Annotated in this window: 45 protein-coding genes, 1 pseudogene and 2 riboswitches (1 of these 48 only partly in view); of the genes and pseudogenes, 22 read left to right on the plus strand and 24 right to left on the minus strand. The window is 61.7% G+C overall.

The window, feature by feature from the left end; all coding sequences use genetic code 11:
- Positions 1-780, minus strand: partial view of a carbon-nitrogen hydrolase family protein gene (locus HX811_RS16505; RefSeq protein WP_177046587.1) — the 5' portion only. 147 nt of this gene lie to the left of the window's left edge; 780 of the gene's 927 nt are visible here — the first part of the coding sequence; the start codon lies at positions 778-780; its stop codon lies beyond the left edge, outside the window.
- Between the two features lie 92 nt (positions 781-872).
- Here HX811_RS16505 and HX811_RS16510 point away from each other — a divergent pair, with 92 nt between their 5' ends.
- Positions 873-1,790 (plus strand): LysR substrate-binding domain-containing protein, encoded by a 918-nt coding sequence (locus HX811_RS16510; RefSeq protein ID WP_177046589.1) that lies wholly within the window; start codon positions 873-875, stop codon positions 1,788-1,790.
- Here HX811_RS16510 and HX811_RS16515 read toward each other — a convergent pair.
- Positions 1,765-2,016: a hypothetical protein gene (locus tag HX811_RS16515; protein ID WP_003217960.1), complete on the minus strand. Its 252-nt coding sequence runs from the start codon at positions 2,014-2,016 to the stop codon at positions 1,765-1,767. The two genes, HX811_RS16510 and HX811_RS16515, sit on opposite strands and share 26 nt — an antisense overlap.
- 175 nt (positions 2,017-2,191) lie before the next feature.
- On the opposite strand from HX811_RS16515, the gene HX811_RS16520 reads away from it, so the two are divergent.
- A complete protein-coding gene (locus HX811_RS16520; RefSeq protein WP_003217958.1) occupies positions 2,192-2,512 on the plus strand; it encodes a YqjD family protein in 321 nt (106 codons plus the stop codon).
- Positions 2,513-2,552: 40 nt separating this feature from the next.
- On the opposite strand, the gene HX811_RS16525 is transcribed toward HX811_RS16520, so the two are convergent.
- Positions 2,553-3,590 (minus strand): Ldh family oxidoreductase, encoded by a 1,038-nt coding sequence (locus tag HX811_RS16525; protein ID WP_032898881.1) that lies wholly within the window; start codon positions 3,588-3,590, stop codon positions 2,553-2,555.
- 170 nt (positions 3,591-3,760) lie between these two features.
- On the opposite strand from HX811_RS16525, the gene HX811_RS16530 reads away from it, so the two are divergent.
- A complete protein-coding gene (locus HX811_RS16530) occupies positions 3,761-8,875 on the plus strand; it encodes a dermonecrotic toxin domain-containing protein (protein WP_177046590.1) in 5,115 nt (1,704 codons plus the stop codon).
- A 41-nt stretch (positions 8,876-8,916) separates the two neighbouring features.
- On the opposite strand, the gene HX811_RS16535 is transcribed toward HX811_RS16530, so the two are convergent.
- A complete protein-coding gene (locus HX811_RS16535) occupies positions 8,917-9,186 on the minus strand; it encodes a PepSY domain-containing protein (protein WP_003217951.1) in 270 nt (89 codons plus the stop codon).
- Between the two features lie 152 nt (positions 9,187-9,338).
- On the opposite strand from HX811_RS16535, the gene HX811_RS16540 reads away from it, so the two are divergent.
- The 7 genes from HX811_RS16540 to HX811_RS16570 all read left to right on the plus strand — a co-directional run bounded on the left by HX811_RS16540 (position 9,339) and on the right by HX811_RS16570 (position 15,377).
- A complete protein-coding gene (locus tag HX811_RS16540) occupies positions 9,339-10,334 on the plus strand; it encodes a FecR family protein (protein ID WP_177046591.1) in 996 nt (331 codons plus the stop codon).
- A gap of 318 nt (positions 10,335-10,652) precedes the next feature.
- Positions 10,653-11,111: a hypothetical protein gene (locus HX811_RS16545; RefSeq protein ID WP_177046592.1), complete on the plus strand. Its 459-nt coding sequence runs from the start codon at positions 10,653-10,655 to the stop codon at positions 11,109-11,111.
- A complete protein-coding gene (locus HX811_RS16550; RefSeq protein ID WP_177046593.1) occupies positions 11,111-11,659 on the plus strand; it encodes an adhesin in 549 nt (182 codons plus the stop codon). The genes HX811_RS16545 and HX811_RS16550 overlap by 1 nt, the downstream gene beginning before the upstream one ends.
- 72 nt (positions 11,660-11,731) lie before the next feature.
- Complete coding sequence (locus HX811_RS16555; protein WP_177046594.1) at positions 11,732-12,487, plus strand: hypothetical protein; 756 nt, start codon at positions 11,732-11,734, stop codon at positions 12,485-12,487.
- A gap of 62 nt (positions 12,488-12,549) precedes the next feature.
- On the plus strand, positions 12,550-13,230 hold the full coding sequence (locus HX811_RS16560) for a C39 family peptidase (RefSeq protein ID WP_177046595.1): 681 nt from the start codon (positions 12,550-12,552) through the stop codon (positions 13,228-13,230).
- A 37-nt stretch (positions 13,231-13,267) separates the two neighbouring features.
- Positions 13,268-14,014, plus strand: a complete 747-nt coding sequence (locus tag HX811_RS16565) for a hypothetical protein (RefSeq protein WP_177046596.1) — start codon at positions 13,268-13,270, stop codon at positions 14,012-14,014.
- A gap of 49 nt (positions 14,015-14,063) precedes the next feature.
- Positions 14,064-15,377, plus strand: a complete 1,314-nt coding sequence (locus HX811_RS16570; RefSeq protein WP_177046597.1) for a hypothetical protein — start codon at positions 14,064-14,066, stop codon at positions 15,375-15,377.
- On the opposite strand, the pseudogene HX811_RS32250 reads toward HX811_RS16570, so the two are convergent.
- Both HX811_RS32250 and HX811_RS16575 read right to left on the minus strand, forming a co-directional pair.
- Positions 15,375-15,473 (minus strand): annotated as a pseudogene (locus HX811_RS32250) (outer membrane lipoprotein carrier protein LolA); the annotation flags it as partial. The gene HX811_RS16570 and the pseudogene HX811_RS32250 overlap by 3 nt on opposite strands.
- Positions 15,474-15,544: 71 nt before the next feature.
- Positions 15,545-16,873 (minus strand): sigma-54 dependent transcriptional regulator, encoded by a 1,329-nt coding sequence (locus HX811_RS16575; RefSeq protein WP_102369255.1) that lies wholly within the window; start codon positions 16,871-16,873, stop codon positions 15,545-15,547.
- Between the two features lie 343 nt (positions 16,874-17,216).
- Between HX811_RS16575 and HX811_RS16580 the strand changes: the two genes are divergently transcribed.
- On the plus strand, positions 17,217-17,477 hold the full coding sequence (locus HX811_RS16580; protein WP_003217933.1) for a hypothetical protein: 261 nt from the start codon (positions 17,217-17,219) through the stop codon (positions 17,475-17,477).
- A gap of 137 nt (positions 17,478-17,614) precedes the next feature.
- Here the strand turns inward: HX811_RS16580 and HX811_RS16585 are convergent, their stop codons facing one another.
- From HX811_RS16585 to gnd, 3 genes are read right to left on the minus strand one after another with little or no spacing between them, the layout of a single operon-like run.
- On the minus strand, positions 17,615-18,439 hold the full coding sequence (locus HX811_RS16585) for an HAD family hydrolase (protein ID WP_177046598.1): 825 nt from the start codon (positions 18,437-18,439) through the stop codon (positions 17,615-17,617).
- The gene (gene zwf / locus HX811_RS16590) at positions 18,436-19,959 is read right to left on the minus strand and encodes a glucose-6-phosphate dehydrogenase (protein ID WP_003217928.1); all 1,524 of its coding nucleotides are present in this window, start codon (positions 19,957-19,959) and stop codon (positions 18,436-18,438) included. The genes HX811_RS16585 and zwf overlap by 4 nt, the downstream gene beginning before the upstream one ends.
- Positions 19,956-20,963: a phosphogluconate dehydrogenase (NAD(+)-dependent, decarboxylating) gene (gene gnd / locus HX811_RS16595; protein WP_256579633.1), complete on the minus strand. Its 1,008-nt coding sequence runs from the start codon at positions 20,961-20,963 to the stop codon at positions 19,956-19,958. The genes zwf and gnd overlap by 4 nt, the downstream gene beginning before the upstream one ends.
- Positions 20,964-21,207: 244 nt before the next feature.
- On the opposite strand from gnd, the gene HX811_RS16600 reads away from it, so the two are divergent.
- From HX811_RS16600 to HX811_RS16615, 4 genes are all read left to right on the plus strand, one after another.
- Positions 21,208-21,384, plus strand: a complete 177-nt coding sequence (locus HX811_RS16600) for a DUF6026 family protein (protein WP_177046542.1) — start codon at positions 21,208-21,210, stop codon at positions 21,382-21,384.
- Between the two features lie 155 nt (positions 21,385-21,539).
- On the plus strand, positions 21,540-23,279 hold the full coding sequence (locus HX811_RS16605; RefSeq protein WP_177046599.1) for a phosphoethanolamine transferase CptA: 1,740 nt from the start codon (positions 21,540-21,542) through the stop codon (positions 23,277-23,279).
- A 155-nt stretch (positions 23,280-23,434) separates the two neighbouring features.
- On the plus strand, positions 23,435-25,684 hold the full coding sequence (locus HX811_RS16610) for a TonB-dependent siderophore receptor (protein WP_177029464.1): 2,250 nt from the start codon (positions 23,435-23,437) through the stop codon (positions 25,682-25,684).
- Between the two features lie 150 nt (positions 25,685-25,834).
- A complete protein-coding gene (locus HX811_RS16615) occupies positions 25,835-26,050 on the plus strand; it encodes a hypothetical protein (RefSeq protein ID WP_087694368.1) in 216 nt (71 codons plus the stop codon).
- A 98-nt stretch (positions 26,051-26,148) separates the two neighbouring features.
- On the opposite strand, the gene HX811_RS16620 is transcribed toward HX811_RS16615, so the two are convergent.
- From HX811_RS16620 to HX811_RS16635, 4 genes are all read right to left on the minus strand, one after another.
- Entirely contained in the window at positions 26,149-26,640 is a 492-nt protein-coding gene (locus HX811_RS16620; protein ID WP_008432012.1) for a GNAT family N-acetyltransferase, read from the minus strand.
- Positions 26,641-26,731: 91 nt separating this feature from the next.
- Positions 26,732-27,865: a cell division protein ZapE gene (gene zapE, locus HX811_RS16625; RefSeq protein WP_177046600.1), complete on the minus strand. Its 1,134-nt coding sequence runs from the start codon at positions 27,863-27,865 to the stop codon at positions 26,732-26,734.
- A 22-nt stretch (positions 27,866-27,887) separates the two neighbouring features.
- The gene (locus HX811_RS16630; RefSeq protein ID WP_008432007.1) at positions 27,888-28,229 is read right to left on the minus strand and encodes a nuclear transport factor 2 family protein; all 342 of its coding nucleotides are present in this window, start codon (positions 28,227-28,229) and stop codon (positions 27,888-27,890) included.
- Positions 28,230-28,281: 52 nt separating this feature from the next.
- Positions 28,282-28,998 carry a YafY family protein gene (locus tag HX811_RS16635; RefSeq protein ID WP_177046601.1) on the minus strand — a complete coding sequence of 239 codons (717 nt, stop codon included), beginning with the start codon at positions 28,996-28,998 and terminating at the stop codon, positions 28,282-28,284.
- 182 nt (positions 28,999-29,180) lie between these two features.
- Between HX811_RS16635 and HX811_RS16640 the strand changes: the two genes are divergently transcribed.
- Complete coding sequence (locus tag HX811_RS16640; RefSeq protein ID WP_102369259.1) at positions 29,181-30,236, plus strand: aldo/keto reductase; 1,056 nt, start codon at positions 29,181-29,183, stop codon at positions 30,234-30,236.
- Positions 30,237-30,357: 121 nt separating this feature from the next.
- On the opposite strand, the gene pepN is transcribed toward HX811_RS16640, so the two are convergent.
- Genes pepN through HX811_RS16670 form a run of 6 tightly spaced genes read right to left on the minus strand, consistent with a single transcriptional unit; the run spans position 30,358 to position 36,865 of the window.
- Positions 30,358-33,015 (minus strand): aminopeptidase N, encoded by a 2,658-nt coding sequence (pepN, locus tag HX811_RS16645; RefSeq protein WP_177046602.1) that lies wholly within the window; start codon positions 33,013-33,015, stop codon positions 30,358-30,360.
- Between the two features lie 13 nt (positions 33,016-33,028).
- Positions 33,029-33,859 (minus strand): DUF2797 domain-containing protein, encoded by an 831-nt coding sequence (locus tag HX811_RS16650; protein ID WP_003217902.1) that lies wholly within the window; start codon positions 33,857-33,859, stop codon positions 33,029-33,031.
- Complete coding sequence (locus tag HX811_RS16655) at positions 33,856-34,116, minus strand: YeaC family protein (protein WP_003217900.1); 261 nt, start codon at positions 34,114-34,116, stop codon at positions 33,856-33,858. The genes HX811_RS16650 and HX811_RS16655 overlap by 4 nt, the downstream gene beginning before the upstream one ends.
- A gap of 15 nt (positions 34,117-34,131) precedes the next feature.
- Entirely contained in the window at positions 34,132-35,007 is an 876-nt protein-coding gene (locus tag HX811_RS16660) for a rhomboid family intramembrane serine protease (RefSeq protein ID WP_177046603.1), read from the minus strand.
- Positions 35,004-35,978 (minus strand): metallophosphoesterase, encoded by a 975-nt coding sequence (locus tag HX811_RS16665; RefSeq protein ID WP_161635726.1) that lies wholly within the window; start codon positions 35,976-35,978, stop codon positions 35,004-35,006. The genes HX811_RS16660 and HX811_RS16665 overlap by 4 nt, the downstream gene beginning before the upstream one ends.
- Entirely contained in the window at positions 35,975-36,865 is an 891-nt protein-coding gene (locus tag HX811_RS16670) for an NAD(+) kinase (protein WP_003217892.1), read from the minus strand. The genes HX811_RS16665 and HX811_RS16670 overlap by 4 nt, the downstream gene beginning before the upstream one ends.
- A gap of 143 nt (positions 36,866-37,008) precedes the next feature.
- Here HX811_RS16670 and HX811_RS16675 point away from each other — a divergent pair, with 143 nt between their 5' ends.
- Complete coding sequence (locus tag HX811_RS16675; RefSeq protein ID WP_177040554.1) at positions 37,009-37,995, plus strand: DUF1853 family protein; 987 nt, start codon at positions 37,009-37,011, stop codon at positions 37,993-37,995.
- Here the strand turns inward: HX811_RS16675 and HX811_RS16680 are convergent.
- The 5 genes from HX811_RS16680 to HX811_RS16700 form a co-directional block, all read right to left on the minus strand.
- Positions 37,952-38,554, minus strand: coding sequence for a VWA domain-containing protein (locus HX811_RS16680; protein ID WP_177046613.1), 603 nt, complete (start codon positions 38,552-38,554; stop codon positions 37,952-37,954). The two genes, HX811_RS16675 and HX811_RS16680, sit on opposite strands and share 44 nt — an antisense overlap.
- A gap of 53 nt (positions 38,555-38,607) precedes the next feature.
- Positions 38,608-39,606, minus strand: coding sequence for an ATP-binding protein (locus HX811_RS16685; protein WP_008431987.1), 999 nt, complete (start codon positions 39,604-39,606; stop codon positions 38,608-38,610).
- Positions 39,606-43,379, minus strand: a complete 3,774-nt coding sequence (gene cobN, locus HX811_RS16690; protein WP_177046604.1) for a cobaltochelatase subunit CobN — start codon at positions 43,377-43,379, stop codon at positions 39,606-39,608. The genes HX811_RS16685 and cobN overlap by 1 nt, the downstream gene beginning before the upstream one ends.
- Before the next feature lie 3 nt (positions 43,380-43,382).
- Positions 43,383-44,444: a cobalamin biosynthesis protein CobW gene (gene cobW, locus HX811_RS16695; RefSeq protein ID WP_177046605.1), complete on the minus strand. Its 1,062-nt coding sequence runs from the start codon at positions 44,442-44,444 to the stop codon at positions 43,383-43,385.
- Between the two features lie 92 nt (positions 44,445-44,536).
- Positions 44,537-44,739: riboswitch (cobalamin riboswitch) on the minus strand.
- Positions 44,736-45,254, minus strand: coding sequence for a helix-turn-helix domain-containing protein (locus tag HX811_RS16700; RefSeq protein ID WP_177009805.1), 519 nt, complete (start codon positions 45,252-45,254; stop codon positions 44,736-44,738). Its footprint overlaps the riboswitch before it by 4 nt.
- 113 nt (positions 45,255-45,367) lie before the next feature.
- On the opposite strand from HX811_RS16700, the gene fabF reads away from it, so the two are divergent.
- The 5 genes from fabF (at position 45,368) to cobM (ending at position 49,103) form a co-directional block, all read left to right on the plus strand.
- Positions 45,368-46,636, plus strand: coding sequence for a beta-ketoacyl-ACP synthase II (fabF, locus tag HX811_RS16705; protein WP_177046607.1), 1,269 nt, complete (start codon positions 45,368-45,370; stop codon positions 46,634-46,636).
- Positions 46,637-46,672: 36 nt separating this feature from the next.
- Positions 46,673-46,889, plus strand: a riboswitch (cobalamin riboswitch).
- 96 nt (positions 46,890-46,985) lie between these two features.
- Positions 46,986-47,174 (plus strand): CbtB-domain containing protein, encoded by a 189-nt coding sequence (locus tag HX811_RS16710; protein ID WP_134326795.1) that lies wholly within the window; start codon positions 46,986-46,988, stop codon positions 47,172-47,174.
- An 11-nt stretch (positions 47,175-47,185) separates the two neighbouring features.
- Entirely contained in the window at positions 47,186-47,884 is a 699-nt protein-coding gene (locus HX811_RS16715) for a CbtA family protein (RefSeq protein ID WP_008431977.1), read from the plus strand.
- Positions 47,881-48,273 (plus strand): cobalamin biosynthesis protein, encoded by a 393-nt coding sequence (locus tag HX811_RS16720; protein ID WP_177046609.1) that lies wholly within the window; start codon positions 47,881-47,883, stop codon positions 48,271-48,273. The genes HX811_RS16715 and HX811_RS16720 overlap by 4 nt, the downstream gene beginning before the upstream one ends.
- An 83-nt stretch (positions 48,274-48,356) precedes the next feature.
- On the plus strand, positions 48,357-49,103 hold the full coding sequence (cobM, locus tag HX811_RS16725; RefSeq protein WP_177046611.1) for a precorrin-4 C(11)-methyltransferase: 747 nt from the start codon (positions 48,357-48,359) through the stop codon (positions 49,101-49,103).
- Positions 49,104-49,193 lie beyond the last annotated feature (90 nt).

Raw genomic sequence — 49,193 nt, forward strand, 5'->3', positions numbered from 1 at the left:
CGCCCCACCGAGCAACGGCCCGGCAAGAATGTCCCCCATGGGCCCGACAATTACACTGCCGCCTGCTATCAGAGGGCGCTCGGCTGGCCAGTTCGCAACCTCCACACCCAACGCCTCGGGTGACGCCTGCACCTGACACGCACTCACCACAAAACACCGCCCCTCATGGGCAATATGCCGCATGCTCACCTGCCACATTTCCCGCTCATCCACCGTCGGCGCGCACCACACTTCCACACCCTTGGCGTACATCGCGGTGCGCAACAACGGCATCATGTTCTCCCAGCACACGGCGCCACCGATGCGCCCTACCGCTGCATCAACCACCGGCAACGTCGAACCATCGCCCTTGCCCCAGATCAGGCGCTCAGTGCCGGTAGGCATCAATTTGCGATGCCTGGCCACCAACCCGCCCACCGGCTCGAAATACAGCACCGTGCAATACAGCGTACTGCCACTGCGCTCGATCACACCCAACACCAGGCTCGCCCCGGTGCGCGCCGACAAGCCGGCCAGCGCTTCGCTCTCCACACCCGGCACATCAATCGCATTGGCAAAATAACGGGCAAAGGCCTCGCGCCCTTCAGGCAGGCGATAACCCAGCTGGGTGCCGAAGCCCTCACCCTTGGGATAACCCCCGAGCAACGCTTCGGGCATCACCACCAGTTGCACACCGCTGCGCAGGATTTCATCCTCATAGGACAGGATCTGTTCCAGGGTCTCAGCCTTGCCTCCCGGCAAGGAACCGATTTGCAGCGCAGCCACAGTAGAAACAGGCATCACGATCACTCCGTATCAATGGGGGTTGCCCATTCTCCGGCCAGCGGCAATCATGAATAAAGCCCACTTCGCTGCTAACTGATATGAGCCATATGAATATCGCCAACGTCGATCTCAACCTGCTGAAAACCTTCGAGGCCCTGCACGACGAATCCAGCGCCAGCCGTGCCGCCCTGCGCCTTGGCGTCACGCAGTCGGCGATCAGTGCAGCCCTGCGCCGCTTGCGTGATGTGTATGGCGATCAGTTGTTCGTGCGCACCGGCCGGGGCCTGGCGCCCACCTTGCGGGCCAATCAGTTGAAGCCGGTGATCAGCGAAGCCCTGGATCGCTGCCGCCAGAGCCTGGCGATGGTGGATCCCCAGGGCAATCACTATCAGGGCCGTTCGGTGGTGGTGGGGTTATCGGATGATTTCGAAATCGCCTACGGCCGGCGGCTGATTGAAGAGATTGCCTGGCGTGCGCCAAAGCTGCGGTTGATGTTCCGCCAGACCCACAGCCAGATCGTTGCCGACGCCCTGCTCGACCGCAGCCTGGACCTGGCAATCACCGCCGGCGGGTTTGCCGAGCGCCGGTTGAGCCGGCAGGTATTGGGGGAAGGCCATTACGCGTGCCTGGTGGACCCCGACAGCCTGGCGCCGGGACAACAGGCCATCGATCTCGACGAGTTCGTCAGGCGCGAGCATGTGCTGGTGTCATCCGGCGGGTTTATCGGGATCACCGACGAGGGCCTGGCCGCGCAGGGGCTGAGCCGCCACGTAGGTGCCTCGACCACACACTTCGCGGCGCTGCCGTTTCTGCTCAAGGGCAGCCAGGCGGTGGCGACCATCCCCGGCCATGCGGCCCAGGCCATCGCGCAGATGACCGGACTGAGGGAGCTGCCTTGCCCGCTGGCGCTGCCGCGTTACCCGGTGGAGCTGGGCTGGCGCACCCAGGCGCAACTGGATCCGTTGCTGCTCAAGGTGCGCGAGGCAATCGAGGCTTGTTTTACTTCGCCGCCATCAGGCGATTGACTTCACTGCGCACCATGTTCGAGAACTCCGGCGGTGACATGCCGTCCAGTTCTGCACGTACCCATTCGGCCCATTTGCCCTTGCGTTTGGCGCGCTCGCCAAACAGGCGGGCGGCCTCCCCCTTGGCCTTGCCCAGGTTGCTTTGCCAGAGGTCGTAGAGACGGGACTTTTCATCTTCCAGCGCGGCGCGCTCGGCGAGGGGCTTGTTGGCCAGATTGAAGCTCATGTTGAATTACCTGCTGCACAAATAGGTGACATCTTACACTGTAGGTTGAAATTTCCTGGCCTGGATTTCTCCTAAGCTGACCACAGGAAAAAAACTGCAACTTTTGCCCGCTTCAAACACTCCATTCTTCATCAAGCGCATTCATTGCCACATTCACCCGCAAGGAGTTAACCCAATGGCTCGCAAATCTGCCGCCCAAGCCGTCGAAGACCAAATCAAGGACCAAGCCTTCAGTGAACTGACCGCACTGATCGAAGAATCGGACAAGCTGCTCAAAAGCAGCGCGTCACTGGTGGGAGAAGAAGGTGAAACCCTGCGTGAACAGGTCGCCATCAAGCTCAAGCAGGCGCTGGACTCGGTGTCCAATGTGCGCGAGCGCAGCAAGCCGGTGGTGGATGCCACCGAAACCTATATCGGTGGCCACCCATGGCAGACCGTGGCGATTTCCGCCGGGTTTGGCCTGGTAGTCGGCCTGTTGCTGGGCCGCCGCAACTGATCTGATGCAACGGCTGCGCCCTCCCCGGGCGCAGCTCGCTTCAGGCCTGTGCCAACACCCGCAACCGACTCAATTCCTGCGTTTCGATCTCGATCCCGCCTGACAGCGACTTCGCCCGTGTGCGATGGCGCCGATCCCCCGGCAAACGCCGCAACCCTGCCGCATGCATCTGTCGCACCAATTCCTGGCTGCGCTCGGCGAAGCTCTGCCCGGCGGTCTTGCTCGGGTCGATCACGATCAGCAGTTGGCCGGTCCATGGGGTGCGGGCGCCGGGGTGATCGGACCAGTTGAACTCAAACGAGAAGTTACCGCCCGTGAGGGCTGCCGCCAGCAGCTCAACCATCATCGACAGGGCCGACCCCTTGTGCCCGCCAAACGGCAGCAGTGCGCCGCCTTCGAGGATCGCCTTGGGGTCCTGGGTCGGTTGGCCGAGGCTGTCCACACCCATGCCCGGCGGCAGGCGCTCGCCCTTGCGCGCGGCAATCTGCACGTCGCCATGGGCGATGGCGCTGGTGGCCAGGTCAAACACGATCGGCAGGCCATCGGCGCGGGGCGCGGCGAAGGCAATGGGGTTGGTGCCGAACAGCGGGCGGTCGGCGCCGTGGGGCACCACGCAGGTCATGCTGTTGACCACGCTCAAGGCCACCAGGCCTTCTTCAGCAAAAGGCTCGACATCCGGCCAAAGCGCCGCGAAGTGGTGGGAGTTATGGATCGCCAGCAAGGCAATCCCGGCACTGCGGGCCTTTTCCACCAACAGCCCACGGGCGGCTTGCAGTGCGGGCTGGGCGAAGCCGTTAGCCGCATCCACCCGCACAAACCCGCTGGCCACATCCTCGACCACCGGCACCGCCTTGCCGTTGACCCAGCCACTGGCCAGGGTCGAGACGTAACCGGGGATACGGAATACACCGTGGCTGTGGGCACCGTCGCGCTCGGCGCTGGCGCAGTTCTCGGCCAGCACCTGGGCCACATCGGCCGACGTACCGTGGCGGACAAACACCTGGCGCAGCAGGTCGGTCAATTGCGCATAACTGAGTCGCTCTGATGAAGACTCGACATCCAAAGGCGATGCAGACATCTGAAGCTCCCGTTTAATTATTGGAATGGGCAACAGCGTACAAGAATCGGTCCGTCGATTAGACAGGGTTTGCCCCATGGCTGTCGACAGGGAGCGCCAGACATATCTAGCCCCTCGTGGCGCCAGGCCTGGATAGGTTGCAGGCACGCAACTCTTCAAGGATCAGGATGATGAGCCACACCCCTCTCCCGTATTTTTTCCCCGAAGCCATGCGCGTGGGCTGGAGGGCGCTGGACCGTGAGCGCCAGCTGAACATCGACAGCAGGGACATCGAGTTTCTCGGCAAGGTGTTTTTTGCCAGCGATGCAGGCCGTCGCCAACAGTCGCCGCCAATGATCGCGCAGCGCATCTGGTTGAATAAAAGCACTGCCAATGCCGTCGAACTGGCCGGCAGCTTCATGATGAGTTCAACCAGCGCCTACCCACATGCCTGGCTCTACACCCCGTACGGCGGCCTGGAAAAATTCGACAGCCCCGCCCACTTGCTGACAGCACTGACCGAGCGCTTGAAAACCCCGGACAGCGCCACGCAACTGCTGTACTTCCTGCCCTTGCAGCAACAACCATCGCCGCTACTCGACAACCGACTGGTGCTGACACCGGAGGCCATGCTCGGCGACGTATTGGGTGAACAGGAAAAAACCCTCAGGCGCTATCAGGAGAATAATCGCCAGGCGCTGCTGGCGGCGTTGAAACAGTTGCCCGCCCTCGGCGCCCTGCTTTCAAAACTGCTCGAAAGCGTCTGCCGCCCACTGTTCCCCGGGCTCAGCCCCGGCGAAGCCCACGTGAGTTTTTTCGCCATACAGCCCGTTGGGCACACGGTGCCTCGCTGGCTCGACTCGCTGCAACTCAATGACGCGGTGCTGTTGTACTACCGTGAACAAGCCTGGCCCGCCGGGCAAACCCGGGAGTTCTTCCACCCCAAGCGGCCTGCCGACGCCAAGGCCCGCGACACGCAGCGTTGGGAAACCGCGATCAAACAAGCAGCCGGCCAACTGATCCCGTTCCTGCACAGTGCACTGGAGACGTTCTGGAACAGCGAGATCGCACCGGGCGTGTCGCGTCGGGCCTGGTTCGCCCGGGCCATGGCCGCCAATGCGCAACTGGATCTGCTGTTCAAGCGCCAGCAATCCATCATCAGTCCGGAGCAAAGCCGCGCATTGGCAGCGCTGTACTCTTCCCGGGGTAACGAGGCCCCCCCGAACAGCCAGACGCTGCGCGTCGAGAACGTACAGATCTGGGAGCAGCCGAGCAACGCCGTCGAGCTGGCCAGCACCTTGATGATCGGCAATTCGCAGACCTTTCTCTACACCCCCGAGAAGGGCCTGCAGGTGCTCGGGACCTACGACGACCTGATGGACACCCTCAAGGCCATGGTCAAGGCGCCAGGCTATGAAGATGACCTCTACAACCTGATGTCCCTGGAGGAGCGGGCGCTGTTTGTAGGGTTCAAGACGCCGCAGTTTTCCGGTACTCCCATCGCCGGCAATCTGTTTGAGCAGGTGCTCGAAACCATCATCGGCAAGCAGCAACAGAACCTACGCTACGCGCTAGATCTGTACCGACGCACCCGCGCCGGCATTGACCCTTCCGCCTTGCTCGACTACGCGCTGGATGTGCGGTACATGATCGACAGCCACCTCCCGGGCCTGGATACCGCGGGACGCTGGACGCCTCATTCGGTACTGGCCGACCCGACTCGCCCGGTGTCGCTGGCCGCCGAACGTGCCGCCCTGCTGCAAAAGCAGATGACCGATATCCAGGACACGCTGGCAACCCAGGTGCGAGCGCAACCCACATTGGCCAACACCGTCAATCAGGCGCTCACCGCCGAGTTCAACCGCCGCGGCTTGGCTGGCCACGATCCCGGCAAGATCTACGTCAATCGCTACGCCGCCAGCGCAAGCGCGACACGCGCCACTGCGCCCCTGGAAAGCCAGAGCCTGCGCAGTTACTTTCTTGCGCGCCTGATACACAAGCGCGGGCCGATTCCGCAAACGCCGCACTATGGCCTTTACGCCAGCCAGGGCGATGGGTCTGTTACACCGCTGGGCGGCCTGGACATTGCGCAAGCCAACGCGGCGCTCGATGCCGCACTGGTCAAGTTTCATCACTCCAACATTGCCGATATTCCCCGCGAATACCTGGAACAGCTCAAGGCGCCGATGGCCCATGCCATGGCGGTGGCGATCCAGGGCGAAGCCAGGCTCAGGCGCCTCAACAACAGCCTGGACGCGCGTGATGAGGCGATCGTGCAGACGGTGTTTGATCTTAAACACCCTGATCGCCGCCGGCGCCAGGGCCTGGGTGGATTCATCCCGGATGCCTATGCGTTGACCGTCGAACCCGAGGGCCTGACGCAACGGGTGCCCCTGGCGCATTGCTTGATGCTCACCGAACGCGGCGGCCTGGCCCCGTCCCACTCAGGCCGGGCCGTGCTGTGGACGCCGGCGCGCGGTCTGGAGAGTTTCGCCAACGTCAGCCAATTGCAGACAGAACTGCAACGACGACTGGCCGCGCCGGACCTTCGCAGGCAGCTACTGGCCAATCTCGACCCGCGCTATCTCAAACCGCACCAGGCCTGCGCACTCGGTCAGTTCATGCTGATCAACGGCGCGGTCGCACAGCACTGCCAGCAGTCCTGGATTGATCATTACAGGGCACAACGGGCTCACTGCCTCACCCTGACGCTCTCAGGGGACGCCTTGCTGAAGCGTCTCGGGGGGCTGGAAAAGGCCTTGCCGGCCAACGACCTGGGCCATGCCTCACAAATCGCCCAGACCTTCATGGCACAACAATCACTGCCCGCCTGGCTGGGGATGGCGTCTGTCAGCCAACAGCGTCGCCATGTCGAAATCCTTGAGCAATACCGCCACAGCCTCACGGACGACAAGGATTACCTTGACGATTTCCTGCCGCTGCCAGCGTATCTCGGCAGCAAGCTCATCGACTTGTTGCAGCCCTATGACGTGCGCCCGCAAGACGTCTACATCCTGCCCAAGCTGGTATTGGCCGGCCAGCGGCAGAACCTGGTGGACTACGCCCTCAATCACGTCAGCCAGCAAGCTGCTGCATTCGATGTCGAGTCCACAGCCGCCGGCCTGACACCTGCTGTGGTGCGCCAGATCCTCGCGCGCCTGCCCCTCAAGCAGGACCACCAGGCTTGCCTGGTCGAAAAACTCACCCCGGGCAAGCCGGGCGCAGACGTGCGGGAGCGCCGGTTTATTCGGCAACTGCCCTGGCAACTGTTGCAAAATGCCCACGCGCTGAGGCTGCAGGAACTGTTATCACCCGCGGGCCTGAGCCTGGTCGAACAGGTCCTCGACATGCCGGACGCGCTCGCCCGCGCAGCGGTCGAGGGCGCGACCTCGACAGTGCGTCCGCTGGAGTTGATCGCCACGGCGGGGGCCCGGTCCATCAAGGCCCTTGGGGTCTACTTGATCAGTGCCGTCGAAAGCACTCCGCTGGTGATGTATGCGCCCTATGGGCCGCAACAGGCGTTCCAGGAGTTCGACAACGAGGCGGATTTGATTCGCCGGCTCAACCTGCCCGGCCCCTTGCAGGACTGGGTGATCGGTCGCCTGCCAGAGGCTGAGCAAGCCACGTATAGACACCTCTGGGCCAGCACGGTCGGGGGAACCTCGGAAATCACCCTGGGGGCCAATCCGATCAGGGGCCACGCCCTCAAGCAGTTGTACCGCGACAACATCGGATTGATCTCGAACCTGTTTGAACAGCAATCCCAGGCCAACGGCCGGTCAGCCTGGGACACCCTCAAAGCCTTGTTCAGCAGCGGACTGCAGCACGCGCAGGCGTTGCTGCCGGGCAAGCTGATGGTGCCGTTGGTGATCTGGCAAAGCTACACACTGTTCAAGACCTCTGCCGAAGACTTGCAGCAACACCGCTGGCGCGATGCGCTGCAAAGCTTTATTGGCGGTGTCGCGCAAATGACTTCGATACGCGCATTGATGGATGGACCACCCACCCCTGGCGCCGCTCCACCGCCGCCCGCGCCGACGCAAACCGCCAGAGCCTGGCAAGACATCGATACCACCGCCCAAGCCCGGACCCGGCTACAAGCGTACGAAGCCAATGACATCAGCCTCGATAGCCTGACGGCAGGCAGCTCGGGGGTCTACACAGCGACAGACAATCGGCATTACCTGCCTTGCGCAGGCAAGGTCTATCGAGCCAAACCGGTTGATGGCCATTGGCGGCTTTTCAGTGCACGGTCCAAAGGACCGTTTGTGCGGCGGGATACCGAGCGTAAATGGACCCTGGTTCCAGAGGCCTCGGTTCGCCGTTATGGCCCTGGCTGGAGTTCGATGATGGAACGCCGGGAAGTGAGGACAGAGGTGGACCGGGTGATGAATGTCGAAGCTCGAGGCCTGAGCGAGATTCGGCGTGCTTCGCCCCTCAGGGCCCAGGCAATCGTCGAGGCACTGGACCTGGCAACCTTTTACCTGCACAACTGCCAGCAGAACCTGAAACTGCTCGATCACCAATACCCGCCCGTGACCCGGGTGCATCGCTTCATCAACCGCTTTTTTGGTATCCCGATAGACGCCGACACCGGCCCGGCCAAATTTCCGGCAGTCCTCGCGCAAAAGCTCATGGACACGGTGACCGCCCTCCTCGATGAGGCGCTGGAGCCGACACTCTACTCGCTCAATTCCCGGCGTTTCGTCTCCGGTGCGCATATTGCCGAACCCGAACGGCACTGGGCGTTTACCATTGACGGTGACCCGGATCGTCGCATCTATCTCACCGAAAACTTCTTCAACCCGCCCACAGCCGATTTCGAAGGGCACCTGATCAATCACTTCGATCAAAGAGCCCATGCCCGCGCGACTACGTTGATTCATGAGTTGACCCATATCGTGAGCAATACCGCCGACGTCGCCTACCTCAATTCCACATCGCCTTTTTCCGACCTGATCGAAGTACAAACTCAAGCCGGACGCGATCTTCGGGACTGGCTGCGCAACGTGCAGGAGAATGCGTACTCGATCACCACGCCAGTGGGGCAGTTGTTCAAATCAGCGGACGCGTGGGGGGCTACCGGGTCTGATCTGGGAACCGACCCGGAAGATGACTACATCAAGCAGCAGATTCTTGCCACGACCGGAGGCGTGGACTTGAGCAATGCGCGGGGAATTTTCAAAACCAACCTGACGCGGCGGTTCAACACACAGATGGATAACGCCGACTCACTGACCTTGCTGATCACCACCCTGGGGCGCCAGCTGGACCCCGTGCCTTCGATTGCCGAAGCCACACCGTAACAGACAGGGTGCGGGCCGAACGCCCGCACCCGTCAGTTCATTCAGTCTTTCTGATCGCGCAACACATTGCCCGACTCACCGTCGATGCGGAACTCATAGACCACGCCATCGGCCTTGCGCCCCTCACCTTCCCAGTAGCCATCGTTATCGGCTTCGATCTTGTAGATCTGGACGTAACCAGCCTTGGTCTTGGCGGTCTCGATGGCTTTTTCAATGGTGATCCAGCCTGCGCCCGGTTTGTCCGCCAGGGCGGCGCCAGCACTGAGCAAGGCGGTGGTTGCGACAACGGCGGCTAAGGTTTTCTTAAGCATTTTCGTGCTCCATTAGGAAATGAGTGTTATCTGTCCTGAATTTTTTAGGGCCCTGCAGACGAGAATTAGTTCCAATTGATGTGCATTCGCCATGATGGCTGTTCTCGCCGTCCTGCTGTGGAGGTTAGAATGTCGGAAATCAGGATGAGTTAATGACAGATAAGTCCCTATCAGAAGCCGAATACGACGCCATCACCGATGCCGCTGCGCACTGGTGCATGCGTCTGCACGCCGGCGATTGCACGACGGCGGAGCGTCAGGCCTTCGAGCAGTGGCACGATGCGCATCCACTGCATGCCTTCGAATACGCCGCGATGCTGGAAATCTGGGACGTCGCCGATCACTTGCCCCGCAGCGAGCCGGCCCCCGTCGTGGCGCGGCGACAACCTCGCAGCCGTTTGAGGAACTACGCGGTAGCGGCGGCGATATGCCTGGTGGCCTTGCCACTGGCGGCCTTTACCGGCTGGGAAGCAGGCTGGCTGCCCAGCTCGTACAACCATTACGAAGCTGAAAACAGCTTGCGCCTGGTCACCCTTGACGACGGCAGCCAGGTGGAACTGAACCTGGGCACCGAACTGGTCTACAGCAATTTCAAGGATCAGCGCCGGGTTACCCTGAAAAAAGGCGAGGCGTTTTTCAAGGTCAGCCATGACGCGCAGCATCCGTTTATCGTCCACGCCGGTGACGGCCAGGTTCGGGTGACCGGCACTCAGTTCAATGTCTGGAAATACGAAGACCATGTGCGGGTCATGCTGCTGCAAGGCTCGGTGCTGGTGAGCAGCGACGACGCCCACAGCGGCCTGCGCCTGTCACCCGGGATGCAGGCCAGCTACAACCGTGGCGATGCCAGCCCCCTGGCCCGGCCGATTGCCCCGGGCGACACCGCCCTGGCCTGGCGTGAAGGCAAGCTGATCCTCGACAACCTGGCCCTGGCCGACGCGTTGCCGTTGATCAACCGCTACCTGAGCAAACCGGTGATGCTGGCCGACGCCGGCACCGGCGCGATCCGCATTGGTGGCATCTACAACATCAACGAGGTGTCCAACCTCGTCCCCTCCCTGCCCAAGGTCCTGCCGGTCTACCTGACCCAGAACCAGGACGGCAACCCTGTACTCAATTCGATTCCGCGTAAAACCCCAAAGAGCTGAGCCAGGGTCATGGGCCTGCGCCCTCCTCCCGGATGCTGCCTGCGTCAAATCGTCCATTTTTGAAACACTTGCACCGGCTGAGCTGACAGCCGGCTGCGGAGTGCCGGGTTTACGGCGCGCAGTGTTTCATCCCTGAGACACCTGCCAGGCGGGCTGGACAAGGGCCCGCTGTCTCACAGTTGAAACACATCCACTGCCCATTCTTTCCCCCGCGCTCATAACCCCATGTATGTCATCACAAATTCAAAAGCGGCACAGCTCCTGCTCTCTTCCTGACAGCGCTGTTTAGGGTCAGCGCCAAGAATAAGGAATGCCGTCGTGAAGACACTTAATCCAGGCTCGTTGAGCCTTCTGCTGATCAGCTGTGTACTGAGTACCAGCGTGAGTCTTCCGGCCCTCGCCGGTGACGGCACCATCGTGGTGGGTCGCACCGTACAAGGCCACATGGCTGGCCGCTCCTCCTTCGCCCCGGATCGCAACCCCAGCACAGTCAATGCCAACCCCTCCAAACAAGTGTTGAGCGCCACGACCGGCGAACTCAGCGATCTCGACATCGCCGGGGTCAGCAGCGGTTCCAGTATTACCCGCGCCATGATGCCCGGCGGCAACCTTCCCGGCCTGAGTAACAGCCTGGGCGCAAGCACCTCAACCCTGGGGGCTGGCGCATCCGCTGGCCATGGCGGTGGTGGCAGCAGCATGGCTGGGCAGATCAATGGTTCGATCCAGCGGGGCATGGCGCCGCTGAACAACATCGGCAGCATGATGGGGGGCCAGTGATGAATCGCTCCTGGCTCATCATCGCCGCACTGAGTTGCGCATCGGCCATGGCCGACAACAACGCAACGATCAATAACAGCGGCCAGCAATACAGCGGTGTCGCCTCGGTCAACCAGTCTGCCGGCAATCAGCAACAGCAGATCAACAGTCGCGCCATCGTCGTGGGCGGACAAGCCCACGATTCACTGGTGCAGAAACTCGAAGGCAAAGTCGATGCGTCCCTGAACGCCAACGCGGCGATCCAGGGTTCCTCTTTCAGCAATGGCAACGGTGTGCTGGGCGTCAACCAGTCGGCCGGGGCCAATACACAGATGATCAATGCCGTGCGGATCAATATCAATCCGGGTCCGCAAAGCATCGATGACAGCGTTTTGTCGCAGCAGAACACGACGCTGTTAACAGACTCCGGGCTCACCCCCACCACTGGCAGCCGCCAGGTCGTTACCAGCGACCAGGCCTTCACCGGCAGCCGAGGAGTGGTACAGGTGAACCAGAGTGCGGGGGTGGGGAACCGAGTGGCTAACACCCTGGCTATCACTATCAAGTAACAGCTTGATCAGTGTTTGTTCGTTAGACCGTACCAACACTTAACCAACTAATTAGAAGCAAGGAGATACACCATGAAACCTACAATGGCTCTTAAACCACTGGTTTTCGCTCTGACTGCGCTCATGGCTGTTGCTGCACAAGCAGGTGGTAGCGGTGGCGGCTGGCACCCAACCCCAGTGGCTACTGGCACCGTGGCTGCCGTCGTGACTGATACCCAAGTCAGCAAAGACAACAAATTCGACGACACCAAAACCACTAACAACGCCTCAGCCACTGGCTCGCTTAACGGCCATTCCGGCAACCTGGGCGCCAACGCCGCTTCGGGCTCGGGCAACCAGCAGGACAATGCTGCTGCAATCACCAGCAGTGCCGATGATGCTGCTTCGGTATTTGCCGTCGCCGACATCTATCAAGAAAGCCGGAGCAACAAGTTCGACAACAAAGGCACGCAAAACAACGCGTCTCTGAACAACTCGGCCAACAACAGCTCGGGTAACACCGGTGTCAACGTTGCAGCCGGTCAAGGCAACCAACAGAAAAACAACCTGGCTATCGTGACTGCCGACGGCAACAACGTAGCCGCTGCTTCCAACACCGAGCAACAATCGTTGGACAACCACTTCCTCAACGCAGCCGCGACTACCCATGGCTATGGTGGCCAGGCTACCTATGTCAGCAACAACGCCAGCCTGAACAACTCTGGCAACTATGGTTCCGGCAACATCGGGCTCAACGTGTCCGCAGGTTCCGGCAACCAACAAAGCAACACCCTCACACTGGGCAGCGGTTGCACCCAATGTGCAGCAGGCAACGGCGTACGCTTCTGATGCAATGGGGCCTTGGCGACAAGGCCCTTTTCTATTTCCAGTGTCCAACAGGTCAGACGATCATGCGCCTCGTGACGCTCACCCTCTTGTTAATGCTCGCCGGCCCGACCTGGGCAGCGCAAATGGCAATTTCAGCCATGCCCGGCGGTGCCGTGATATTCAAGAAGGTCGAGAGCATTCGTGAGCGCCGCTTCGCCAACCTGGTGGAACAGAAGACCGATTTCAGCTGCGGTGCCGCGGCACTCGCCACCATCCTGCGTCAGGCCTATTGGCTGGACGTCGACGAAGCACACATCATCAAAGGCATGCTGGTCAACGCTGACCAGGACCTGGTACGCACCCAAGGCTTCTCCATGCTGGACATGAAGCGCTACCTCGAAAGTATCGGCATGCGTGCCCGGGGCTACAAGATCGGGCCAGATACCCTGGTCACTGTGAAAATCCCCGTCGTGGTACTGCTGGAAATTCGCGGCTACAAGCACTTCGTGGTCATGCAGCGCGCCGACAAGGACTGGGTCTATATCGGCGACCCGGTGCTGGGGCATAAACGCTATTCGCGTGACGACTTCGTCAAGGGCTGGAACGGCATTGTTTTCGCCGTACTCGGTGAAGGCTACGACAAGACCAACATCCTGCTCGACCCACCCACACCCCTGACGGCGAAAAACAAAATGAATGAGTTCAGGCCCGTGGGTGATGCAGAGCTGATGGACTTCGGTTTTATCCAGAGCGACTTCTTCTAGAAGCGCAATAAGGAGCAGGACGCTCCAGGAGCCAAAGATGAACACCTACCGCTGGCTTACGGTCATGTGCCTGGTAGCCTCAATGCCTGTTTATGCCTCCTCCGGATTTAAACCGATTGAAGTCAAGGATTCGGAACTGGCGGAACTGCGTGGGCGCTATGTGATGCCTGGGCGGATTATCAGCTTTGGCATCGTGATGAGCAGCACCTGGACCAACGCCGTTGGCGACTCCATCACCGGCAAGGCCACCATGCAGATCGACTCGTCCACTATCACCCCCCAATTCTATGTACAAACCACTGGCGGGACGGGCACCGGGACCGGTCAGACTACCGGCACAGGCACCGTGACGGGCGGCGCCGGACTGGGCACCGGCCAGGGTGTGGTCCAAAGCGTGCGCGCTGCGGGCGACGGCAACACGGCAACCAACAACGTCGGCATCAACATCAACGAAAATGGGCTGGCACCGGCCAATCTTGTGCAATCAGGTCAAGTGCTGGTGGCCGGCGGTACAGTCACGGGTACCAGTGGAGCTGGCAACGTCAGCGTCTCAGCCGCCAATGGCGGCCTGCAAATGGCTATCCAAGCCAATCACAACCAAGGTAATAGCGTGCAGCAAATCGGCGGCGGCAATGTGCTACAGGGCACCGTTTTGCAGGGCAACAGCAATTTCGTTAACAACATGACCCAGCTGAACGTGGTCATGGGCAGCAACGGCCTGAGCAATGGTGCACTGAACTGCAACCTGGACCAACTCAAAGGCCTACGCACCCTTGGTTATTGAACTACGCTGTGCCTCGACACTTGCGCATTAGAAAGGGACGGCTTATTCCATGCATCGATCGCTATCGTTACGTGCCGTAATTTGTTTAAGCACGCTCCTGCCCGCATCCATGTTGTATGCCGCGCCGGACACCGACATCGACACATTGAAAAAGGAACTGCTGGAACTCAAGCAACGCTACGAAGTGCAGCAAAAAGCACTGGCGGTGCTGGAACAACGGGTACGCCAGGTTGAAGAACAGCCGGCGACCCCGCCCCCCAAACGCCTGGCCAAATCCCCGGCAGACTTCCAGAAAGGCGGCACCACGGTGGCCGGAAACACCCCCGGCGTCGGTGCGGCTGCCGCCTCGGGCGGTGCAGGCGGCGGCGCATCCTACGGGCAGTCGCTCAAGGACGACTCGGCCCCGGCACAGAGTGTGAGCAACCTGTACAACGAGGCGAGCGGTTTCTTCGGCGACGGAAAATTCAGTTTTGAAACCGGTATTACCTATGCTCGTTACGATGCCCGTCAGTTAACCCTCAACGGCTTTTTGGCGTTGGACTCGATCTTCCTGGGCAATATCAACCTGGACCGGATCAAGGCCGACAACTGGACGCTGGACTTGACGGGGCGCTACAACCTCGACAACCGCTGGCAATTCGATGTGAACGTACCGGTGGTTTATCGTGAATCGACTTATCAATCCGGTGGTGCCAATGGTGGTGCCGGTACGGCGACGTCAGAGGAGTCGGTCAGTCGTGACCCGACGATTGGCGACGTCAACTTCGGCGTGGCCTATAAATTCCTCGACGAAACGGCCAGCCTTCCGGATGCCGTGGTATCGCTGCGAGTCAAGGCGCCTACCGGTAAAGAACCATTTGGTATCAAGTTGGTACGTTCACCCAACAACACCAACCTTTACGTGCCGGAAAACCTGCCCACCGGCAACGGCGTCTGGTCGATTACGCCGGGCATCTCCCTGGTCAAGACTTTCGACCCGGCGGTGCTGTTTGGCTCGCTGTCCTACACCCACAACTTCGAAGACTCATTTGACGACATCAGTTCCACGGTCAATGAAAAAGTCGGCGGTAAAGTGCGTCTGGGAGACAGCTTCCAGATCGGCGTCGGCGTGGCCTTTGCGCTCAACGAGAAGATGAGTATGTCGTTTTCGGTCTCCGACCTGATCCAACGCAAGAGCAAGCTGAAGCCGGACGGCGGCGACTGGCAGTCGGTGGTGTCCAGCGACGCCAACGCCGGCTACTTCAACGTCGGCATGACGATTGCGGCAACCGACAACCTGACGATCGTACCGAACCTGGCCATCGGCATGACGGATGATGCGCCGGACTTTACCTTCAGCCTGAAATTCCCGTACTACTTCTAAACAGAACACGGTAGGAGCGAGCTTGCTCGCGAAAAACCTGAGAGCGACGCGGGGCACCCTAAACCCCGCGTTATCGTTAACGAATTTCGCGAGCACGCGCGCTGCTACAGACAAGGAAAAGCCCCGCAACGATAAGGGTCGTTGCGGGGCTTTTCGGTTTACCCGCCCTAGCGGATCTGGTGTTTGTGCAGCAACCGGTAGAACGTCGGCCGGGAAACCCCCAGCACACGCGCCGCGACACTCAGGTTGTCGCTGTGCCGGTTGAGCACATCGCACAGTGCCTGGCGTTCGGCACGGTGCTTGTAATCCTCCAGTGTAGCCATCGGCAGCGCGATTGCCTGCTGGCTCTGCAATCCCAGATCAACGGCTTCGATTTGCCGCCCTTCCGCCAGTACCAGGCCCCGCCGCACGCGGTTGGCCAACTCGCGCACATTGCCCGGCCAGCCGTGCTCGCCCATGGCCACCAGTGCGTCTTCACTGAAGCTGCGGGGACGGCGGCCGGTTTCCTGGCTGTAGAAGTGTGAAAAATGGTTGGCCAGCATCGCCACGTCACCGTGGCGCTCGCGCAACGGCGCGGTGACCACTTGCAGGACGTTGAGCCGGTAATACAAGTCTTCGCGAAAAGTGCCCTTTGCCACCGCGGCTTCCAGGTCGACGTGGGTGGCCGCCAACACGCGTACATCCACCGCAATCGGCTGGCTGCCGCCGACTCGCTCGATCTGTTTTTCCTGGAGAAAACGCAGCAGGTTGGCTTGCAGCTCCATGGGCAAGTCGCCGATCTCATCGAGAAACAGGGTGCCGCCGTGCGCCGCCTCGATCCGCCCCACCTTGCGCTGGTGGGCACCGGTGAAGGCGCCCTTCTCATGGCCAAACAGTTCGGACTGGATCAGGTGTTCGGGAATCGCCCCGCAATTGATCGCCACAAACGGCTTGGCATGGCGCTGGGATTGGCGATGCAAGGTACGCGCGACCAATTCCTTGCCGGTGCCGCTGTCGCCACGGATCAACACCGGGGATTCAGTGGGCGCCAGCTTGGCGAGCAGCTTGCGCAATTCCCGGATGGGACGGCTGTCCCCCAGCAACTCGTGTTCCGGCTGGCCCGCAGGCGCGTTGTTGCCCTTGCCCCGCAGGCGCGCCATGCCGAAGGCGCGGCCCAGGGTGACCTGCACCCGTGACACATCAAACGGCAAGGTATGGAAGTCGAAGAACCACTCACAGACAAAATCGCCGACATTCTGCAGGCGCAGCACTTCCTGGTTAAGCACCGCAATCCACTCGGTGCCGCTGCGGCTGATCAGCTCCTTGACCGCTTCGGGTCGCTCCAGGTGAAACGGCTGCAGGCGCAACAAACCCACGTCACAGGAGCGCTCCCCCACCGACTCGAGGGCGCAGCTGTCCACGTCCCACCCCGCTGCGCGCAAACCGGGCAATAGCCGGTGGCAGTCATCACAGGGATCGACCACAAGCAGGCGGCGCGGGGCAGGTGTAACAACCATGACTATTCCTTGGCGTCAAAATCGTTAAAGTTATTTAAAAACAGCCATTTGCAAAGTCTGTTGGTAACCCTAGCAAGATCTTGACGCGGCCTTTGTACCGATTCGCTATAAGTTGCGAACGAACCGGGTCTTTTGCGTCAGTCGGGTGCGGTCAATTGCCGCGGCGTAACTTTCATGAGGCTTTCAAAATAGCCCCTTACATGACTTTAATCAGGGAAAGTTAAAAAATCTTCTTCTAACATGTGACCCGCACCCGGTGATCGTGCATCAGTACAAGTAACCAGTCGTTAGGCACGCCCAACCAACGGCTTCCACTTGAATGGGCATTTAGAGAGAAGACCCCATGAACGCCCCGCTCCGCATCAACGAAGCTCTTTTGATCGCAGACCGCGCCTTCCAGCCCTTTCAATGTGTGGCCTGGCACGATGGCAACGGCGCCCTGAGCCTGAGCGTCATCGACCGCACCAATACCCGTATCGGTAGCAAGCAGCTGTCTTCCAGCACTTATACCGACCCGGCACAGCTTGAGAACTTGCTGTTGCAGGCCCGTGCCGAACTCGACAAAGATGGCTACCAGTTGCAATCCTGGGCAATGCCCAAGTAACTGAAGCGTGCGTGAGACGGCACCCGAAAGTGTGCCGCCCGGCTGCGCAATATATTGACCCGCACTAACTCAAGTGGACAGTCAGCCATGCAAGTTGCAACTTTGCATAGCTGACTACTTATTAGTGTGGTTATCGATCAATAGGCCGAGAGAATAAACCGCTCGATGGCTTCCGCCGCACCATCATCGACATTGCTGCCGGTCACGACGCTGGCCTGGCGCTTGACCACCTCTTCTGCCTGGCCCATGGCAATCGACAACCCCGCCACATGAAACATCGCCGGGTCATTGCCGCCATCACCGATGGCTGCGGTCTGTTGCAGTGGCACACCGAGGTGCGCCGCAAGGGTTCTCAATGCTTCACCCTTGTTGGCCTTCATGGCGGTGACATCCAGGAACACCGGCTGCGAACGCGACACCTGGGCCAATCCCTCGACCCTGGGCTGCAACTGCGCCTCAAGCTCGATCAGCAGCTGGGTATTGGTACTGGCCGCAACAATCTTGTCGACCCGATCCAGATACGGCTCGAAGCTCTCCACCACGATCGCCCCATAGCCCAGGCCGTGCTCCTCGCGAACCGCCATCGGTCCGCCGGGATCGCGACGCAGCCAATCGCCGTCGGCAAACAGCCAGACTTCAACGTCCGGCTGCGGCGTAAACAAGGCCAACGCCACCAGCGCCGCTTCTGCCGGCAAGTGATGCGCCACCAGAATACTGCCGTCGGGATTGACCAGCGTGCCGCCGTTGAAGCCGGCAATCGGCACATCGATGCCCAGCGCTTCGACCTGCTGACGCATGGCCTTGGGAGGTCGCCCGCTGGCCAGGCTGAAAAACACCCCGGCCGCGCGCAAGGCGCGAACCGTATCAATGGTGCGCTGGCTGAGGCTGTGATCCGGATGCAACAACGTGCCGTCCATATCACTCAACACAAAACGGATGGGTTGACTCGGCAAGTCACTCATCCGAGGCTGTGCCAGGTACGGCCATCGCGGGCCAGCAACGCATCAGCCGCCGCCGGGCCGTCCTCACCCGCCTTGTAGGCCTGGATGCCGTCATCCTGCTTCCACGCATCGAGAAAAGGCTGCACTGCACGCCAGCCGTTCTCGATGTTGTCGGCGCGCTGGAACAAGGTCTGGTCGCCGGTCATGCAGTCGTAGATCAGGGTTTCGTAACCTGTCGACGGCTGCATCTCGAAGAAGTCCTTGTAGGCAAACCCGAGCTCCACGTTGGCCATGTCCAGGGTCGGCCCGGGCTTTTTCGCCAGCAGGTCGAACCACATGCCTTCATTCGGCTGGATCTGGATCTTCAGGTACGTCGGCTTGAGTTCATCGACCTCGGTATCACGGAACTGCGCGTAAGGCGCCGGCTTGAAGCAGATGATGATCTCGGTGTCGCGGATGCTCATGCGCTTGCCGGTGCGCAGGTAAAACGGCACACCCACCCAACGCCAGTTGTCGATCAGCACCTTGAGGGCAACGAAGGTCTCGGTGCTGCTGTCTGGCGCAACGTTGGCCTCTTCGCGGTAACCCGGCAGTTGCTTGCCGCCGACCTCACCCGAGGTGTACTGGCCACGCACCGAGTTGGCCCGTGCGTCTTCCAGCGACCAGGGCCGGATGGCCCCGATCACCTTGGCCTTCTCGCCCCGCACTGCGTCGGCGCCAAAGGCAGCCGGCGGTTCCATGGCGACCATCGCCAGCAACTGGAACAGGTGATTGGGCACCATGTCCCGCAGGGTGCCGGTGTGTTCGAAGAAGCTGCCACGGGTTTCCACGCCGACGGTTTCGGCGGCGGTGATTTGTACGTGGTCAATGTAGTGATTGTTCCAGAACGCCTCGAACAGCACATTGGAAAAACGGCTGATGAGGATGTTCTGGACGGTTTCCTTACCCAGATAATGGTCGATGCGGTAGATCTGCTTTTCGCTCATCACCTTGAGCAGGCAGGCGTTCAGCGCTTCGGCGGTGGCGAGGTCGGAGCCGAACGGCTTTTCGATCACCACCCGGCGGAACGCCTCCGGGGTTTCTTCCAGCAAGCCGGCCGCGCCGAGGCGCTGCACCACTTCGGCGAAGAAACGCGGCGCAGTGGCGAGGTAAAACACCGCGTTGCCAGTACCGCTGTCGGCAATTTTCTTGCCGATATCGGCGTAGGTGCCGTCATCGAGGAAATCACCCTCGACGTAGCTGATGCCTTTGGCCAACTGTTCCCACAATGCAGGGTCCAGGGCGTTCTCGGCATTGCCCTTGACCTTGCTGGCGGCCTCGGTGCGAATGAAGTCCTCGAGCTTCTTGGCGAAATCGGCGTCGCTGATGGCGTTGTGATCAACGCCGACAATGCGCAAGCCATCGCCCAGCAGCCCGTCGCGGCTGAGGTTGTACAGCGCCGGCATGAGCAGGCGCTTGACCAGGTCACCGTGGGCACCAAACAGAAACAGTGTGGTGGGCGGAGCGGGTTCGGCCTTGGGTTTCTTGCCGTTGGCGGTCATTTTTTGGGAGTCTCCACATGGCCGCCAAAGCCGAAGCGCATGGCAGAAAGCATTTTGTCACCGTAGGTACTTTGCTGGCGCGAGCGGAAGCGTGCGAACAGCGAGTTCGACAGCACCGGAACCGGTACCGATTGTTCCATGGCGGCCTCGATAGTCCAGCGGCCTTCGCCACTGTCGGCGACCGAGCCGGAATACCCGTCGAGCTTCGGATCGGTGGCCAGGGCGTCGGCAGTCAGGTCCAGCAGCCAGGACGACACCACGCTGCCGCGGCGCCAGACTTCGGCGATATCGGCAACATTCAGGTCGAAGCGCTGGTCTTGCGGCAGGTTCTCCGAATTCTTGGTCTTGAGGATGTCGAAACCTTCGGCGAAGGCCTGCATCATCCCGTACTCGATGCCGTTGTGGATCATCTTGACGAAGTGCCCGGAACCGGCAGGCCCTGCGTGGATATAGCCGCGCTCGGCACGGCTGTCCGCTGCGGCGGAACGGTCCTTGGTACGCGGGATGGTGCCCAGGCCCGGTGCCAGGCTTTCGAAGATCGGGTCCAGCAGCTTAACGGTCTCGGCGTCGCCGCCGATCATCATGCAGTAGCCACGCTCCAGGCCCCAGACGCCGCCGGAGGTGCCGACGTCGACATAGTGCAGGCCTTTTTCCGACAGGGCCTTGGCCCGACGGATGTCATCCTTATAGAAGGTGTTGCCGCCGTCGATGATCACATCACCGTCTTCCAGCAGCTGGCTCAGTTCTTCAATGGTGTTTTCGGTCGGGTCGCCTGCCGGCAGCATCACCCAGATCGCTCGGGGCTTTTGCAGCCCGGCCACCAGGCCTGCCAGGTCAGCAACGCCCGTGGCGCCCTCGCCTGCCAGACCTTTTACGAATGCTTCATTGCGGTCGTAAACCACGGTGGTATGCCCATTGAGCATCAGGCGCCGCGCAATGTTGCCACCCATGCGGCCTAGTCCAATAATCCCCAGTTGCATGTGCTGATGCTCCTTACTACGAATAAATGTGTGTCACAGTTTATAGCGCAATGAGGCTAATGAGGGTTAGTCCAGAGCGGATTGGCATAGTTTCATGACAAAAAGTGGCCATCCTTTCGCCTTCAGTGGGTTAAAAGTCACAACGACCATCAAAAATAAAAAAGTTCCCTTCGTTAAAAAAAGAATTCAGAATTGCCCCGACTGTTGCCGAGAGCCTCGATTCAAGCGCTCTGGCACCGCGATAGACCGGCTATTTGCGAGGTAAGCAATGAGCACTGCACACATGACCCGTCCGCCACAGACCCTCTACGTCACCATTCGCCGCGATGAATTGCGTCAGTTGAAAGACGAGCGCGACCAACTGCAGCAGGAAGTCATGCGTCTGCGCTCGCACCTGCAGGGCCAGCTCAATCAGCCGTCCGGCACCCAGCCCGCACTTTGCTGAACGTGGGCTGAACGAACCGTTCAGGAATAACTCACGAAGTTTTCACATCCCCCTCCCGATACTCCCGCCGAATAGGGCCGCGCTACGCGCGCAGGCCCTCTGTTTGCGTGCGTCCCTGCGCGTTGACACTGAAAATTATCGGGTTGGAGCGCTGGATGGCGATGTTCAAACGCAGCACTACGTCTGCGAAAGGTTTTGATTGGGCCGGCCTCGGCTGGATGTTTCTGTTCTTCTGGTATTTCTCGGGCATTACCCAACTGCTGATCCAACTGACCGGCACCTCCGGCTTCAGTGGTTTCCGCCAGGCATTCTTCATGAGCGCCCTGTGGCTGGCGCCGATGCTGTTGTTCCCGCGTCGCGCGCGCCTGGTGGCGGGGTTGATTGGCGTGGTGCTGTGGGCCTGTTCCATGGCCAGCCTGGGTTATTTCTTCATCTACCAGCAGGAATTCTCTCAAAGCGTCATCTTCATCATGTTCGAGTCGAACATCTCTGAAGCCGGCGAATACGCCACCCAATACTTTGCCTGGTGGATCGTGCTGGCGTTCATTGCCCACACCGCCATGGCCGTTTTCCTGTGGACCCGCGTGCGCCCGGTGTACCTGCCACGTGGCCAGGCCATGCTGGCGGCTGCCGCAATCGTGATTGCCATCGTCGGCTACCCGCTGGTCAAGCAGATCGCCAAGAGCGAGACCATGGAACTGGCCATCGACCGCTTCGAAACCCGTATAGAGCCGGCAGTGCCATGGCAGATGATCGTGGCCTACCGCCGCTACACCGAACAACTGGATAACATGCAAGGCATGCTGACCAGCGCCAGCAAGATCCCGCCCCTGACCAACCTCAAGGACAGCATGGCCGGCCAGCCGTCGACCCTGGTGCTGGTGATCGGCGAGTCCACCAACCGTCAGCGCATGAGCCTGTATGGCTACCCGCGCAACACCACGCCGGAACTGGACAAGCTGCGGGACCAACTGGCGGTGTTCGACAACGTCATTACCCCGCGCCCGTACACCATCGAGGCGCTGCAACAGGTGCTGACCTTCGCTGACGAAGAAAACCCGGACCTGTACCTCAAGACCCCGTCCATCGTCAGCGTGATGAAGCAGGCCGGCTACAAGACCTTCTGGATCACCAACCAGCAGACCATGACCAAGCGCAACACCATGCTCACGACCTTTTCCGAACAGGCCGACGAGCAGGTGTACCTGAACAACAACCGCAACCAGAATGCGCGCCAGTATGACGGCGACGTGCTGGAGCCATTTGCCAAGGCCATGTCCGACACTGCCGAACGCAAATTCATCGTGGTGCACCTGCTGGGTACCCACATGAGCTACCAGTACCGCTACCCGCCGACCTTCGACAAGTTCACCGACCGCCAGGGCGTGCCTGACGGGGTCAGCGACGCACAGTTGCCGACCTACAACAGCTACGACAATGCGGTGCTGTACAACGATTTCGTGGTGTCGAGCCTGATCAAGGACTACGCCAAGACCGATCCGAACGGTTTCCTGCTGTACCTTTCCGACCACGGCGAAGACGTGTTCGATTCGGCCGGCCACAACACCCTGGGCCGCAACGAAGGCAAGCCGACGGCACCGATGTACACCATTCCGTTCATGGCGTACGCATCACCCAAGTGGCGTGAAAGCCATGACTGGAGTTTTGCCGGTGACTTGCAGCGCCCTTACACCAGCTCGCAGTTGATCCATACCTGGGCCGACATGGCCGGGTTGAGCTTCGACGAACTGGACCACAGCAAGAGCCTGGTCAGTGACAGCTTCAAGCCTCGGCCACGGATGATTGGCGACCCGTATGCACGCCAGCAAAAACCGCTGATTGATTTCAGCCTGATCAAGCCCAAGCCAGACGCCGTCAACGTGGTCGTCAAGTAGCTTGAATCGCCCGGGTTTCATCCGCGCAATGCGGTGAAACCCGATGTGGCTGTAACGTAAAGATAATAATTATTCTCGTTTAGCGCTAAAGTTCCCCGCCTCCTTTCGTCTTTGAGCCAATGGCATTTTTCATAGACGACAAGGAGTTCGCCGCGATGTTCGCGCCTATTACCCGTTCCATGACCTTGACCCTGGGCCTCTTCAGCGTGGTGCTGAGCCCGGACCTGCTGGCCGAAAACGACCCCGACCAGGAATCCCAAGCGCCGGCCAAAGCCCTGGAACTGGGCAGCACCAGCATCACCGCCGAAGGCCTTGGCGCCAACACCGAACACACCGGCGCCTACACCACAGGCTCAATGGGCACCGCCACCCGGCTGAACCTGTCCATCAAGGAAACCCCGCAGTCGGTCTCGGTGATTACCCGCCAGCAAATGGACGACTTCAACCTCAACACCCTGACCGAAGTGATGCGCCAGACCACCGGCGTGGTGGTGCAGCACCTGGACTCCGACCGGGTCGGCTATTCCTCGCGCGGCTACGGCATCACCAACTTCCAGATTGACGGCATGCTCAACACCTTCGGCCGCATGAAGTCTGATGCCGACACCATCATCTACGACCGGGTCGAAGTGGTCCGCGGCGCCACCGGCCTGACCACCGGCGCCGGCGACCCCTCGGCCACGGTCAACATGGTGCGCAAACGCCCGACCGCACAGTGGCAGGCCAAGACAGGCGTCAGTGGCGGCTCCCACGACAATTACTACAGCTACCTGGACGTTGGCGGCCCCCTGGCATTTGACGGGCGCCTGCGCGGCCGTACGGTGCTTGCCTACCGGGACAGCCAGTCCTATCGCGACAACTACGCGCTGCAACGGGAAGTCGGCTACGGCATCCTCGAAGGCGACCTGACCGACGATACGGTGCTGGCGGTGGGCTTCGATTACCAGAACAAGCATGTGCAGGGCACCGCGTGGGGCACCTTGCCCTACTGGAACAGCGACGGCAGCAAAGCCAGGCTGCCCCGCTCCGCCAACATCGCGGCCCACTGGAGTTCCTGGCCGCTGAAAGATGAAACCACCTTCGCTACCCTCGACCACCGCCTGGCGGGTGACTGGCACCTGAAGGCCGCCTATACCCACCGTGAAAGCGACACCGACGGCAAGGTCTATTACGGCGGCTCAGGCTTCCCGAATGCCGACCGCAGCGGCATGACCGCCTGGACCAGCCACATGCTCGGCACCTCGAAAATGGACGTGGTCGACTTGAACCTGTCCGGGTCCTATGCCCTGCTGGGTCGTGAGCACGAATTGATGGTGGGTTACGGCGAGTCCGAGCAGCGTGACGCTTCGCCACACCTGCGCAGCGGTACGGTGCCGAAGGACTACACCAGCATCGACGATTGGAAACACATGGGCGGGATCGGCAAATTCCCCGACACCAACACCGGCCTCAAGGGCGAACAAGGCAGCACCCGCCAAAAGGCCGGCTACCTGGCCACCCGCCTGAGCCTGACCGATCGCCTGCATGCGGTATTGGGCAGCCGCTACGGCAGCTGGGAGATCGAGAGCACCACCTACAACTACAACAGGGACACTGACCAGTTCCTCGGTACGTCAAAATCCAGCCAGACCCACAACGACATGTGGACACCCTACGCCGGCCTGCTCTACGACCTGACCCCGGAGTACACCGTCTACGCCAGCTACACCGATATCTTCAACCCGCAGGAAGAACGCAACGCCGGCAAGCAATACCTGGAGCCGGTGGTAGGCAGCAACTATGAGGTGGGTATCAAGGGCAGCCTGCTGGAAGAGCGCCTGAACCTGGCAGCCGCGTACTTCTGGAGCAAACAGGACAACGTCGCGGAACTGGACAGTTTGACCCCACCGGATCCGGAGACCGGCGAGCAGTTCTTCACATCCGGCGGCAAAGGCAACAAGGTTCAGGGTTTCGAGGTAGAGGTGTCCGGAGAGGTGCGCCCCGACTGGAACCTGACCGCCGGATACACCTACACCCACTCCCTGAACGGGGACAAGCAGCGCAATAACACCCACCTGCCGCTGAACCTGCTGCGCGTGTCCACGGCCTACCGCCTGCCCGGCGAATGGCACGCGCTGACGGTCGGCGGCGCGGTGAATTGGCAAAGTGACTTCTACGACTTCGCCTATCGCCCGGTTGGCCGGGACACCAATGGAGCCCTGATCAGGGAGCGCACCCGGATCACCCAGCAGGCCTATACCGTGGTCAACCTGATGTCGCGCTATGAGTTCGATGACCACTTGTCGGCGTCACTTAATATCAACAACCTATTTGATAAAAAATATTACGAGCGCGTCGGCTTCTATAACGGCGTGTATTGGGGAGACCCGCGTTCTATCAGCGTTGCACTGGACTGGAAGCTCTGAATTCATCGCTGCTAAAGATTGGAAGTTAACGAAATCGTTAACTTTCGGTCAGCGCGAGGTTAACCCTTACTTAATATCATTGGCCCACAGTCTCCCCATCCCGCCGCTGATGACAACGCGCGGACCCAACACACTTACTGAGACACTGCCATGAAATTTTCGACTGTTATCCTTGCCGGCCTGATGACCATGACTTCCGTAGCCGCCTTTGCAGAAGGCGGCTCAGAGCGTTCGAAGGAGTTCTACAACAACTTCACCTTCGTTCAGCAACAGACTCACGGTGCTGCCCAGCAAACCGCAATGGCTGACGGCAAGACCGAAAAGCCGGCAACGGCCGACCAAACTACCAACACACCGAACAGCTGATTTACCCGCAATACCTGTGCTATTCCGCTCTGATAGCCAAGGTCAATTTGGCGCCACTTGCTGGCGCCTTTTTTTGCCTTTAATTAAATAAACATTAATTAAAGCGGCTTGCTCCAGAACAACATCCGGCCATGTTGCGGATCAAATACCGAATCATCAAACCCAAACTTTCGATACGCCGACTGCGCCACGGCGTTGCCTTCAAGCACCTCGAGGGTGATCTTGCAGCAACCGCGCTGGCGAGCAATTTCCTCGACCTTTTGCAGCATCTTCTGACTCAGCCCCAGGCCACGGAATTGATCCATCACCACCACGTCGTGCACGTTGACCAGCGGGCGGCAGGCAAAGGTGGAAAACCCTTCAAAGCAGTTCACCAGGCCGGCCGGCGTACCGCCGACAAAGGCCAGCACACTGAACGCGTGGGCACGCTTGGCCAGCTCTGCCGGCAGTTGCTGCAAGCGGTCGGCCGGCAGGCTGTGGCCACCGCCCATGGGGTCTTCGGCGTAATGATTGAGCACCAGGCCAATGGCCTCGGCGTGTACCGGATTGGTGTAGCTGGCTTGCAGCACCAGGATGTCTGCGCTGTCCATTTCCTTCCTCGTTAACGGTGCGACAGGGACTCGGTCCCCATAAAAGGGCTCGATTGTAAGCGTGGTGCAGGCATTAGATGAAGGAGATTAACTACATTTGCCCGCGTGAAAGCGCGCCAGGCTCGCCAAACCGTGCCAGTTGCATCTCCTGCAGGCGGCTCAGGGTGCGGCGGAATGGAAACTCCAGGTAACCCTCGGTGTAGAGGCTTTCCAGCGGCACCCGGGCCTCGATGTACAGCGGCACCTTGCGGTCGTAGCACTCGTCCACCAGCGCGATGAAACGCCGGACGCTGTCGTCATGCACCGACAGTTCCGGCAGTTCCCGGTCCCCGGCGTCCACCCGTTCGGCAGCGTCTTCGGTGCCACGGGCGATTCGTCCCGGGCGCTTTTGCGCGCTGAGGTTGGGCACCTCGCCGAGCAAAATGGCCTTGAACCGATCACACAGCAGCATGAAATCCATCGCCGCCAACGGCTGCTCACACAGGTCGGCGTAGCGACACCACAGCACGGTTTCACTGGACTGCACTGCCACGATGGAGCGGTAGCCGACCGCAACCGGGGCGCTGCTCACTGCCTGCCCGGCGCTCAACTGGCGAAACACCTCGGCCAACGCGTCGGGCTGGTCGACCCAGTAACGCTGCAGTGCGGTGCCCGGGTGCAGCCGATGATCTTCCCCGCCATCGACTGCCACCACCCGCATATGCTGTTTGATCGCCTCGATTCCCGGCAGGAAACGATCCCGGTTGAAACCGTCGGCGTACAGCTGGTCCGGTGGCTGGTTGGACGTGCAGACCATCACCACGCCTTCCTCGAACATCACCTGGAACAGCCGGCCGAGGATGATGGCGTCACCAATGTCGTTGACGAACAACTCATCGAAACACAGCACCCGCACTTCCCGGCTCAGTTCGCGGGCCAGGGCCTGCAAGGGATCGTGGGTGCCCGTGAGCTGGAATGAACGCTGGTGCACCCAGCCCATGAAGTGATGAAAATGCTGGCGCCGCGCTGGCACTCCCAGGCTTTGGTAGAACTGGTCCATCAGCCAGGTCTTGCCCCGGCCGACCGGGCCCCACAGGTACACCCCGGTGATGGGCCCATGGCCGTGGTGCAAGGCCTGATGGCAGTCCTGCAGGGCTTGCACCGCTTCACGCTGGGCGTCGTCGGGGACAAAACCCTGTTCGGTGATGGCGTGCTGGTAGGCGGCGAGTGGCGAGTCGAAAGTCATGCCCGGCAGTATGCCATGACGGCTACAGGGAAATATCCAAACGGGCAATCTTGCCGTGTTCATTGAGGCGGAAGGTATAGCGCAGCTCCAGCGGGCTGCCGGGAAAGCTGCCGGTGATCAGGTTGCTGACCAGCACCTTGCCCGTGCGGTGCTGCACATTCAGCACCTGGACCCTGGGCTGGTAACGGCGCCCGGTGTCTTCCATCCAGCGGGCGATGGCGGCGGTACCGACCCGGTGCTCGCCTTCGTCGAACACGTTGGCATCTTCGGCGAAACAGTCGGCCACCAGCGAGGTGTCGCCGGCATTCGCCGCGGCAATGTAGGTTGCAATCGCCGGGGCCAGTTCAGGGGTGGGTTGGGACATGGTGACAGCTCCTTTTTAGTGATTTATGGAGCCATCCTAAAGCAGCGTTGTGTCAGTTCTTGTCAGGAGTGAACGGCCCGGATTCGTTCTGTTCCATCAGCTTGCGCCAGCCCCGCAACCAATCGCTGCGGCGCCCCGGATACCGTTCACCTTGCAGGCGCGCGGCGGCCACTCGGTCGGTGCGGAAGGTGCGATAGGACCCACGCAATTCACACCACGCGACGATCACCCGCACTTCGTTCAGAAAACCCAGGGCCAGGGGCCAGATCAGGCGCTGGCTGGCGGTCTGGCTGGCATCGGCGTAGTCGATATGCAGTTTGGCCTGGCCGCGAATGGCCTCGCGGAACACATTCAACGGCACGCGATTTTCCGGGTAGCCGAAGCCTGGCGGGCCCGGCAACACCGTCGGATTGCGCAAGGCTTCCTGGGCAGCCGGGTCAAGCACGTCGGCGATCTTTGCAAGCGCATTGGCCGCCGCCTGGCTCAGTACGTCATCACCGCGCTGGTCGACATACCGCAAGCCCAGCACGATGGCTTCGGTCTCGTCGGCATTGAGCATCAGCGGCGGCAGGAACAGGCCCGCACGCAGCACATAGCCCACGCCCGCCTCGCCGTAGATCGGTGCGCCCAACGCGGTCAGTTCGGCGATATCGCGGTACAGCGTGCGCTCGGAAATCTCCAGTTCTGCCGCCAGCACGGCGGCCGTCACCGGGCGCTTTTTGCCCCGCAGGACTTGCAACAAGGTCAACAGACGACTGGTACGCGACACGTTGATCATGCTCGAAAAAGAAAGGTGGCGCAGCTTAGCAGAGGCCTCCGTCAGAAAGTGTCAGGAGCAGGCACCCTTCCCTTCAGCCGCCAAAAAAGCCCCTTGACGAAATATATGACTCGCATCATATTTAATAGATGTTGGGAAACATTTAAACTAACCACAGCGTCAGGAGTTTCGGTATGCGCAATAAAGTATTTGGCCGTCGCAGCGGCCTGCGGGTTTCAGAGCTGGCCCTGGGTACCGCCAATTTCGGCACAGGTTGGGGCCACGGCGCCGAGCGCGAAGAGTCCAAGCGAATCTACGACGGCTATCTGGAGGCCGGCGGAAACTTCCTCGATACTGCCAACGGCTACCAGTTCGGCCAATCGGAAGTGCTGCTCGGCGAGTTCATTGCCTCGGAACGCGACCGCTTGGTGATCGCCAGCAAATACACCCTGCGCACCCAGCCTCAAGACGAAGGCACCCTCAAGCTTGGCAACAACCGCAAGAACATGGTGCGCGCCGTCGAAGAAAGCCTGAAACGCTTGAACACCGACCACATCGACCTGTTCTGGGCGCATATCAGCGACAACGTCACGCCGATGGAAGAGATCCTGCGGGGGTTTGATGACCTGGTGCGGGCCGGCAAGATCCACTACGCCGGGCTGTCCAACTTCCCCGCCTGGCGCATTGCCCGCGCCGACCTGCTCGCTGAAGTGCGCGGCTTTGCACCGCTGGTAGCGATCCAGACCGAATACAGCCTGGCCGAACGCACCGCTGACCGCGAGCTGCTGCCCATGGCCGAGGCCCTGGGCCTGGCCGCGACTTTATGGTCACCGCTGGGGGGTGGTTTTCTGACCGGGAAGTACCGCAACAGCCAGGACGATACCCGCGCCAGCAAGCTGGGGATTTTGGTCCACGCTGAAAAAAGCGCACGGGAAACGGCAGTGCTCGACACCCTGCTGGCGGTTGCCGGTGAACTGGACGCCACGCCGACTCACATCGCCATCGCCTGGCTGCGGGAAAAGGCCCGTCGTTCTACCACCGCGCTGATCCCGATCCTGGGGCCGCGTACCCGCGAACAACTGGACGGCACCCTGGGCGCGTTGAGTGTGCAACTCTCGGCCGAGCAAGTGGCCCGTCTGGATGCTGCCAGCGCGATACCGCTAGGCGTGCCTCACGAGATGATCGCGGAGCGCTTCCCACGTTATACGGACGATGATGCACAAGACCTGCGCTGGCCGCCGGTTATCTAAGACTCGTTGTGGCGAGGGAGCTTGCTCCCGCTGGGCTGCGTAGCGGCCCCAAAATCCTGGGAGCGCTGCGCACTCCAGCGGGAGCAAGCTCCCTCGCCACAGATGCAGTACTCAGCCTCAGTTACGCGAGGCTTTTGCTCACCACTTCAAACACATCGCTGGACAGCTCGCCCGAAGCGCGAATCCGCTCCAGCTCGCCTTTCATCAGCGCCTGCCGCGCGCTGTCGTACTTGCGCCAGCGGGTCAACGGCGCCAATTGCCGCGAAGCAATCTGTGGGTTGAAGCCATTCAACTGGATCACCAGGTCCGCCAGGAACCGATAACCCGAACCATCCGCCGCGTGGAAGTTGATCAGGTTCTGCCCGGCAAACGCGCCCACCAGTGCCCGCACCTTGTTCGGGTTCTTGATGTTGAACGCAGGGTGCTGCATCAACGTCTTGACCCGCTCCAGCGCGCCCGGCAAACCATTGCCCGCCTGTACGCTGAACCACTGGTCCATGACCAGCGGGTTGTCCTTGAAGTTCTCGGCAAACACCGCCAGCGCCTTGGCTTTCTCTTCTTCGAACGGCGAGTTGACCAACACCGCCAGGGCCGTCAGGCGCTCGGTCATGTTGTCGCACGCGTCGAACTGTTCAAGGGTCGCCGCCAGCACTTCCGGCTTGCCGCTGAGCATCAGGTACGACAGCGCAATGTTCTGCAAGGCGCGACGGGCAAAGTGTTCCGCCTCGGCCACGTACGGGGTTTTCTTCGACAGGTCGCGATTGACCTGGTAACGCAGCCACAGGCCTTCGAACAGGTTGTCGGCCAACTGCTTGCGAGCAAACTCGCGGGCCGCGTGGATGGCGTCGACATCTGCCACTTCGCTGATTTCGGTCAGGTAGGCTTCGCTCGGCAGCGAGAGCATCTCGGCGACCATCGCCTGGTCCAGGCTTTCGTCGCTCAATACGCTGCGCAGTGCAGTGATCAGGCGTTGATCCAGCACCAGCGCCTTGCCCTGCTGATGTTGGGCGATCAGCTCCTGCAACACCTGCACCGACAGCTGCTGGCCGGCGTCCCAGCGATTGAAGCCATCGCTGTCGTGCTGCATCAGGAACATCAGTTGGTCGCGGTTATACGGGAAGCTCAGCTTCACCGGCGCTGAGAAGCCACGCAGCAGCGACGGCAGCGGGTGCTCGGCGATGTCGACAAAGGTGAAGGTCTGTTCGGCTTCGGTCACCGAGATCACGCGGGACGTGGCGCCGGCAGCGGTTTCACCGGCCAGGCGCAAGGCGATGCCCGCGCCCTTCCCGTCCAGCAGGCCCAGCTCAACCGGAATCACGAACGGCAGTTTTTCCACCTTGTCCGGGGTTTCCGGGCAGCTTTGACGGAAGGTCAGGCTGTAGGTTTTAGCCACCGGGTCGTAGGACTCGCTCACCGCCAGGCGTGGCGTACCGGCCTGGCTGTACCAGCGCTTGAACTGGGTCAGGTCAGCGCCGTTGGCGTCTTCCATGGCCTTGATGAAGTCATCGCAGGTCACAGCCTGGCCGTCGTGGCGTTCGAAGTACAGGTCGCTGCCTTTGCGGAACCCTTCGGCGCCAAGCAAGGTTTGGATCATACGGACGACTTCCGAGCCCTTTTCGTACACGGTCAGGGTGTAGAAGTTGGAGATCTCGATAAAGCCGTCCGGACGTACCGCGTGGGCCATGGGACCGGCATCTTCGGCGAACTGGTGAGTGCGCAGATAAGCCACGTCCTGGATGCGCTTGACGGTGGCCGAGTTCATGTCGGCAGAGAACTGCGAATCACGGAACACCGTGAAGCCTTCCTTCAGCGACAGCTGGAACCAGTCGCGGCAGGTCACGCGGTTGCCCGACCAGTTGTGGAAGTATTCGTGGGCAACGATCGCCTCGACTCGCTGGTGCGCGGCGTCGGTGGCGGTTTCGGCACGGGCCAGCACGGCGCTGGAGTTGAAGATGTTGAGGCCCTTGTTTTCCATGGCGCCCATGTTGAAGTCGTTGACCGCGACGATCATGAAAATGTCGAGGTCGTACTCACGGCCATAGACTTCCTCGTCCCAGCGCATGGATTTCTTCAGGCTGTTCATGGCGTGCTGGCACTTGTCGATGTTTTCCGGCTCGACATAGATACGCAGCGCCACGGTGCGCTCGGTCATGGTGGTGAAGGTGTCTTCGACACACCACAAATCACCGGCCACCAGTGCAAACAGGTACGCCGGCTTCTTGAACGGATCTTCCCAGGTCGCCCAGTGCCGGCCGTCTTCGCCAGGGCCGGAAGCAATCGGGTTGCCGTTGGACAGCAACACCGGGTAGCTGTGTTGCTCGGCGATCACCGTGGTGGTGAACACGCTCATCACGTCCGGACGGTCGAGGTAATAGGTGATCTTGCGGAAACCCTCGGCCTCGCATTGGGTGCAGAACATGCCGCTGGATTTGTACAGGCCTTCCAGGGCGGTGTTGGTTTCCGGGTGGATCTTCACCGTGGTGTCGAGGGTGAAGGTCGCGCTGGTGGGGTGCACGGTCAGGTGGCTGTCGCTCAACTGGTAGTCGGCGTCGGTCAGTTCCTGGTCGGCCAGGTTCACCGACAGCAGCTCCAGCTGCTGCCCGTCCAGTACCAGCGGCGGCAGGCCGGCGCCGCGCTGGGGGTTGCGGCGCATCACCAGCTGCGCGTGGACCAGGCTATGGTCCTCGAACAACTCGAAGGTCAGGTGCGTCTCGTCGATCAGGTAGTCCGGCGCCTGATAGTCCTTCAGGTAAATCATCTTCGGCTGTTCGGTGCGCATGTCTGTCGTCCTTCTACTGATGCACGGCGAGCTGGTAGGCCGTGTATTTACGAATGTTGATCACGCCGGTATCGAAGATCAGGTATTGGCCCTTGATCCCCATCAGCGTGCCTTCGGCAATCGGGTTCTTGTCCAGGTTGAAGCTGACGATCTTGGTCGGATACTGCTCGATCGGGTAGCGGATTTCGATCGGTTCGATGTCGGTCACCGGTTGGATGGCCTGCAGGCCAAAGCGTTCCTGCAAACCGAGCATGCCTTCGGCACAGCTGGCGAACAGTTCGTCGCGCACCTGCGCAAGGTCGACGGCCTGGGCATCGCCCTTGAGCAGCGCGCGCCAGTTGGTCTTGTCGGCCACCTGGCTGCGGAACAGGTCTTCGACGAAGCCCGACTGCTGGCGCGTGGCAACGCGCATGATCGGCAGCGCCTGGCTGGCGCCCTGGTCGAGCCAGCGGGTCGGCAGCTGGCTGGCGCGGGTGATGCCGACCTTGATCCCCGACGAGTTCGCCAGGTACACCACGTGGTCGGTCATGCAGAATTTTTCACCCCAGGCCGGATCGCGGCAGGTGCCGGCGTCGTAATGGCAGCGCTCGGGGCTCATGATGCACAGGTCGCACTGGGCCAGTTTGGTCATGCACGGGTAGCAGTAACCCTGGCTGAAACTGGTCTTGGTCTTGCGACCGCAATGGGTGCAATGGATCGCACCGAGGTATTCCAGGCGCACGGTAGTGCCGATCAATGGATTGACCGGCACCTCGGTGTCGCCCAGGCGAAACGCGTATTGAACGGTCGGCTCACCCAACTGCGCCGACATCTTGCTGACTGCACCACGGCCAATCTCAATCAATGGATGGCATCCGACTTGAACAGGATGTTCGGCACCGGCGCCGACTTCGAGGCGCATTCCTGCGGGCCCATGTAGCCGGTGCGCTGGTCTTCCGGCAGGTTCTGCAGTTCCCAGGCGATCACCGCCTGCAACGACAGTTCACGCTGCTCGGCGGTGAGCTTGCGGCCATCGGACCATTTGCCGATTTCCACGGCGAGCTTGAGGCTCTCGTAGATGTCCGGGGTGATGTTTTCGATCATTTCGACAAAAGAGGACATAAGACTCTTCCTTAACTAAATAGGAGACATTTTGCGGCGGCTGTACAAGCCACCCAACAAACCGGTCAGGCAACCCATCACCAGGCCACCCACGTGGGCCGCGTTGGCGATTTCGCCGAAGCCGATCATCGAGACCAGGCCCGACAGGCACAGCACCAGCCACACCAGCATCATCACCAACACCCCGCGAGGCAGGCGATACGCCGGGTTCGGCGACAACAACTGATAGATCCAGCAATGCCCGAGCAAGCCATACAGCACGCCGGACAACCCGCCAAACAGGCCGGGACCACCAAAATAGTATTGAGCGTAGTTCGACACCAGGCTGAACAACAGGGTCAGGCCCAGCAGGTTGATGCTGCCTTGGCGCAACTCGATGCGTCGCCCCAGTTCCCAGTACCACATGCCGTTCATGGCCAGGTGCAGGATGCCGAAGTGGATCAACATCGGCGTGACCAGGCGCCACCACTGTCCCGACGCCAGGCTGTCGGTCAATGGCGTGAAACGGATGTACTCGCCTGCCACGCTGAACGGCAGGAAGGTCAGCCAGCTCATGGCTTGCAGGTTATCTCCCAGCAACGTAACGGCGCCGACGATGATGCTCAGCAGCAACACCAACGCGGTCACCGGGCTGTGGCGAAGCTGCTGGGCAAACCCGGGACGCCTGGTCGACGTCGCCTGCTCGGGAATGTCCAGTTGCTGGTCCGGGTCACCGGCCGGAAAGCGCTGGTACAGGACCTTCACGTCTTCACTGATGGAGTCAGGCACCCACAGCACCTGCTCCCCGGCTTCTTCGCTGACGCGATGGGGCACTTGCATGCGTTGCAGAAGCTTGACGAAACCACTCAAATCCACCGCCAGCGGCAGGCGTAATACAGCAACGGTACTCATGAAATAACCTCAGGGCGCTCGACATCGACCCAAACAAATTTACGCGGGTCCAGGCGGGTTTCCTGATCCAGCCGGTACGCCACCAGCTTGCCGTACAGCACCGCGCTGTAGTCCAGGCAGGCCAGGTTCGGGCGGATCGGCGCCGGTTTGCCGCTGCGCCAGTAGTGGCCGACGAACAGCAATGGCTCGTCGACGCCGTAGCGCAGCAGGGAATTCTTTTCAGTGGACGACAGCGGCGTGGCGGCCACAGGTTCCGGCAGCGCATCGGGCTGGAACACGATATCGCCGTAGGTTTTCGGGTCGTCTTCCCAGAACTTAGTGCGGAAGAACGAACGCGTCAGGCCGTCGCCGCCGGTCAGGGTCAAACCGTCCGGCAGGCGCATGTCGGTGCCGCGCAACAGGCGGTCGAAGGCATTGCTGGCGAAACTGCCAGGCACGGCGGCGGCTTGCAAGAAGTGTTCGTCGATGCAGCCGTCCGGGAAATGCGCGCGCAGGGGCTCGATAAAGCCGTTGTCCCAGCAAGCGTGCACTACGCGGAATCGCCCGGCGTCGACAAACAGCGGCATGTCATAGAACCAGCCGAGGAAATCGTGCCAGTCTGCCGGGTGCTGTTCGAACTGGGTCAGGGTCTCGTGGATCAACCGCGCGTGGCGTGGCGTGTGCTCGCGCACAAACTGCTTGCCGCTGCCCGGGGCGGCGGGAGTGCTCCAGCCCAGCGCGTTGAACTCATGGTTGCCCATGATGCACAGCGCCTGGCCGGCCTCGGTCATGTCGTGGACGATATGCAGCGCCTCGCGAATGCGCGGGCCACGGTCGATGATATCGCCGAGGAACACGGCCATTCGCGACGGATGCCGCCAGGTACCGCCCTGCTTGTGGTAACCCAATCGGTCGAGCAAGTGCTCAAGGGTATGAGCGCAACCGTGCACGTCACCAATCAGGTCGTAGCTACGCGCGGGATCGAGCATCAGTCGCCTCCACCCCCCAAGCGGCTGCCCCAGCCCAGCTTGGTCCGGCACACTTCGTAGTAGTTGTGGTCCAGCGGGTGGATCAACCGCAACTTCTGTGCCTTTTTGCTCACGGTGATGGTGTCACCGGGGGCGCAGGTGAAATGGTTCTGCCCGTCGCAGGAGACTTGCGGGTAGATTTGCATGTCTTTTGACACCACGATTTTCAGCTCACTGTTGCCATCGACCACGATAGGCCTGCTGGACAACATATGGGGATACATCGGCACGATCACAATGGCATCCAGCTTGGGATGCATGATCGGCCCACCGGCCGACAGCGCGTAGGCCGTGGACCCGGTCGGCGTGGCGACGATCAGGCCGTCGGCCTTCTGGCTGCACACGAACTGGCCGTCGATGTACAACTCGAACTCGATCATCCGCGTCGACTTGCCGGGGTGCAGCACCACATCGTTGAGGGCGTCGCCCTGGCCGATGGCTTCGCCGTGGCGGCGCACTTCGGCTTGCAGCAGGAAGCGGTTTTCCACCAGGTAATGGCCGTCCAGCACCTTGGCCACTTCGACTTCCAGCTCGTCGGGGCGAATATCGGTGAGGAACCCCAGGCTTCCGCGGTTGATCCCCAGCACCGGCACGTTATGCCGCGCCAGCGCCCGGGCGGCGCCCAGCAGGCTGCCGTCGCCGCCTACCACGATCACCATGTCGCAGACTTCACCGAGCATCTTGCGCGACGAGGTCTGCAGGCCATGGCCCGGGAGGATTTCAGCGATGGTGTCTTCGAGGATCACGTGCAGGTGGCGCTCGAGCAGAAACTTTTTCAGTCGGCGGACGGTGTCCAGCACCTGAGTACTGCCCAGGCGACCGATAATGCCGATATTGCGAAATTGCTCCATGGGGCTCCTGCGGGGTTCGGGTTCTGCAAAAAAGAACGATTATGGGCGAAAGCCGGCGTTACACAAAATCCTTTGTCGCCGCAAACCCCAGACGACAACGGTTCTCAGCCCCCTTCCCGGCTGTAAAAGGCTATGCTCGGACCATGACTCTGTTCCCTGATTTGCAGCACCTGCCCCGCCAACTGCGTCACCCCGAGGTGCGCGATCTCGCGTGGGTGATGCTCGCCCCGCCGATGCTCGCGCAAACGCCGTGGCCACAACGCCACCCGCTGACCGGCAGCGACTGGGTGCAGGCCCCGCATTTGCTGGAGCAGTGGCTGCGCCAGCTGGACCAGGACAGCAGTGCCTTGCTGCATTGGCTGAGCCAGGCACGCACCCGCCGGCTGGGGTTGTATTACGAACGGCTGTGGCAATTCGCCGTGCAGCATGCGCCGGGCGTGGAGCTGCTGGCGGCCAACCTGCCGATCCGCCAGGCCGGGCATACCCTGGGCGAGCTGGACATGCTGCTGCGCGACCGTGACGGTGTGCATCATCTGGAGCTGGCGATCAAACTCTACCTCGGGCCCCAGGACGGTAATGGCCGGGACACCGCGCAATGGCTCGGCCCCGGCTGCCACGACCGGCTCGACCGCAAGCTGGCCCACCTGGCCCAGCACCAACTGCCGATTTCCGCCCGGCCGGAGAGCCGCGAGGTCCTGGCCGCGCTGGATATCCAGGCTTTTGATGCCCATCTGTGGCTGGGCGGGTATCTGCTCTACCCATGGCCGGGCATGGCGCAGGCGCCGGAGGGCGCGCATCCGCAACACCTGAATGGCCGCTGGCTGCATCAGCGCGATTGGTCGAGGTTTATCGAGCAAAGCCCGGCAGGACGCTGGCAACCGCTGCCCCGCCACGCATGGCTGGCGCCGGCGCACTACCCGGCGAACGAAGCCTGGGACGCGGCCCGGATGCAACACTGGCTGACCGAGCTGGACCCCATGGCGCCCGCGCAATTGCTGGTGCGCCTGGTGGAAAACAGCGAAGGCGAATGGGAAGAAGCCGAACGGTTGTTTCTGGTGGCGGATCTGTGGCCGAACGTGCCGGCGCTTACAGGTTATCGATATGCCGATAGTCAATCTGTAACCCCATAGCCAGCTGCTTTGAACGGCCCAACCGAATCGGGCCGCGCTCGATGTCCACCAGCAAGCCCGGGCAGTCCAGCGGCGGCAGCCCTGCCACATCTTTCAGCCGTCCATCGGTGATCACCAGCAACCGCTGCTGCTCCACCGGGTAACGCTTGCGACGAGCCGCCAACCAGTGCCCCGCTTCGTTCAGCGCTGCCAACAATGGCGTGCCACCGCCTGCACCGAGGCCATCAAGCCAATGACCAAGCCCTTTTGCCGCCTTTAATCCCTGCACCTGCCACTTTGGCGATTGCCCGCTCGCGGTGAGCAACGCCATGCGCGCCCGCTGTCGATAGGCATCGTCGAACAGTTGGGCCAGTAATCCCTTGGCATCGCTAAGCGCCTGATGCCGCCGGGTGGACGCCGAAGCATCGACAATCACCAGCCACAGCTCATGGGGCGTACGGCTACGCAGTTGATACAGCACATCTTCGCGGCGTTGCGGCCGCCCGCCGAGCAAGGTACCCGGCCAGTTGATCGAACCTTCGGCCGCGCTGCGCGCCTGGCCTCGCCGGCCCTTGTTCAGTCGACCCGCCTTGGGCCGTGCATCCGCCCCCGCGTCAGGTTTGGGGCGGATGCCTAGGGCTTTTTTGGCCAGGTGGGCACATCACGGCGAGCACCTATCGGCAAGGCGGGTGCGGGCATGTCGCCCCATTGGCCCTGGCCTTCAGGTGCATCATTGGGCTTGGGTGATTGACCGCCAGCGGGCGGCGTTGCAGGCGGGGATTGCTCCTGACGACGATGGCGCAGGGCAAATTCCGCGACCGCTTCGATATCTTCTTCGCTGATAGCCGTCGCGCCCCGCCAGGCCGCATGGGCACGTGCGCCACGCAGCCAGACCAGGTCGGCGCGCAAGCCATCGACCCCAGCGGCAAAGCAGCGCTCGGTAATCTGCGCCAGCGCCTGGTCATCCAACGGGATGCTATCCAGCAATGCGCGGGCCCGGGTGCAGCGCTCACGCAACGCGGCCTGCCGGTCGGCCCATTGCCCGCAGAAACCCTGAGGGTCGCTGTCGAAATCCAGGCGGCGACGGATGATCTGCCCGCGTTCGGCCGGCTGGGTGTGCCCGCTCAGCGCCACGTTGAAACCAAACCGGTCGAGCAATTGCGGGCGCAGCTCGCCCTCTTCCGGGTTCATGGTGCCGATCAGTACAAAACGCGCCGAATGCCGGTGGGAAATCCCGTCGCGCTCGATCAGGTTGGTGCCGCTGGCGGCCACGTCCAGCAGCAGGTCCACCAGGTGGTCGGGCAGCAGGTTGACTTCATCGACATAGAGCACGCCGCCGTCGGCCTTGGCCAGCACGCCGGGGGAAAACTGTGCGCGGCCCTCACTGAGTGCCGCGTCCAGATCGAGTGTGCCCACCAGCCGCTCTTCGGTGGCGCCCAACGGCAGCGTGACGAACTGGCCGCTGGCGAGCAAGTCCGCCAGGCCACGGGCCAGGGTGGACTTGGCCATGCCGCGCGGGCCTTCGATCAGCACGCCACCGATCTTCGGGTCGATGGCGGTCAGGCACAGGGCCAGTTTCAGGTCGTCGGCGCCGACCACGGCAGACAGCGGGAAATGTGGAATATCGGTCATCAACTGCCTTCTTCTATATCCAACAACAGGTTTTCCAACGCCTCGCGGTACGCCCCAGGCTCCTGCCACATGCCGCGTTGCTGGGCTTCGAGCATGCGTTCGGTCATATCCCGCAGGGCATCCGGGTTGTGCTGCTGCACAAAGGCGCGGGTGCCCGGGTCCAGCAAGTAGGCATCCGCCAGCAATGCATATTGATGATCGTCGATCAACGCCGTCGTAGCGTCGAACGCGAACAGATTATCCACGGTGGCCGCCATCTCGAACGCACCTTTATAGCCGTGGCGCTTCACCCCTTCGATCCACTTCGGGTTGGCCGCCCGGGCACGAATCACCCGGTTCAACTCTTCCTTCAACGTGCGGACTTTCGGCAAGTCCGGCTGGCTGTGGTCACCATGATAGCTGGCAGCCTTGTCGCCGCTCAGGGTTTCCACGGCGGCGAGCATGCCGCCCTGGAATTGGTAGTAATCATTGGAGTCGAGCAGGTCATGCTCGCGGTTGTCCTGGTTCTGCAACACCGCCTGCACCTGGCTCAAACGCTGGGCAAACTGTTCGCGGGCGGCGGTGCCTTCGTCGGAGCCGCCATAGGCGTAGCCGCCCCAGTTCAGGTAAACCTCGGCCAGGTCTTCGCGGCTCTGCCACAAGCGCCCATCAATCGCGCCCTGCACGCCGGCACCATAGGCACCGGGCTTGGCACCGAAGATCCGCCAGCCGGCCTGCTTCGCCGCCGCGTCCTCGTCCAGGCCCGACAGGCGCAAGGCCTCTCGCTCACTGCGCACCTTGGCCGCCAGCGGGTTCAGGTCATCCGGTTCGTCCAGCGCCGCCACGGCTTGCACCGCCGCATCGAACAGGCGGATCAGGTTGGCGAATGCATCACGGAAGAACCCCGACACGCGCAAGGTCACATCCACCCGTGGCCGGTCCAGCAGACTGATCGGCAGGATTTCAAAGTCATCCACCCGCTGGCTGCCGGTGGCCCACACCGGGCGCACGCCCATCAGCGCCATGGCCTGGGCAATGTCGTCGCCGCCGGTGCGCATGGTGGCGGTGCCCCACACCGACAGGCCGAGCTGGCGCAAGTGGTCGCCATGATCCTGCAGGTGACGCTCAAGAATCAGGTTCGCCGATTGGAAGCCGATACGCCAGGCGGTGGTGGTTGGCAGGTTGCGCACATCCACCGAGAAAAAGTTACGACCGGTAGGCAACACGTCCAGACGGCCCCGGCTCGGCGCGCCGCTGGGCCCGGCCGGGACGAAGCGCCCGTTCAAGGCATCCAGCAACCCGCGCATTTCCGCCGGGCCGCAGGCATCCAGGCGTGGCGCGACGACGATGCGCAAGCTCTCGATCACCGCCTTGACGTCTTCCCAGCCGGGCTCTTCAAGCTGCTCCACGGCACCTTCCAGCGCCTGCTCGATCAAGCGCGCGGCATACAGCTCCAGGCGCTCACGGGTGTCGCCGGCGGTGCGCCACAACTGCGTGTCGATCTTCTGCAGCACCACTGGCCGGCGCCCGGTCCACGGCTCGGCCAGGGCGCAGTCCAGCGGGTCGAAGCCCAGGTCGAAGGCTTTGGCCAATACCCGCAGCAGGCTCGATTGCGGCCCGCGACCATCGCCACGCGGAATGCGCAGCAAGGCCAGCAAGGTGTCGATGCGCAAACGGCCCTCGGGCGACTCGCCGAAAATGTGCAGGCCATCGCGAATCTGCGACTCCTTCAAGTCACACAGGTAAGTGTCCAGGCGCGGCAGCCAGATCGCCGCGTCGGTATCGCTGTCGAGGTTTTCGTCCAGGGCCAGTTCCTGGTCGATGCGGGTTTCGCGCACCAGCTTGAGGATGTCCTTTTGCAGCTCGCGGGCACGTCGTGGGTCGAGCAATTGCGCTTCGTAATACTCGTCGGCCAGCAACTCCAGGTCGCGCAACGGCCCGTAGGTTTCGGCGCGGGTCAGCGGCGGCATCAGGTGATCGATGATCACCGCCTGGGTGCGGCGCTTGGCCTGGGCGCCCTCGCCCGGGTCGTTGACGATAAACGGGTAGATATTCGGCAGCGGCCCCAGTAGTGCGTCGGGCCAGCAGTTCTCGGAAAGCCCGACGCCCTTGCCCGGCAGCCATTCCAGGTTGCCGTGCTTGCCAACGTGGATCACGCCGTGGGCGCCGTAGGTCTGGCGCAACCAGAAGTAGAACGCCAGGTAACCGTGGGGCGGCACCAGGTCCGGGTCGTGATAGACCGCACTCGCGTCGACCTGGTAACCCCGGGCCGGCTGGATGCCGACGAAGGTCAGGCCCAAACGCAGGCCCGCGATCATCATGCGGCCGTCGCGGAACATCGGATCGCTATGAGGTGTACCCCAGCGTGCCAACACGGCCTGGCGATTGGACTCGGGCAAGCGGTTGAACATCGCCTCGTAGTCATCCAGCGCCAGGCTCTGATGACACGGACGCAAGTCGAGGCTGTCCAGGTCGTTGCTGACGCCGCCCAAGAGCGCCTGGATCAGTGCCGTTCCACTTTCCGGCAGCTCGTCCGGCAGCGGATAACCTTGGATTTTCAGTGCCCGCAGGATATTCAGCGCGGCGGCTGGGGTGTCGAGACCCACGCCGTTGCCGATACGTCCGTCCCGGGTCGGGTAGTTGGCGAGGATCAGCGCGATACGCTTTTCGCCATTCGGCACCCCCGCCAGTTCGACCCAGCGCCGCGCCAGTTCGGCGACAAAGTCCATGCGCTCCGGCTGTGCGCGATAGCACACCACATCCGACTGGCTGCGCTCGCTGCGCCAGGCCAGGTCCTTGAAGCTGATGGGCCGGCTGATGATGCGCCCGTCCAGCTCCGGCAACGCGATGTGCATCGCCAGGTCCCGAGGGCCGAGGCCTTGTTCGCTGGCCTGCCAGCCGGGCTCGTTGTCCTGGGCGCAAATCGCCTGGATCACCGGGATATTGCGGCGAAACGGCCGCAGGTGCGGCGCTTCGGGGCTGGACTGGGCAAAACCGGTGGTGTTCAGAATCACCGAGGCGTGCACCTCGTCCAGCAAGTCCTCGACCACGGTCAGGCAGCCGGGCTCTTTCAAACTGGCCACCGCCATCGGCAGCGGGTTGAGACCCGCGGCCTGCAAGCGCTGGCAAAAAACATCGATAAAGCCGGTGTTGGCCGCCTGCAAATGGGAGCGGTAGAACAGCACCGCCGCCACGGGAAAATCAGCTTGCCAGTCAGCCTGCCAATCGTTGAGACGGGCATTGGCTTTATGCGGGTGATAAATCGCCGTGCGCGGCAGGGTTTGCGGCTCGCTCCAGGTGTAATCGCGGCCAAGGTAGCCGGCGGCCAGGCAACGATAGAAATCCAGCGCATTCCCCAAACCACCCTGGCGCAGGAAGTGCCAGAGCCGGTCACGCTCCTCGGCGCCCACGGTGCTGAGGCCACTGAGTTCCGGGTCCGGGCGATCATCCCCCGGCACCAGGATCAGCTGCACGCCGCGCTCGGCCAACTCCACCAGGCGCTCGATACCGTAGCGCCAATAACCGATGCCGCCGTGCAGCGAAATCAGGATGACCTTGGCGTGGCGCAGCACCTCGTCCACATACAGGTCGACCGAAGCATGGTTCTGCACCTGCATCGGGTTGGCCAGGCGCAGGCTCGGGTAATCCTCGGGCAACTGCTGGGCCGCTTCGGCCAGCAGCGCCAGGCTGGAATCACCGCTGCACAGGATCACCAGCTCGGCGGGGGTTTGCCCAAGGTCGGCGATGTTGTCATCCGAAACGAAACCGCCGGGCTGGGTCCTGAGCAGATGCATGGTTTAAACGCTGAGGGCAGCGCGCAGTTGCGCTTCGAGCAAGCCGGCGTCGAGTTCCTGGCCGATCAGCACCAGGTGCGTGGCGCGCGGCTCATCGGCGCGCCAGGCGCGGTCGAAGTGCTTGTCGAAACGCGTGCCCACGCCCTGGATCAGCAGGCGCATCGGCTTGTTCGGGATCGCCGCGAAGCCCTTGACCCGCAGGATGCCGTGCTTGACCACCAGTTGGGTCAGGGCGTCCAGCAGCAGGCTTTCGTCGGCCTGGGGCAGTTCGATGGAGATGGAGTCGAAGGCATCGTGGTCGTGGCCGTCCTCACCTTCGTGATGATGATCGTGATGGCTGTGGCGGCCGTCGATGTGTTCTTCCGAGCCCGCGCCCAGGCCGATCAACACGTCCAGCGGCAGGCGACCGCTGCTGGCTTCGATGATTTTTACCGCCGGCGGCAGTTCTTCTGCCACTTCCAGGCGCACACGGGCCAGGTCTTCAGGGCTGATCAGGTCGGACTTGTTGAGGATCACCAGATCGGCGCTGGCCAGTTGGTCAGCGAACAGCTCGTGCAGGGGGGATTCGTGGTCCAGGTTCGGGTCGAGCTTGCGCTGGGCGTCAACCTGGTCCGGGAAGGCGGCGAACGTGCCGGCGGCCACGGCTGGGCTGTCGACCACGGTGATCACGGCGTCAACGGTGCAGGCGCTGCGGATTTCCGGCCACTGGAACGCCTGGACCAAGGGTTTTGGCAGGGCCAGGCCCGAGGTTTCGATGAGGATATGGTCGAGGTCGCCGCGACGGGCCACCAGTTCGCGCATCACCGGGAAGAACTCTTCCTGGACCGTGCAGCACAGACAGCCATTGGCCAATTCGTAGACGCGGCCGTTCGCCTCTTCTTCGGTACAGCCGATGGAGCATTGCTTGAGGATTTCACCGTCAATGCCCAGCTCGCCGAACTCGTTGACGATCACCGCGATACGGCGCCCCTGGGCGTTATCCAGCATGTGGCGCAGCAAGGTGGTCTTGCCCGAGCCGAGGAAGCCGGTAACGATGGTGACGGGGAGTTTGGCCAGTGTTTTCATCGGATGCCCTTTGGGGCGGGCATACGGGACGAGTGGCCCTGCGCGGGTGCGCAGGAGCAGAATTCGCCACCGGATCACCCCGCCCGGTTGAAGTAGAAAATCGGTTGCGAGGCAGGTCTCCTGGCTTGGGGCTTGCCGGCGGTGATGCCGGCGCTGGCTGCGCCTTCCCGCCTTGTTCAGGCAGTGGCGTGGCAGTCAGATAAACCCTTTACAGTTGCGGGGGCAGCCGCGGCATTGACCGCGTTCCCTTCTTAGCTTCGGCCTGGGCCGAAGAACCTCGAAGGTGCAAGGCTACGCAGTGCGCGGGGACGGGTCAATGTCCGAGCGTTTGGCACTAAGCAGCGCCAGGCGCTCCAGCATGCCTTCGCTCGCCGCCGGCCCGGCCTGGACGCTGCACTGCTCGACGGACACGCGTGCACCGTCGGCGTCCACCACCGCCACTTCCACCGGGCGCCGGGTTTTCCGGTCGACCAATTGCAGGCTTTCACCTTCGTTGGCGAAATGGCGGTTGCCCCAGCCGATGAACGCCATGATCACCACCCGGAAATCCTCGCCAACCGGCGTCGGTACGTACTCGAAACGTGGCGGTCGCTCGCTGTATTGCCGGCGTTCCAGCAGCCCCGCTTCCACCAGGCTGTTGAGCCGGCGAGTGAGCATGTTCGGAGCGATCCCCAGGCTCTGGGAAAACTCATCAAAACGCCGCAAACCTTGCAGCGCGTCGCGCATGATCAGGATGCTCCACCACTCGCCTACCCGTTCCACTCCACGGGCTACCGGGCACTCGGCATTCACCAGCGACTTACGTTGCATTGCAGTTCCTCTGTGGGGCGGCTACGAAAATTTCAGCTATTGGATGTTACTTTCATAATGATAGTTTCGTCCATGCATTGCTACCAACCTGAAATTTGCGGAGCTAAGCGATCATGAGTAAGCGAATTGTTGTGACCGGCATGGGTGCAGTGACACCACTGGCAACCGGCGTGGAACAGACCTGGAAGCGCCTGCTGGCCGGTGAATCCGGGATTCGCAGGCTACCCGAGGCATTGATCGGCGACCTGGCAATCAGCATCGGCGGCCAAGTGTTGGACCGCATCCAGGACCCTGAAGCCGGCTTTGACCCGGACACTGTCATCCCGGCCAAGGAACAACGCAAGATGGACCGGTTCATCGTGTTTGCCCTGGCCGCCGCGCAAGAGGCCTTGGCCCAGGCGGGTTGGAGTCCGCAAACGCCCTCGCAGCAGGAACGTACCGCGACAATCATCGCCTCCGGCGTGGGTGGTTTTCCCGCGATTGCCGAGGCCGTTCGTACGGCTGACAGCAAAGGGCCTCGCCGCCTGTCGCCGTTCACGATCCCGTCATTCCTCGGCAACATGGCGGCCGGGCACGTGTCGATCCAGCATCAACTGAAAGGTCCGCTGGGCTCCCCCGTCACTGCCTGCGCCGCCGGCGTACAGGCGATTGGTGATGCTGCGCGAATGATCCGTGCCGGCGAAATCGACATCGCCGTGTGTGGCGGCGCCGAAGCCTGCATCCACCGGGTCAGCCTCGGCGGTTTCGCGGCGGCGCGTGCGCTGTCGAGCGATTACAACGACACGCCGGCATTGGCCTCCCGCCCGTTCGATCAAGGCCGCGACGGGTTTGTGATGGGCGAAGGTGCCGGACTGTTGGTGATCGAGGAACTGGAGCATGCATTGGCTCGCGGGGCGACGCCTATTGCAGAACTGGTGGGCTACGGCACCAGCGCCGACGCCTATCACATGACATCGGGCCCGGAAGATGGCTCGGGTGCACGCAGGGCAATGGAACTGGCGATCGCGCAGGCAGGGATCAGCGCCGCACAGATCCAGCACTTGAACGCCCATGCCACGTCGACCCCCGTAGGCGACAACGGCGAACTGGCAGCGATCAATACGCTGTTCGGTGCAAATGCCAGCGTCGCGATCAGCGCCACCAAGTCGGCGACCGGCCATCTGTTGGGCGCCGCGGGCGGGATCGAGGCGATCTTCACCGTGCTCGCCCTGCGCGACCAGATTGCCCCGGCGACCCTCAACTTGGACAACCCGGACCCCGCTGCCGAAGGACTGGATATGGTCCGAGGCCAAGCCCGGTCGTTGCCGATTGAATACGCGATTTCCAATGGGTTTGGATTCGGCGGCGTGAATGCCAGTGTGTTGTTCAAACGCTGGGGTTAACGCGGCGATTTGACGCCCATCGCCCGCCCATGCTCTCCTACACATCTTGTTTCGGGTGCCCTTCACAGGGTGAAACGGGAAACCGGTGAGTCATGTTCCTTTACTCAAGGGCGTGACGAGTCCGGTGCTGCCCCCGCAACGGTAAGCGAGTGAAGCATCAAAACCACTGTGCCTCTACGGCATGGGAAGGTGATGCTTTCAAGGCCCAGGCCCCTCGCAAGCCCGGAGACCGGCCCGAAAGAATCACATAACAAACCCGCGGTGGGCGGGCGCTGTTCAGAACCCTGCGTGCCTGGCTCGCGGGGTTTTCATGCGCTCGTGTCACCCTGAAACCCTGAAGGGACGCGCCATGTCGATCATCAGCAGCACCGCCTCTACCGCCAGCACCACCGCCACCCTGAGCCAACGCCTGACTGCCGCCATCAGCGCGTCGATCCTCGGTGCGTGCCTGGTGTATTTCGCCGGTTTCTCGCACATCGAAGCGGTGCACAACGCCGCCCACGATACCCGCCACAGCGCTGCGTTCCCGTGCCACTGAGACCTGCCGACATGATCAAGCGTATTGCCCAAACCGCAGGTTTCACCGGCCTCCTGGCTGCTCTGCTGCTGACCTTGCTGCAAAGCTTCTGGGTTGCCCCGCTGATCCTGCAGGCGGAAACCTTCGAAAACGCCCCGGCCGCGACCGAAGTGCATGAACATGCCGAAGCCACGGCCCACACCCACGACGCTGAAGCCTGGGAGCCGGAAGATGGCTGGCAGCGTGTGCTGTCGACTACGGGCGGTAACCTGGTGGTCGCCGTAGGTTTTGCCCTGATGCTTGCCGGCCTGTACACCTTGCGTGCACCGACCCGCACGGCCCAAGGCCTGCTGTGGGGCCTGGCCGGTTACGCCACCTTTGTGTTGGCGCCGACCCTGGGCTTGCCGCCTGAATTGCCGGGGACTGCGGCGGCAGACCTGGCGCAACGGCAAATCTGGTGGATCGGCACTGCCGCCTCTACCGCTGCCGGTATCGCGCTGATCGTGTTCGGTCGTAACTGGCTGCTGAAAATCCTGGGCGTGGCGATCCTGGCTGTGCCCCATGTGATTGGCGCACCACAGCCGGAAGTCCACTCGATGCTGGCGCCGGAGGCTCTGGAAGCTCAATTCAAGATCGCCTCGCAGTTGACCAACGTTGCCTTCTGGCTGGCGCTGGGCTTGATCAGTGCCTGGCTGTTTCGCCGTAACCGTGATGGTCAGTATTCGGCATGATCCTGGCGATTGGCCTGGGGTGTCAGCGGGGTTGTTCTGTCGACATCCTGCTTGAACTGTTCAACGCCGCCCTCACCGAGGGTGGCATTGAGCGTCAGCGCATCACTGCGTTGGCCAGTCTTGATCGCAAGCGGGATGAGCCGGGGTTGCTGGCACTGGCTCAGGTTCTGGATTTGCCTTTGTTGTTTTTCAGTGCGGCGCAATTGGCGCCCTATGAAGATCGACTGAGCCATAAGTCCGAGACGGTTTTTGCTCATACCGGCTGCTACGGCATCGCGGAAAGTGCCGCCCTGGCCCTGGCAGAACAGCTATCCCAAGGCCCTGCCACCCTGCTGATCACCCGCAAAAAAACCGCCCAGGCCACCTTTGCATTGGCTTGCGCCGGCTGAATTCCCGATAATCGTCAGCTTTGATCATGAGCAATCTTCATCTGGAGGGCTGCTCGCGTGCTTTTTTTCACAGGAATGAATCCATGACTGTCTTTTTCATCGGCGCAGGCCCAGGCGATCCGGAGTTGATCACGGTCAAGGGGCAGCGGCTGATTCGCAGTTGCCCGGTGATTATCTATGCCGGCTCGCTGGTACCGGCGGCGGTGCTTGAGGGGCATCAGGCTGAGCTGGTGGTCAACAGTGCCGAGTTGCATCTGGAGCAGATCATCGAGCTGATCAAGACGGCCCATGAGAAAGGCCAGGATGTGGCGCGGGTGCATTCCGGGGATCCGAGTTTGTACGGGGCGATTGGGGAGCAGATTCGGCTTTTGCGGGAGCTTGGGATTGGGTTTCAGATCATTCCCGGGGTGACGGCGGTGGCGGCGTGTGCGGCGTTGTTGGAAGCTGAGCTGACGTTGCCGGACATTGCGCAGAGTGTGATTTTGACGCGGTATGCGGATAAGACGGCGATGCCTGAGGGTGAGGTGTTCAGTAGCCTGGCGCAGCATGGGACGACCATGGCGATTCACCTGGGGGTGAATCGTCTGGAGAAGATCGTGGCTGAGTTGGTGCCTCACTATGGGGAGGATTGTCCGATTGCGGTGGTGCATCGGGCGACCTGGCCGGATCAGGATTGGGCCATTGGTACGCTGGCGGATATTGCCGGGAAGGTGGCAGCCAAGGGGTTTCGGCGTACGGCGTTGATTCTGGTGGGTCGGGTTTTGGCCAGTGACAGTTTTGGTGAGTCGTCGTTGTATCGCGCGGGGCACGCGCATTTGTATCGGCCCTGAGGGGGGATGGGGTACATATCCGTTATTTAGGTAACGGCGGCTTATGGTTCCGCTCTTACAGCGGCTCACTCCCGGCCGGCTTGAGTGTTG

The organism is Pseudomonas sp. F8002, assembly GCF_013385495.1.
Classification (GTDB): domain Bacteria; phylum Pseudomonadota; class Gammaproteobacteria; order Pseudomonadales; family Pseudomonadaceae; genus Aquipseudomonas.

What these genes read in the sequence shown, in the direction of transcription:
- zwf (WP_003217928.1), bottom strand. Translation starts at nt 19,959, where the DNA reads ATGACCGCCAACGGCAAGAAACCCAAGGCCGAACCCGCTCCGCCCACC.
- HX811_RS16585 (WP_177046598.1), bottom strand. Translation starts at nt 18,439, where the DNA reads ATGAGTGACTTGCCGAGTCAACCCATCCGTTTTGTGTTGAGTGATATG.
- HX811_RS16530 (WP_177046590.1), top strand. Translation starts at nt 3,761, where the DNA reads ATGAGCCACACCCCTCTCCCGTATTTTTTCCCCGAAGCCATGCGCGTG.
- HX811_RS16580 (WP_003217933.1), top strand. Translation starts at nt 17,217, where the DNA reads ATGAACGCCCCGCTCCGCATCAACGAAGCTCTTTTGATCGCAGACCGC.
- HX811_RS16535 (WP_003217951.1), bottom strand. Translation starts at nt 9,186, where the DNA reads ATGCTTAAGAAAACCTTAGCCGCCGTTGTCGCAACCACCGCCTTGCTC.
- HX811_RS16600 (WP_177046542.1), top strand. Translation starts at nt 21,208, where the DNA reads ATGAGCACTGCACACATGACCCGTCCGCCACAGACCCTCTACGTCACC.
- HX811_RS16670 (WP_003217892.1), bottom strand. Translation starts at nt 36,865, where the DNA reads ATGGAGCAATTTCGCAATATCGGCATTATCGGTCGCCTGGGCAGTACT.
- HX811_RS16560 (WP_177046595.1), top strand. Translation starts at nt 12,550, where the DNA reads ATGCGCCTCGTGACGCTCACCCTCTTGTTAATGCTCGCCGGCCCGACC.
- HX811_RS16660 (WP_177046603.1), bottom strand. Translation starts at nt 35,007, where the DNA reads ATGAGTACCGTTGCTGTATTACGCCTGCCGCTGGCGGTGGATTTGAGT.
- HX811_RS16565 (WP_177046596.1), top strand. Translation starts at nt 13,268, where the DNA reads ATGAACACCTACCGCTGGCTTACGGTCATGTGCCTGGTAGCCTCAATG.
- HX811_RS16655 (WP_003217900.1), bottom strand. Translation starts at nt 34,116, where the DNA reads ATGTCCTCTTTTGTCGAAATGATCGAAAACATCACCCCGGACATCTAC.
- zapE (WP_177046600.1), bottom strand. Translation starts at nt 27,865, where the DNA reads ATGACTTTCGACTCGCCACTCGCCGCCTACCAGCACGCCATCACCGAA.
- HX811_RS16715 (WP_008431977.1), top strand. Translation starts at nt 47,186, where the DNA reads ATGATCAAGCGTATTGCCCAAACCGCAGGTTTCACCGGCCTCCTGGCT.
- HX811_RS16605 (WP_177046599.1), top strand. Translation starts at nt 21,540, where the DNA reads ATGGCGATGTTCAAACGCAGCACTACGTCTGCGAAAGGTTTTGATTGG.
- HX811_RS16610 (WP_177029464.1), top strand. Translation starts at nt 23,435, where the DNA reads ATGTTCGCGCCTATTACCCGTTCCATGACCTTGACCCTGGGCCTCTTC.
- HX811_RS16575 (WP_102369255.1), bottom strand. Translation starts at nt 16,873, where the DNA reads ATGGTTGTTACACCTGCCCCGCGCCGCCTGCTTGTGGTCGATCCCTGT.
- HX811_RS16515 (WP_003217960.1), bottom strand. Translation starts at nt 2,016, where the DNA reads ATGAGCTTCAATCTGGCCAACAAGCCCCTCGCCGAGCGCGCCGCGCTG.
- HX811_RS16555 (WP_177046594.1), top strand. Translation starts at nt 11,732, where the DNA reads ATGAAACCTACAATGGCTCTTAAACCACTGGTTTTCGCTCTGACTGCG.
- HX811_RS16720 (WP_177046609.1), top strand. Translation starts at nt 47,881, where the DNA reads ATGATCCTGGCGATTGGCCTGGGGTGTCAGCGGGGTTGTTCTGTCGAC.
- HX811_RS16700 (WP_177009805.1), bottom strand. Translation starts at nt 45,254, where the DNA reads ATGCAACGTAAGTCGCTGGTGAATGCCGAGTGCCCGGTAGCCCGTGGA.
- HX811_RS16675 (WP_177040554.1), top strand. Translation starts at nt 37,009, where the DNA reads ATGACTCTGTTCCCTGATTTGCAGCACCTGCCCCGCCAACTGCGTCAC.
- cobN (WP_177046604.1), bottom strand. Translation starts at nt 43,379, where the DNA reads ATGCATCTGCTCAGGACCCAGCCCGGCGGTTTCGTTTCGGATGACAAC.
- pepN (WP_177046602.1), bottom strand. Translation starts at nt 33,015, where the DNA reads ATGCGCACCGAACAGCCGAAGATGATTTACCTGAAGGACTATCAGGCG.
- cobM (WP_177046611.1), top strand. Translation starts at nt 48,357, where the DNA reads ATGACTGTCTTTTTCATCGGCGCAGGCCCAGGCGATCCGGAGTTGATC.
- HX811_RS16710 (WP_134326795.1), top strand. Translation starts at nt 46,986, where the DNA reads ATGTCGATCATCAGCAGCACCGCCTCTACCGCCAGCACCACCGCCACC.
- HX811_RS16640 (WP_102369259.1), top strand. Translation starts at nt 29,181, where the DNA reads ATGCGCAATAAAGTATTTGGCCGTCGCAGCGGCCTGCGGGTTTCAGAG.
- fabF (WP_177046607.1), top strand. Translation starts at nt 45,368, where the DNA reads ATGAGTAAGCGAATTGTTGTGACCGGCATGGGTGCAGTGACACCACTG.
- HX811_RS16525 (WP_032898881.1), bottom strand. Translation starts at nt 3,590, where the DNA reads ATGTCTGCATCGCCTTTGGATGTCGAGTCTTCATCAGAGCGACTCAGT.
- HX811_RS16570 (WP_177046597.1), top strand. Translation starts at nt 14,064, where the DNA reads ATGCATCGATCGCTATCGTTACGTGCCGTAATTTGTTTAAGCACGCTC.
- HX811_RS16620 (WP_008432012.1), bottom strand. Translation starts at nt 26,640, where the DNA reads ATGGACAGCGCAGACATCCTGGTGCTGCAAGCCAGCTACACCAATCCG.
- HX811_RS16685 (WP_008431987.1), bottom strand. Translation starts at nt 39,606, where the DNA reads ATGACCGATATTCCACATTTCCCGCTGTCTGCCGTGGTCGGCGCCGAC.
- HX811_RS16510 (WP_177046589.1), top strand. Translation starts at nt 873, where the DNA reads ATGAATATCGCCAACGTCGATCTCAACCTGCTGAAAACCTTCGAGGCC.
- HX811_RS16540 (WP_177046591.1), top strand. Translation starts at nt 9,339, where the DNA reads ATGACAGATAAGTCCCTATCAGAAGCCGAATACGACGCCATCACCGAT.
- HX811_RS16630 (WP_008432007.1), bottom strand. Translation starts at nt 28,229, where the DNA reads ATGTCCCAACCCACCCCTGAACTGGCCCCGGCGATTGCAACCTACATT.
- HX811_RS16520 (WP_003217958.1), top strand. Translation starts at nt 2,192, where the DNA reads ATGGCTCGCAAATCTGCCGCCCAAGCCGTCGAAGACCAAATCAAGGAC.
- cobW (WP_177046605.1), bottom strand. Translation starts at nt 44,444, where the DNA reads ATGAAAACACTGGCCAAACTCCCCGTCACCATCGTTACCGGCTTCCTC.
- HX811_RS16550 (WP_177046593.1), top strand. Translation starts at nt 11,111, where the DNA reads ATGAATCGCTCCTGGCTCATCATCGCCGCACTGAGTTGCGCATCGGCC.
- HX811_RS16615 (WP_087694368.1), top strand. Translation starts at nt 25,835, where the DNA reads ATGAAATTTTCGACTGTTATCCTTGCCGGCCTGATGACCATGACTTCC.